This is a genomic window from Nonomuraea fuscirosea (assembly GCF_003001935.1).
Lineage (GTDB): Bacteria > Actinomycetota > Actinomycetes > Streptosporangiales > Streptosporangiaceae > Nonomuraea > Nonomuraea fuscirosea.
Window position 1 is genome coordinate 1 of sequence record NZ_PVNG01000029.1, and the last position, 55582, is coordinate 55582.

Genomic DNA, 55582 nt, shown 5'->3' on the forward strand with positions numbered 1-55582 from the left:
GGGGGGGGGGGGGGGGGGGGGGGGGGGGGGGGGGGGGGGGGGGGGGGGGGGGGGGGGGGATGGGGGATGGCCTCAGGGGGCGTCGTCCCCCAGCAGGTCTTCCGCCGCGGACAGCGCCTGGTCCATGGGCAGGTCCGCGTCGACCATGCGGTGCAGCATCAGCCCGTCGATCGCGGCGACGATCAGGGTGGCCGCGCCCTCCCGCCGGGCAGCGGGCCAGCCGGGGTGCAGCAGGCCGAGCCGGTCGGCCACCTGGGCGCGCACCAGACGCAGCTCGTCGCGCAGCACCGCGCCGAGCGCGGGGTCGCGGGTGGCTCCCACGATCAGCTCCGCGGCCAGGCGGGTCGTCCGCTCGTCGCCGCTCGCGTGCGGCAGCGTGTCACGCATCATGCGCAGCGCCGCCCGTTCGTCCTCGACGCCGAGCAGCTCGGCGAGCAGCGGGCTGATGACCAGGTCGGTGGCCCGGCGGAAGATCGCGGCGTGCAGCCCGGCCAGCCCGCCGAAGTGGTAGTGGATCAGCCCCGGGTTGGTGCCCGCCCGCTCGGCCACGGCGCGCGTGGTGACTCCCGGCCATCCTTCCTGGCCCAGCAGCGCGATGCCGGTGAGCACCAGTTGCTCGCGTCGCCGGTCGCCTCGCGACGAAGTTGGTCGATCGGCCAAGTTGGTCATACGACCAAGTTAGCACGCCGGATCGGCGGAGCGGGCGCCGTTGACGCGCCGACCGGCGAAGCGCGCGGTGGGGAACGGGCAGTGGCGGCACGCATGGGGAACGGGCGGCGGGAACGGGCGGCGGAGGACGGGCGGCGGAGGACGGGCGGCGGAGGACGGGCGGTGGCGCGGGAGCCCTCTAGCGCTCCAGGCCGAACGTCACGGCCACCCGCCGGACGAGGTCGTCCTCGGCGTCGCCGACCGCGACCTCGATCCCGTGCAACCCCAGGCGCCGGATCTGCCCGGCGAGCCGGTCGGTGAACAGCGCGTCGCGCTCCAGCACGTTCCGCAGCGCCCGCCGCGGATCGCCGGTCCTGGCCAGGAAGCTCCAGTCCGGCCCGCCGCGGCCGTCGAACACCGCCCGGCGGAAAGCGGGCGTCGGCAGCAGCCACGCCGCCTGATCGACGTCGGCGAGCAGTGGCCGGACCAGGGCCGGGAGCAGCCGGAAGCCCTCGGCGAGCACCGGGCGGTCGGCGGGCAGGGTGAGCAGGTCCTCGACGATCAGCTCGAACCCTTCGCCGTGGTACCAGTGGAAGGTGTCCAGCATCTCGGCCGGGCTCCTGGTCACCCAGCGCTCGTCCATGTCCATGGCGGCGAACCGGCCCAGGTGCGGAGCCCGGTCCGCGGGCAGGCGGCGGGCATGATCGGGCATGGCCGCGTCGGTGTCGTACACGCGCATCCCGTGACGGCCGGCGAGGCGGCGGGCCACGGTGGACTTGCCGGCCCCGCTGCCGCCGCCGATCCAGTGGACGTGGCGCAGCCGTTCCCGCAGGACATCGTCCGGTACGTCGTCGTGGCCGCGCGCGGTCACAGCTGGTTCCTGATCGGCACGGGCGTGTCCGGGATCGGCTGGGCGAGGTAACCCGCCACCTCGGCCGGGGTGAGCAGGCGCGCCTCGCGCAGGATCTCCAGCGACTCCTGCCAGGACTCCCTGGCCTCCTCGTGCCGCCCGAGGTCGTACAGCGTGTGGCCGAGCCACCAGCAGGACACCGCGGTGCCCACCGCGAAGCCGGCCGTGCGCTGGAGTTCGATCGCCCGCCGGTACTTCCCGACGGCATCGGACAGCATCCCGCAGGCCCGGTAGGCGTCGGCCAAGGAGTCGTTGGCGATGCCGAGGTCGCCGGTGTCGCCCGATTCCTCCGTCAGGGCCAGGGCGTGCCGCGCCTCGCTCACGGCCTCCTCGTGTCTTCCCTGACGGTAGAAGACGTGCACCCGGTTGTTGCGCACGTAGGACTCGCGATCCTTACGCTTCGTGCGTTCGATGATGGCGAGGGCGGCTTCCAGCGCGGCGTGCGCGTCGTCGTAGCGGCCCATCACGGTGTAGGTGACGCCGAGGTCGTTGAGTATCCCCGCCTTGTTGTCCGGCTGCCCCGCCCGGTCCCAGCAGGCCAGCCCCTCCTCCAGGTGGGTCACCCCCGTCCGGAAGCGCCCGAGTTGCTGGTGGATGCCGCCGAGCCCCTGCAACAGGTAGGCGCGGGCCGTCCAGTCCTGCTCTTCCTCGGTCAGTCGCAGCGCCTCCTCGGTCACCTCGATGAGCTCGGGGAACCAGCCCCGGCGCTCGAACAGCCAGATGATGGCGTTCGCGAGGTTCGCCGCCGGGGAGTGGGCGTCGCGCGCCGCCTGCCGTGCCGTGGCCAGGAGGTTGTCCCGCTCGCGCCGCACCCAGTCGTTGGCGTCCGCCAGCGTGGTAAGTTCCTCCCCGGGCCGCTCGGTGGGAACCATGCCGTTGACCACACCGCCGCCGAAGAGCAGCGTGCACGCCTGCTGCGCGGTGGCCAGGTAGTGGTCCAGCACACGGCCGGCCGCGCCCGCCCGGTCGTCGTCGGGGACCTGCTGCTCGCGGGCGTACAGCCGGACCAGGTCGTGCATCCGGTAACGGCCGGATTCGGCGGGTTCGAGCAGGCGGGCGTCCGTCAGGTGCTCCAGTGCTGTTTCGGCGCGGCGCTCGGTCCAGTCCGTCAGCGCGGCGGTGGTGGCCAGGGTGTGCGTGGGCAGGTCCACCAGCCCCAGCAGGGCGAGCAGCCGCGCCGCGTCCCGCCTTCCTGGTTCCTCGCGCAACTGCTCGTGGCTGACCGCGATACTGGCGCGTACGGCCAGGTCGGCGTACTCCAGCAGGTCGAGCCGCCGGGTGGCGTCGGCCAGCCGGACCGCGAGATCGGCCGGCGACCAGTCGGGCCGGGCCGCCAGGCGGGCTCCCATGATGCGCAGGGCGAGCGGGAAACCGCCGCAGAGCCGGGCGATCTCCAGCGCCGCCTCCGGCTCGGCCTCCACCCGGCCGGCTCCGGCGACCCGGGCGAGCAGCGCGACGGCTTCGGTGTCGTCGAGCCGGCCGAGCCGCAGGTGCCGGGCGTTGTCCAGGGTGACCAGCGGATCGCGGCTGGTGACCAGGACGCGGCAGCCCGGCCCCGCGGGCAGCAGCGAGCGGACCTGGCGGGCGTCGCGGGCGTTGTCCAGGATCACCAGCAGGTGACCCGCCGCCGTGAGCGAGCGGTAGCGGGCGGCGGCCTCCTCGGCGTCCACGGGAACGGCGGTGCCGTCCAGGCCCAGGGAGCGCAGCAGGTGGCGGAGGGCTTCGACGGGCGTCAAGGGGGTGAGCCCGGCGGTGGATCCGTGCAGGTCGACGTAGATGACGCCGTCGGTGAAACGCCTGGCGACGGTGTGGGCGACGTGGACGGCGAGGGCGGACTTGCCGATGCCGCCCGGCCCGCTGATCACGGTGACCGCACCCCCACCCGCCGCACCGGTCCTCGGCGGCTCGCCCCGGGTGGCGCCGGTCAGGGCCGTTCCCGGCGGCTCGGCCTTGAAGCCGCCGGTCGGGCCCGATCCCGGCTGCTCGGTTCCGGAGTCGCCGGTCAGGTCGGCTCTGAGCCGTTCGATCTCGGCCGCCCGCGCCGTGAACGCCTGGGTGCCGGCGGGCAGTTCGGCGGGTGCGACGGGCCGGCCCGGCTCGGCCCGGTGCTCCGGTGGCAGGTCGAGCTCGGGATCCTTGACGAGTACGGCCTGCTGGAGCTCGCGGATCTCGGTGCCGGGCTCGACGCCCAGTTCCTCGACCATGATCCGGCGCAGGCGCTGGTAGACCTCGAGCGCCTCGGGCGCCCGGCCGTCGCGGTACAGGGCGAGCATGAGCTGGGCGGCCGGCCGTTCCCGCAGCGGGTGCGTGCTGACGTACGCGGCGAGTTCGCCGGCCAGGGCGCGGTGCTCACCGGCGGACAGGCGCAGGTCGGCGTGGTCCTCCAGGACGGCCAGCCGCTCCGCCTCCAGCCGGTCGGACTCGATCCGCGCCCAGGTCGCGTCCACCTCGGCCAGCGCCGTGCCGCGCCACAGCCCGAGCGCCCCGCGGAACAACGCGTCCGCGGTGGCGAGGGAGCCTCCGGCGTGAGCGGCCCTGGCCCGCCCGGCCAGGCTGGTGAAGGCGTGCGCGTCCACGTGGTCGGGCTCCATCGCCAGCCGGTAGCCGCCGGGCACGGTCTCGATGAGCTCCGCGCCGCCGTGGGCGGCGAACGCCTCACGGAGCTTGGAGATCACGATGTGCACCTGCTTGCCCGCGGTCGCGGCGGAGCTGCTCTCCCACACGTCGGACAGCAGCCGCTCGGCGGCTACGGACCGCCCCGCGGCCAGCGCGAGCCGGGCCAGCACCCCCACCCGCCGGGCCCCGGCGATCTGCACCGGTTCGCCGTCCGCCTCGACCTCCCAGGGCCCGAGGCACCTGATCTCCAGTCTCAAGGGAGCGCTCCCGTCGTCAACGAAGATCGCCAAGTCTAGCGACCCGCCCTCCGCCCGGCGCTCGCTCTCCCGGATCCCCGGCGCGCGCGGCCCGCCGTTCCGGAGAACCCGGCGGCGAGCTCTGGGAGGGCGGGTCAGGCGGAGTCGCGGACGACGAGGACGGGGTCGAAGATCTTCGAGGTGGCCGGTCGTCCGGGCTGTTCGATGTGGGCCAGCAACATCCGCGCCATCTCCCCGGCCATGTCCTCCACCGGATGGCGGACGGTGGTGAGCGGCGGCCGGCACGCGGTCGCCGCGCTGCTGTCGTCGAAGCCGACCACGGCCACGTCCTCGGGCACCCGGCGCCCGTGGTGGCGCAGGGCGACCAGCGCGCCCTGGGCCATCAGGTCGTTGGCCACGAACACGCCGTCGAGACCGGGCTGCTCGGTCAGCAGCCGCTCCATGGCCGCCTCGCCGCTGTGATGGGTGAAGCCGCCCTCGGCGTGGGGCACGTAGGCGTGGCCGTGGGCGGCCATCGCGTCCAGGAAGCCGGTCAGCCGGGACTGCCCGGCCGGCACGTCGAGCGGGCCGGAGACGGTCGCGACGCGGCGGCGGCCGCGGGCGACGAGGTGGTCGGCGGCGAGCTTGGCCCCGGCCCGATGGTCGACGTCGACGTAGCTGATCGGGATCGGCTCGGCCGGCCTGGCGAACAGCACGGCCGGTACCCGCGCCTCGACCAGCAGCCGGGGCAGCGGGTCGGCCGCGTGGGTGGAGACCAGCAGCGCCCCGTCGGCGTTGCCGTGGCGCAGGTGGGTGAGGACCTGGGCGTGGATCTCGGCGGTCTCGGCGAACATCAGGATCGGATGGATGCCCCGGGGCCGCAGGAAACTCACGATGCCGCCGACGACGCGGCCGAAGAACGGGTCGGCGAAGACCTGGCCGGGAAAGGGGGCGTCGGCGCCCTCGCTGCCCGCCCCCGAGACGACGAGCGCGATCGCGCCGGTGCGCCGGGTGACGAGGGAACGGGCGGCGTGGTTGGGCACGTAGCCGGTGGTGGCGATGGCCCGCCGGACGGTCTCCTGGATCGCCGGGTCGACGTTGCGGATGCCGTTGATCACCCGGGAGACCGTGGACCGCGAGACTCCCGCCGCGCGGGCCACGTCTTCCAGAGTGATGGACGAGCCTGATGACGGCGAGGGATCTTGCCTCATCCGCCCTTTATAGCACAGCGCTCGGAGAGCGCTCTCCAAACTCTCCTCTCATGGCCGGGGAAGCTGGAAGTCCTCGGTCAGCGCGGCGCCGCGATGCGGTTTGTACAGGTCGTAGCCGCGCGGGTTGCACTGGAGGCCGCCGTTGATGCAGTGGGTCACCAGCGCGTCGAGGATCGCCGGGTCGTCCCAGGCGTTGAAGAAGTCGTAGTGCCAGGTGTAGCCGCGCCCGCTGGACAGCCGGGCCTGGGACAGGTCGCCGTCCGCCGGGAAGGCGATCTTGAACTCCAGCATCGGCACCGCCACCGGATGCCCGGCCGGGCAGTAGCCGCCGACGGGGTAGGCCATGTGGCTCTTGTGGTCTGCGCTGTCCAGGTTGACCCCGTCCCAGCAGCTCGGTGCCTGGTAGCGGACGTTGACCTGGGTGCCGGTCGCGCACGAGCGGGGGATGTCCCAGCTGCGCGACAGGTCGCCGCATTCGAAGCCCTCCACGGCGCCGGGCGCGTCGCGGAACTCCTCCAGGCTCGCGTACGGGCTGCCGACGACGAAGCGCAGGCCCTGCGGGAACGGCTGCACCCGCCAGTACTCCAGGATGCCCGACTTGTAGTAGATGACCTGGTCGCCGGTCGGCTGGATCAGCTGGTCGCCCTTGTAGAAGCTGGGGAACCAGTACGCCGACCGGTCGTGCGGATTGGTGCACGAGGTGCCGCCGCCGAGCAGCGAGGCGGCCGTGCTGCCCGCATGGGTGGTCCGGTTCCCGACGAACGTGTGCATGTGCGAGGCGCCGGGCAGGCCGGGATAGACGATGGGGTCGTCGGGCCGGTTCGCCGTCCACGAGCAGTTGGCCTGGAACTCGTGGTGGGTCACCTCGTCGGTGTACGTCGGGCTGGGCCTCGGCGTGGCAGGCGAGCCGCCGGTGCCGTAGACGCGCATCTCCCACAGGGAGTAGCCGTAGCCGGTGGCTCTGCTGGTGCCGTACATGCGGACGTGGCGTCCGGTGGCGGTGAGGTCGATGGTCTGGGTCCCGCCGGTGCCGGTGGTGGTGGCGTAGGCGTCGGTCCAGCTGGTGCCGTCGTTCGAGGTCTGGATCCTGAACGCGGTGGCGTACGCGCTCTCCCAGATGAGCACGACACGGCTGATGGCGGCGGGGGCGCCGAGGTCCACCCGCAGCCACTGCGGATCGGCGACGGCGCTCGACCAGCGCGTAGTGGTGCTGCCGTCCACGGCGGCGCCGGCGCTGTAACCCGTGCCCTCGACGGAGGAGGCGGTCGCCGGCCGCCCCTGCGAGAGCAGGCCGTCGGCGGCGGAGGCGGGGACGAGCGTGGTCAGGCCGGCCGCGACCAGCGCGGCCACGGCGGCGAGTGCGACGCACAACGCTCTGAGAGGGAACGTGGCGGGACTGCGGGAAGGGGGCATGGGTCTCTCCTCCGACGGGTCGGGCACGACACGTAGGAGAGCGCTCTCCAAAAGAGTGACCGTCGCGGTGACCCGTTGTCAAGCGGGGGAGGGCCCGCGGGTGTCCTGGCCTGCCGCGTTTCCGGTGGATGAGCAGGGTGTTTCACTCCGGTGAAGAAATGGGTCTTGACTCCGTGGCCGGGCGGGAGGACTCTCCACTACGGAGAGCGCTCTCCCACCTGAGCCGTGCCCGCGGCCCGGCACCCCCCGTCGGTAGGAGAGCTCGTGCACCCCACTCGCAGTCCGGGCCCGCGCCGGTTGACGGCGGTCGCCGTCGCCCTGGCGGGCCTGATCGTGTCCCTGCTGGGCTTCCCCGCTCCGGCGGCGGCCGACAGCCTGCTGTCCCAGGGCCGTCCGGCGACCGCCTCCTCGCAGGAAGGGGCCGCCTACGCCGCGGCGGCCGCGTTCGACGGGGATCTGACCGGCACCCGGTGGTCCAGCTCGTTCAGCGATCCGCAGTGGTTGCGGGTCGATCTGGGCGCCTCCGCCCGCATCAGCCGCGTCGTGCTGACCTGGGAGAGCGCGTACGCCACCGCGTTCAGGATCCAGACCTCGAACGACGGCGCCACCTGGACCGACGCCCACACCACCACCGCCGGCACCGGCGGGACCCAGACCATCGACCTCACCGCCACCGGACGCCACGTTCGCATGTACGGCACCGCCCGCGCGACCGGCTACGGCTACTCCCTCTGGGAGATGCAAATCTATGGCGAAACCGGAACAGACCCGGGCACGTGGAGCGAGGTCTGGCGGGACGACTTCACCGGCCCGGCCGGCAGCCCGCCGTCGGCCGCGAACTGGATCCCGCGCACCGGCACCTCCTACCCCGGCGGCCCGGCCGACTGGGGCACCGGCGAGGTCGAGACCATGACCGACGCGCCGGCCAACGTGCACCTCGGCGACGGCCGCCTGACCATCAAGGCGATCAGGGACGGCGCGGGCCGCTGGACCTCCGGCCGGATCGAGACCCGGCGCGCCGACTTCGAGCCGAGGCCGGGCGAGCTGCTGAGGTTCAGCGCGATGATCAAACAGCCGGACGTCGCGAACGGGCTCGGCTACTGGCCCGGCTTCCGGGCGACCGGCGCCGCCTTCCGCGGCGACCACACGAACTGGCCGGGCATCGGCGAGACCGACATCATGACCGCAGTCAACGGCCGTGACCAGCTCGCCAACACCCTGCACTGCGGCACCGCCCCCGACGGCGTGTGCAACGAGTACAACGGCCGCACCAGCGGCTTCGCCAGTTGCGCCGGCTGCCGCACCGGCTACCACGAGTACACGCAGATCGTCGACCGGACGAAGACCGACGAGGAGATCCGCTTCTACCTCGACGGCAGGCAGACCTGGGTCGTCCGCGAGAGCCAGGTCGGCGTGGCCGCCTGGAAGGCCGCCGTGCACCACGGCTTCTACCTCCGCCTCGACCTGGCCGTCGGCGGCTCGCTGCCGAACGCCCTGGCCGGCCTCACCACGCCCACCGCCGCCACCACCTCCGGCGGCGAGCTCAGTGTGGACTGGGTCGCGGTCTCCCGGCAGGCCGGCTCCGTCCCCGCCGAGATGAGCGACCCGCCCGTCCCCGCCGGGCCGAGCGTCGTGCGGGTGACCGGCTCGCCGGGCGACTGGCGGCTGACCGTGAACGGCTCGCCGTACCTGATCAAGGGGGTGACCTACGGCCCGCCGCAGGCCGCGGCCGACGGGTACGTGCGCGACCTGAAGGCCATGGGGGTCAACACGATCCGCACCTGGGGCGTCGACGACGCGCACACCGCCGCGCTGCTGGACACCGCGGCCCGGCACGGCGTCAAGGTCATCGTCGGGCACTGGCTGAACCAGGGCGCCGACTACGTCAATGACACCGCGTACAAGACGAGCGTGAAGAACGAGATCGTGGCCCGCGTCAACGCGCTGAAGAACCGCCAGGGCGTGCTGATGTGGGACGTCGGCAACGAGGTGATCCTCACCATGCAGGACCACGGCCTGCCGGCCGACGTGGTCGAGCAGCGGCGGGTCGCCTACGCGAAATTCGTCGACGAGGTGGCGCAGGCGATCCACGCCGCCGACCCGAACCACCCGGTCACCTCGACCGACGCCTACACGCACGCCTGGACCTACTACAAGGCGCACGCCCCGGCGCTCGACCTGCTGGCGGTCAACTCCTACGGCGCCATCCACACCGTCAGGCAGGACTGGATCGCCGGCGGGCACACCCGGCCGTACATCGTCACCGAGGCGGGACCCGACGGCGAGTGGGAGGTCCCGGACGACGTCAACGGCGTGCCCGACGAGCCGGGCGACCTGGAGAAACGGGACATGTACCTGGCGAGCTGGAACGCCGTCACGGGCCACGCCGGCGTCGCGCTCGGCGCCACCGAGTTCCACTACGGCCTGGAGAACGACTTCGGCGGCGTCTGGCTCAACACCACGACCGGGGGCTGGCGCCGGCAGGGCTACCACGCGCTCAAACGCGCCTACACCGGCCAGGCCACCGGCAACACACCACCGGCGATCACCTCGATGACGGTCGGCTCACAGACCGCCGTGCAAGCGGGCAAGGAGTTCGCCGTCGAGGTCGCCGCGTCCGACCCGGACGGCGACCTGATCCGCTACAACGTCATGGTCGGCGACAAGCACATCACCGGCAACCGCGGCCTGACCCAGGCGCGCTTCACCGAGACGGGCCCGGGCACGTTCGCGGTGACGGCGCCGGAGCGGATGGGCGTGTGGAAGGTGTACGTCTACGCCTACGACGGCCACGGCAACGCCGGCATCGAGCAGCGCTCGTTCCGCGTGGTGCCGCCGGTCGTCCCGGGCACCGACCTGGCCAGGGGCCGGCCCACCAGCGCCTCGACCTACCAGGCGAACGGCGACGGCGGCCCGTTCACCCCCGACCGGGCCACCGACGGCAGCTTCACCACCCGCTGGGCCAGCGAGTGGGCCGATCCGCAGTGGATCCAGGTGGACCTGGGGCGGACCGCCGCGATCAAGCACGTCCAGCTCGGCTGGGAGGACGCCTACGGCGCCGCGTACGAGGTGCAGACCTCGGCCGACGGGGCCGGCTGGACGACCGCGTACAGCACCGCGAGCGGTGACGGCGGCTTCGACGAGATCGCGCTGAACGCCTCCGCCCGCTACGTCCGGCTGAACCTCACCCGGCGCGGCACCGCGTACGGCTACTCACTGTGGGAGTTCGGCGTGTACGGCTGACGCGCCAGGAAGCGGCGTCCCGGCCATGGCCCGGGACGCCGCCCGAGGACACACGGTTTATCCGGCGGCCGCGATCGGTGGCGCGCCGCTGCCCTCCAGCCGGGTGGTGATCGCGATCCGGTTGTGCGTGTTGATCACCGTCGCGGCCCAGATCAGCGCCGCCAGCTGGGTCTCGTCGAAGAGGCTCGCCGCCTCGGCGTACACCGAGTTCGGCACCTGACCGGCGAAGACCAGCGTGATCGCCTCCGTCAGCGACAAGGCGGCCCGCTCCCGGGGAGTGAGCACCTTGCTGTTGCGCCAGGCCCGCACGTCGCGGATGCGCTGCTCACTCTGGCCCATGGCGCGCGCGTCCCGGAGGTGCCGGGTGAGCGAGAGGGAGCAACCGTTGATCTGGGACGCGCGGATCCTGACCAGCTGCAGCAACTCCGGCTCGATGCCGGCGGCCCGCGCCGCGGCCAGGGCCGCCTCGTGCAGCGCGCTCATCGCGCTGGAGACGTCCGGGGTCACGTCCTTGATCGCGATCCGGGTGACGGTGGCATCAGACATGGGCGTGGCTCTCTTCCCGCTCGTTGAAAAGGCGCCTGCGTTACGGCAGGGGATACGCGGCGCCCGCCCGCGCGGTTCGATCACCGAAGCTCAGGGGAGGGGTTACGGGTGCACCGTCCAGCTGCGGCGGGCGTTCAGGGTGGCGGGCTCGAAACCGGCCAGCTGCTTGTAGCGCAGGGCGATCTCCTCGCGCTCGGCCAGCGGCAGGACCTGCTCGACGTCGGCGAAGCCGCCGGGGGCGCGTTCGCAGGCCAGCCGCAGGATGACCTCGGGCCCGTCCTTCCGGTTGGCCAGCACGATGTTGTTCGTGACCGGCCGGCGCTGCTCCTCGTAGAACTCCAGGCCCAGGCCGTGGGCCAGCGCGTACGCCAGGACGCGGGCGTCGATGACGGCCTGGGTGCCGCCGTTGGAGCCGGTCGGGTACATCGGGTGCGCCGCGTCGCCCATCAGCGTCACCCGCTCCGCCGACCAGCGGGGTAACGGGTCACGGTCGACCAGCGGGTACTGGAACACCTGCTCCGCGCCCTCGATGAGCGCCTGCACGTCCAGCTCGTCACAGTGCCAGCCGCGCACGTGGGGCAGCACGCGCTCCACCTCGACGGGCTGGTTCCAGTCGCCCGTGGGCACGCCCTCGACCCGCGCCCGGTGCTGGACGGCCCAGTTGATCAGCTGGGTGCCGTCGTCGCCGGGCGGCGCGACGGGGTAGATGACCAGCTTCTGCGTGCTGTCGCCGATCATCAGCATGGAGCCGCCGGTCAGGAACGGCTTGGCGTACGTGGTGCCGCGCCACAGCACGTCGCCGCCCGGCACCGGCTCGCCCTCGCCGGGGAACAGGGCCTGCCTGACGCTGGAGCGGATGCCGTCGGCGCCGACGAGCAGGTCGGCGTCATGGTCGAGGCCGGTGACGGGGGAGCCGAGGACGACCGACTCCGGGCCGAGGCGCTCGCGTACCGCCTCCAGCAGCATCATCTGCAGCCGGCCGCGATGGATCGAGTACTGCGGCCACCGGTAGCCGGCCCGCAGCCCGCGCGGCTCGGACCAGATCCGCTGCCCGCGGTGGGTGAGGAAGGTCAGGTCGGCGGTCGCCACGCCGATCGCGGCCAGCCGCTCGCCCAGGCCGAGCTCGATGAGTTCGCGCACGGCGTGCGGGAGGATGTTGATGCCGACCCCGAGCGGATGCGGCTCCGCCACCGCCTCGTGGACGGTCACGTCCGTGATGCCGGCCGCGTGCAGGCTCAGGGCCGCCGTCAGCCCGGCGATGCCGGCTCCTGCGATGATCACGCGCGGGGGTCGCGTCGTCATGAGGCCTCCGATGGCCGTTCGCCTGCTCCTGGTCGTCGCGCTCGGCGGCTCGCGGATCAGCTCCGCCGTATTCACATAGTCGTCTCTGCGGCCCCGGATGGCTACGAGCCGGAGGGACGGTCCCAGATGCGCCCGGTGTCCCAGGCGTACTCCCAGGCCTGGATGTCGGGCGGCTGGATGCCGAGGCCGGTCAGGATGGCGCAGACCTGCTCGCGGTGGTGGTTGGCGTGGTTGACGGCCTGGGCCAGGAAGATGCCCGTGCGGGTCTCGCGCGTGCCCTCGTCGATGACGAGCACGGCCTCGACGTCGATCGGCCGGGCCAGCACCTTCTCCCACAGCCGCGCGGCCTCCGACGCCCGTTTCCGCAGCTCGTCCAGGTCGGCCTCGCGCTCGTCGTCCACCCAGGGGATCTCGGTCGCGGCCAGGCGCCGCACGTAGCTCCCGTCGGCGTCGACGATGTGCCGCAACGTCGAGCGGATGCCGCCGAACGTGCCGACCCCGCGCACCTCCAGCTGCTCCGCCGAGAGCCGCTGATCCCGGCAGAACTCGATGAGCCGTCCGGTCGCCCAGGTGTTGTGGCGGATCGTGTCGAGCAGGACCGTGTTCATGGGTTCCCCTTCGCAGCGTCCGATCTTGATGCTGCTCGGCCACTCGTGCGGGCGCAACGTATTTAACGTCCCGGGGCGGCCTCCGACCCCATGGCCGCCGGAGCCGGGATCCGATGTCGAGGTGAAGACGCCGCCCAAGACCCGCGCGTCGCTGCCCAGAAGGGGCAAACCGAAGAACCTGGACGAGAAACAGTTCACCATCGTCTTCACGCAGACGAAGCGTGAGGCGCTGGATCAGCAGGCCGAGGCGGAGAAGGCGAAGGAGTCGGGCGAGAGTAGCGACATGGACGAGGACGAGCCGAGACAGGCCCTCGACGAGGACGACCCGATGCGTCAGCCGCTCGACGACGCGCTGTGGAACGGGTTCGCGTTCGACGCCGCCATCCGCGAGTCCGACATCTGGTACGTCCTGGACCCCAGCAGTACGAGGTGCTGATCGCCGAGAACGGCGAGCAGGCGCCGTCAACGCGAAGGAGACCGGGACCGTGCGCCGGGCGGAGCACAAGGCGGTCTGGACGAAGGTGCGGGACTTCCGCCGCACCTTGTGACCCGTCACGTCCCCTCCCTCCCGTCCTGATCTCCGGCGAAGTACGCTGTTGCCGGTTTCGCCCCACGCGGAATCGTTCCAGCGTTCCCCCAGGGAGGTCCGGCTTCGATGACCACGACGTTCGGTGTGATCGGCAGCGGGCGGCGGACCCGGTTCTTCCTGCGGCTGGCGAAGGCGATGCCGGACCGGCTGCGGGTGGCCGGCATCGTGACCCGCAGCACCGGCCGGGGCGCCGCGATCACCGCGGAGTGGGGCGTGCCGGCCTTCGGCTCGATCGGCGAGTTGCTCGCTCACGAGCGGCCCGACTACCTCGCCGCGGCGGTGACCTGGGACGCGATGCCGGGCGCCGTCCGCGAGGTGGCCGCGCTCGGGCTGCCCGTGCTCGCCGAGACGCCGCCCGCGCCCGACCTGGCCGGGCTGCGCTCGCTGTGGGCCGACGTCGGCGGCACCGGGCTGGTGCAGGTGGCCGAGCAGTACCTGCTGATGCCCGGGCACGCGGCCCGGCTGGCGATCGTGCGCGACGGCGTGATCGGCGAGCCGACCTCGGTCCAGGTCTCCTCCACGCACCTCTACCACGCGGTGTCGATGATCCGCGGCCTGCTCGGCGTCGGGTTCGAGCCCGCCGAGGTCCGCGCGGGAGCGTTCGAGGCGCCGCTGGCCGACCCGCTGACCTCCGCCGGCTGGCGCGGGAACGGCACGCCCCGCCAGATGTCCACCACCATCGCCACGATCGGCTTCGGCGGCCGGATGGGCCTGTACGACTTCACCGACAACCAGTGGTGGAACCCGCTGCTGTCGCGGCGCATCGTCGTGCGCGGCTCGACCGGTGAGCTGGCCGACGACCGGGTGGTCCGGCTGGCCGACCCGGTCACGCCGGTGGAGTCACGGCTGATCCGCCGCGACACCGGCGTGGACCTCGACCTGGAGGCGCGCGACCTGCGGCACATCAGCTTCGACGGGCGGGTGGTCTATCGCAACCCGTTCGCCGGGTCGGGCCTGTCCGACGACGACATCGCGGTCGCGGACCTGCTCGAACGCACGGGCGCCTGGGCACGGCAGGAGGGGCCGGCGCCGTACCCGCTGGCCGAGGCCTGCCAGGACCACCTCATCGGGCTCGCCATCGGCGAGTCCGCCAAGACCGGCGGCCCGGTCACCACGGGCACGGAGTCCTGGGCGAGCTGACGCCCCCGCCCCCGGCTCAGGGAAGCTCAGGGAAAGGTAGTGATCGCGTGTCCGAGCCCCGTACGACCCCCGCCCCGGGGCGGACCCCCGCGTGGCGCTACGCCATCGGGATGCTGGGCACCTCCATCCCGATCAACATGATCAAAGGATCGATGATCCTTTACTACGTCGACATCCTCGGGCTCGACGTACGAGCCTACGGCGTGGTCATGGTGATCTACGCGGTCATCGACGCGGTCGACAACCCGCTGCTCGGCCATCTGTCCGACCGCACCCGCAGCCGCTTCGGCCGGCGCCGCCCGTGGCTGCTCGTCGGCGCGCCGATGCTGGTGGCCTGCATGATCGCGTTCTTCTCCGCGCCGTCCTCGCTGCGAGGCATGGGGCTCGTGCTGTGGTTCGCGGTGTTCGCGATCCTGTGCGAGGCCTTCGACTCGATGATCAACGCCAACTACGGCGCGCTGCTGCCCGAGCTCTACCCGCGCGAGCGCGACCGCGCGGTCGCCAACGGCCTGCGCCAGGGCTTCCAGCTGGTGGCGCTCGTGCTCTCGCTGGCGGTCACCCCGCTGCTCACGACGAGCGTGTTCGGCACCGAGGAGTCCACCGAGGGCTTCCGCACCACGGCGATCATCTACGGCGCGGTCGCGCTCGTCGTGATCGCGTTCATGGCGCTCAGCGCGCGCGAGCGGCCGCGCTACTCCACGCGCGAGCGGCCGCGGCTGCTGCCTAGCCTGTGGTCGATCGTGCGCAACCCGATGTTCTGGTCGGTCGGGCTCATCGGCGCCTGCTACGGCATCGCCATGGCGCTGGTGTTGTCGGGCATCCAGCTGTACGTGCGCTACTCGCTCGGGCTCCCGGTCGTGAACGCCCTCTACCTCCAGGGCATCGTCATCCTCGTCACCGCGGGCGGCCTCGTCGTGTGGACCCGGCTGGTCGCCCGCCGGGGCGCGCTGTGGGCCTGGCGGATCGCCTTCGCGGTGCTCGCGGCCGGCTTCGCCGCCCTGTTCTTCGCCACCGGCCTGGTCACCGCGATCGCGGCGGGCATGCTCGTCGGCGCCGGCTGGTCGGGCATGCTGGCGACGAACGACCTGATCGTCGCGCGTGTCCTGGACGCGGACGCGGCCCGCAACGGGGAGCACCGCGAAGGGCTCTTCCTGTCGGCGTTCGGCTTCTTCGGGCGGCTCAACGGGATCGTGACCGGGCTCGCGCTCACCTCGCTGGGGGTGTTCTTCGGCTACAACTCGGGCGCCGACCCCGGCGCCGACCCGGGGCTCGCGTTCCGGATGTACCTGTGCGTGTATCCGTTCGTGCTGACGGCGATCGGCGCGATCGCGGCGCGGATCGTCTCGGTCCCGATCGAGACGCCGCCCGAGGCGACCGACCCGGTCCCGCCGCCTGACCCGGGCCCCGGCGACGGGCCGATGAACGGCTCTGTGGAGGGGACGATGGACGAGGCCGCGGGACCGCCCGGGGAGCGTCCAGAGCCCGCGGGACCGGCCGAGGAGCGTCCGGAGCCTGCGGGACCGGCCGCGGAGCGGCCTCTATGAGCCGCCGGCTCGTCATCACGGCCGACGACCTCGGCCGTGAGCAGGGGACCACGGAGGTCATCGCCGCGCTGCTGGCCGAGGGGCACGTCTCCGCGACCACGCTCATCTGCGTCTCACCGGTCGCGGAGGCGGCCGCGAAGCAGGTCAGGGAGCTCGGCGTGCTGCCCCGGCTGCACGTGACCCTCACCAGCGAGCGCGGCCTCCCGCGCTGGCAGCCGCTCGCCGTCACCGGCAGCCTCGCCGATCAGGACGGGACCCTCAGCGCCGACCCGATGGTCCTCGGCGCGCGCGGCGAGGCTCCCGACGTCATGGAGGAGGCGGAGGCGCAGCTGCGCTGGATGCGCGAGCGCGACCTCGCGCCCGTGGCGGCCGACTCCCACGCCGGCACCCTGTACGGCCTGCACGGCAGGTCGTGGCTGGCCGAGACGCTCGAATGGTGCGCGCGCCACGGCCTGGCCTTCCGGCTGCCCCGCGACCCCGAGCCGTATTTCGGCGGGCCGCTCCCGCCGCCGTTCGCGGCGGCGCACGAGCGCGCCGTCGCCCACGCCGACGCGCTGGGTGTGGCCATCCCGGAGACGATCGCCACCAACCGCCGTACAGCCGCCGAACTGGGCACGTACGAGACGCTCAGGGACGACTACCTCCGCCGGCTCGCCGCCCTGCCCGAGGGAACCAGTGAACTGTTCCTGCACCCGTCCCGCGAGGACGCGGTCGAAGGTCCGGACGGCGTCGTACGATCATGGGAGGCGCGGCTGCTGCGTGACCCGGTGTGGCACGGCGCCATCGAGAGCGAGGACGTCGAGGTGGTCGAGGGCTGGTGGGACTGACGGCCCGCGCCCGCCGGGGGAGCGGGCGGTGAGGCGGCTGCTCGCCCGGCTCTGGCACGTCCTCGGCGCGCGGCTGCGATGGCGGCTGCTCTACCTGTCCCAGGCCACGTTCATGATCGGGGTGACCGGCGTCGTCCGCGACCCTGACGGCAACGTGCTGCTGCTGCGGCACCGCTTCTGGACCGAGCGGCGGCCGTGGGGGCTGCCGACGGGCGGGGCGAAGCGCGGGGAGACGTTCGAGCAGACGGTCGCCCGCGAGGTGCGGGAGGAGACCGGGCTGGAGGTCACCGTCGGCAGGCTGGTGCAGCTCAGGAGCGGGTTCCAGCTGCGGGTGGACGTGGCGTACGAGGCCCGCTACGCTGGCGGCGGCACCCTGCGGCTCAACCCGACGGAGATCCTGGAGGCCCGCTGGTGCGCCCCCGGCGACCTGCCCGAAGGGCTGCTGGAGTCGCACCGCCTGCTGATCGAGGCGTCAGGTGGGCAGCGCGGCCGTGGTGGAGAAGGCGGGGTCGAGGTGCGCGGTGTCGTTGAAGCGCCGCAGGATCCACCGGGCCTCGGTCAGCACCAGATGTGACACCGACCCGTTGTCCGCGCCCAGGAACGCGAACGGCCGCGACCCCGTGGCCGCCGCCAGCGCCTCGGCGATCACGCCGCCGTGGGTGACGACCACGATCCGCCGGCCGGGGTGGGCGGCGGCCAGCCTGCCGAGCGCCTTGCGCACCCGGTCGGAGAAGTCCGCGGCCGGCTCGGCGCCCGGGATCACGTCCCAGCGCTCCTCGGCCGCCATGCGTTTCGCGGTCGGATGCCCCTCCGCGACCAGGCGCCGGAACAGCCCGCCCTCCCACTCGCCGAGATGCACCTCGCGCAAGTCCGGATCCACCACCGGCGTCAGGCCGAGCCGGGCGGCCAGCGGCGCGGCCGTCTGGGACGTACGCCGCAGCGGGCTCACGTAGATCGCGTCCACGCGCTCGGTCGCCAGCCGCCGGCCCACCTGGCGCGCGTGCTCGTGGCCCTCGGGCGCGAGCTCCGGATCGCCTTGGCCGTCCACCAGGGCGAACGGGCGGTCGGGGCGGGCGGGCTCGGACTCGCCGTGCCGGACGAGGAGAACCTCGGTCGCGCCTGGCGGGGTGCGGAATCTGCCCTGCCGGTATTCGACCGGCTTCGTGCTCTCAGCTGCCACAACACGGGACGATACCCCCGTGCTCCGATCACCCCGGCCGTGGATCGAGGCGGGGTCCGGAAGCGTGGCGCCGGGCAAGTTCGGGGTGCGGCGCGCCGGGCCGGTCCGGGTGCGGCGCGCCGGGCCGGGAGGGTCAGGCCGGGTCGCCGGGTGTGAGCCAGGCCAGTGCCGCCGTGACCAGCGCCTCGGCGCCCATGCGCAGCGTCGGCGAGATCACCGGCGCGAACGCGGGGGAGTGGTTGCCCGGCACGTCCTCGGCCAGCCGGTCCTCCCGCACCGCCCGCTCGTACGTCTCAGGGTCGGCGCAGCCCAGCCCCCAGAAGACCGAGGGCGCTCCGGCCTCGGCGCCGATGACGCCGAAGTCCTCGCTGCCCATCAGCGGCGCCAGATCCGTCACCCGCTCCGCCCCGAACCGGGCGGTGAACGCCTGCCGGACGACGGCGGCGGCGCCCGGATCGTTCACGGTCAGCGGGAAGGAGTTGAGGGTGCGCAGCTCGGGCGGGCGGGGCGCCCCCGACGCCGCGGCCTCGGCGCGCACCACCCGCTCCACCCCGTCCAGCAGCCTGCGCCTGACCTCGGGCGAGAACGAGCGGAGGTTGACGGTGATGCTCGCCTCGTCGGCGATGACGTTCTCCTTGTGACCCGCGTGGATCTGGGCCACGGTCAGCACGGCCCGCTCGAACGGCGACACCTCGCGCGAGACGACGGTCTGCAGCCGCATCACGGTGGCCGCCGCCAGCACCACCGGGTCCACCGTGTGCTCGGGCTGCGAGCCGTGGCCGCCCCGGCCGTACAGGCGGATCTCCAGGCTGTCGGCGGCGGCCATGACCTCGCCCGGGCTGACCAGCACCTTGCCCGCCGGCCGCGGGAAGACGTGCTGGCCGAGCACGACGTCGGGGCGGCCGATCAGGTCGAGCAGCCCGTCGTCCACCATGGCCCGCGCCCCGCCCGCCACCTCCTCCGCCGGCTGGAACACCGCCACCAGCGTGCCCCGCCACCGCTCGCGCCCCGCGGCCAGCGCGGCGGCCGCGCCCGCCAGGCAGGTCACGTGCACGTCGTGGCCGCAGGCGTGCATGAGCGGCACCCGCCGGCCCTCGGCGTCCTGGGTGGTCGCGGTGCTCGCGTACGGCAGGCCGGTCGCCTCGGCCACCGGCAGCCCGTCCATGTCGGCGCGCAGCACCACCGCGGGCCCGTCGCCGTTGCGCAGCACGCCCACGACGCCCGTGCCCCCGACCCCGGTGCGCACCTCGAACCCGGCCGCGCGCAGCCGGTCGGCGGCGACGCCCGCCGTGCGCTCCTCCTGGAAGGACAGCTCGGGGTGGCGGTGCAGGTCACGGTAGAGGCCGGCGAGCTCGTCGCACGTGGCGTCGTCGAGCCCGGCCAGGACGGCGTCGGTGGTAGCGGTCATGCGCGTGCCCGTTCCAGTCGGTGATCTCTCCGGCGAGTGTACGCCGGGCGTCTCCGGCCAGGTCGGAGGGCCCGCCCGCCTCCCGCCGTCGGTACGAGCATTTTTGAAACGTCCTTCTTCGTGGGAAAAGTCTGTCTACGGTCGGCTGTTCGGGGCTATCGTCGCCTCTGGTTCTCCGTGAGAAAGGCGCTTCCGTGACGCAGCTTGTCGTCGAAGGCCATGGCGTGTCCGTGACCCTCGATCCCGGCCGGGCGTACCGGCTGGGCCGCGACCCGAGGTCGGACGTCGTCGTCAGCGACGAGCGGGTCTCACGGACGCATGCCGAGCTGCGGTTCGAGGGCGGCCAGTGGATGCTGGAGGACGTGGGCAGCCGCGGCGGCACCTATCTGGGCGGCCGGCGGGTGCAGCGGGTCGTCGTCGCCCCGGGCAGCAGGATCGACCTCGGCCACCCGACGGACGGCGGCACCATCACCTTCCGCGCCCCCACCTCGGCCCCGACCGCGCCCCCGCCGCAGGCGACCCCGTGGCGACCGGCCGCCTGGACCCCGCCTCCGCCCGCGTCCGCGCCCGCCGCCGTCCCTCCGCCCGCGTCCGCGCCGGCGCCCGTTCCTCCGCCCCGGCCCGCGCCGTACGTGTCCGGCCGGCAGCCCGCGCAGCCGGGCGGTGCCGTGCCCATGGCCACGCCCACACCCACGCTCCGGCTGGCCGCGCCCTTCTCAGGGCCCGCGCGGCCGGGCGGCGCCGGGCCCACGCCGACGCTCCGCCTGCCCCGTTCCGGACAGTGGCGTCAGCCGGCCACGGTCAGGGACCTCGGCGGGGCGCAGGTCGTCAGCATCGGCCGGGCGCCCGAGAACGACATCGTCCTCACCGACCTGAGGGTGTCGCGGCGGCACGCCGAGCTGCGCATCGACGCCGGCGGCCACGAGATCGTCGACGTGGGCAGCAGGATGGGCACCTACGTCAACGGACAGCGCGTCCAGCGGGCCCGCGTCACGCCCGACGACCTCATCGGCATCGGCCCCTCGTCGTTCCAGCTCGTGGGCGACACGCTCATGGAGTACGCCGACACGGGCGAGGTCTGCCTCCAGGCCCACGACCTCACCGTCACCGTGGGGGACGGCAAGGTGCTGCTCGACCACGTGTCGTTCCCGGTGGGCGAGAAGTGCCTGCTGGCCGTGATCGGCCCCAGCGGCTCGGGCAAGTCCACCCTGCTGCGCGCCCTCACCGGCCTGCGCCCCGCCGACCAGGGCGTCGTCACGTACGACGGGCGCGACCTCTACCGCGACTACGCCGAGCTGCGCTCCCGCATCGGCCTCGTGCCGCAGGACGACATCCTGCACAGCCAGCTCACCGTCCGCCGCGCCCTCATCTACGCCGCCGAGCTGCGCTTCCCCGACGACACCCGGCAGCACGAGCGCAAGGCCCGCGTCGACGAGGTGCTCCAGCAGCTCGGCCTGGCCAACCGCAAGGACAACCGCATCTCGTCGCTGTCCGGCGGCCAGCGCAAGCGCGTCAGCGTCGCCCTCGAACTGCTGACCAAGCCGTCCCTGCTCTTCCTCGACGAGCCCACCTCCGGCCTGGACCCGGGGCTGGACAAGTCGGTGATGCAGATGCTGCGCGGCCTGGCCGACGAGGGCCGTACCGTCGCCGTCGTCACCCACAGCGTCGCCAACCTGGACATCTGCGACCGGCTCCTCGTGATGGCCCCCGGCGGGAAGATCGCCTACTTCGGCCCGCCCGACGAGGCGCTGCCGTTCCTCGGCTTCACCGACTGGGCGGACGTGTTCATCGCCTTCGACGACCCGGCCAGGGACTGGGCCGGCGAGTACGCGCGGTCCCCGGAGTACCGGCAGTACATCGCGGCCGACCTGATCCAGCCGGTCGCGGCCCAGCAGCCCGTCCAGCGCGAGCTGCCGCCGAAGCAGCAGAGCTGGCCGGAGCAGCTCAGCACGCTGGTCCGCCGCTACTGCCGCGGCATCGTGGCCGACCGCCTCTTCCTCGGCATCACCGTCGCGCTGCCCATCGTGATGGGCCTGCTGGCCCGCGTCGTCCCCACCGGCAACCTCATGGGCCCGCCGAACAGCAACGGCAACTCGGCGAACCTGCTGCTGATCCTGTGCATCGGCGGCTGCCTGACCGGCTCCGCCAACGCCGTGCGCGAACTGGTCAAGGAACGCGCCATCTACCAGCGAGAACGGGCGGTCGGGCTGTCCCGCTCGGCCTATCTCTGCTCCAAGATGCTCGTCCTCGGCCTGATCACCGTGGCGCAGGGCGTGGTGCTGACGTACGTGGCGATGCTGAACGTCAAGACGTACGACACGGGCGTGTTCACGGCGCCGATGATCGAGCTCTCGCTCGCCGTCGCGCTGCTGTCGTTCACCGCGATGACCGTGGGGCTGCTCATCTCCGCGCTGGCCAAGACCAGCGAGACCACCATGCCCTTGCTCGTCCTCGTCACCCTGGTGCAACTGGTCTTCTGCGGGGCGCTGGTGCACCTGGACGACAAGCCGGTGATGGAGCAGCTGTCGTGGCTCGTACCGGCGCGCTGGGCGCTCGCCGCGCTGGCGGCCACGCTCGACGTGGGGCAGCTCATCCCGCACATCCAGGACCCGCCGGACCCACTGTGGAGCCAGGACTTCGGCACGTGGATCCTGGACATGAGCGCGCTGGCCACCCTCGCGGTCGTCTGCGCCTTCCTGGTGGCCCGCATGCTGCGCCGCCACGAGCCGGCCGTGATGCGCGGCAAGTGAGCTGGGACCCTTTTGGCCGGCGCCGCCCCCCTTAGCCGGCGGCGTCCCCTGGTCGGCGGAGTTCCGTTCCAGGGGCCCGCTCACCGGGTGGTGAACGCGCCGCCGTTCACGTGGATGGTCTGGCCGGTGATGTGCCGCGCGCCGGGGGAGGCGAGGAAGAAGACGGTCTCGGCGATGTCGCCCGGCGTGCCGGGCCGCTTGAGCAGCGTCTCCTCCACCAGCGCTTGGTGGCGTTCCTCCGTCATCGCGCCGCGGAAGAAGTTCGTGTCGGCGACGTATCCGGAGGAGATGACGTTGCAGGTGACGTCCCGGGGCCCCATCTCGGCGGCGAGCGTGAGATTCCAGGCGGCGAGCGCGGCCTTGGCGGCGCCGTAGGAGCCGCCCCGGCGTTCCGCGCCGATCGACCCGATGCTGACCACCGTGCCACCGGACGCGAGCCGGTCGCGGACGGCGGTCGTGGTGAGGGCCGCGGTGAGCACGTTGGCGGCCACGCTGGCGGTCAGCTCCTGCGCGAGCGCCTCCAGCGGCGGCGTCCCGGCCGCGGGAACGGGCGGCAGCCCGCCCGCGGCGTTGACCAGTACGTCGAGCCTGCCGCCCAGCTCCTCTGCCAGCGCGGCGACCTCGCCGGGACGGGTGGCGTCGCAGGCCAGCCCGCGCACCCCCAGCTCCGCTGCGGCGGGCTCGACGGTCTCCGGCCGGCGGCCGGTGATGACGACGTCGGCGCCGTCGGCGGCGAATCGCGCGGCGGTGGCCCGGCCGATGCCGCTGGTCCCACCGGTGACGAGAACGGTCCTGCCCATCTTTTCCCCCTGCTCCTGCTACGTTTAGACCTAAACATATAGGAGGCGCACCCGATGGCGGACACCCCGGCCACTCCCGCGGAGATCGCCGCGGCCTGGCAGCGCGAGCGCCCCGGCACCCCGACGGACTCCATCGAGATCGTGACGCCCATCTGGCGGCTGGCGAAGATGTTCGCCGACGACCGCGCCCGCGTGCTGCGCGCCGCCGGCATCGACGCGGCCACGCTCGACCTGCTCTCCGTGATCCGCCGCTCCGGCCCGCCGTACCGGCTGAGCACCCGTCAACTGGCCGCGCGCGCCCTGGTGACGGCAGGAGCGATCTCGCAGCGCGTGGCCAGGGCCGAGCGCGCCGGCCTGATCCGCCGCGGCCCCGGCGAGACGGGCCGCAGGAGCGTCGCGGTCTCGCTGACGGACGAGGGGCACGCGCTCATCGAACGCTCCGTCGACTCGGTGCTCGGCCGCGAGGCCTCCCTGGTCACGGGGTTGAGCGCGGCGGAACGGGCCACGCTCGCGACCCTCCTCGAAAAGCTCACCCTCGACGTACGGCACCGCATGACGACCGGGGAGCCGCCGCCCGCGGACCGATGAGTTCTCCCCGTCCGGTAGGTCAGTATGGGTGACATCCCGCACCCCCCGAAGGGAACGAACCCATGGCCAAGATCGTCCTCTACATGACCGTGTCGCTGGACGGCTACGTGGCCGGGCCCGACGACAGCGTGGACGCGCCGATGGGCATCGGCGGGTTCCGGCTGTTCAACTGGCTCGATCGGCGCAACGACCCGGGGCCGAGCGGGGAGGTGTACGCCGAGGCGATGGCCACCCGGGCGGTCATCGCCGGACGTCGTACGTACGAGCTGGCCGGCCGCTGGCAGGGCGACCACCACGACGGCGTACCGATCTTCGTCCTGACCCACGACGTGCCCGACGAGGCGCCGCCCGGCAGCGTCCGCTACGTCACCGACGCCGCCGAATGCGCCGCCCAGGCCCGCGCCGCCGCCGGCGACGGGACCGTGCTGGTGCACGGGGCCGGGGCGGCGCAGGCCCTGCTGCGGGCCGGGGAACTGGACGAGATGGAGCTGCACGTCGTTCCGGTCCTGCTGGGGGCGGGCCGCCGCCTCTTCGACCACCTGCCGGCCGAGGTCGTCGAGCTGGAGCAGGTCCGCCAGCTGACCGCGCCCGACGTCACCCACCTCCACTACCGCGTAAACCGCCCCTGAAAGCGCTGGTCACGGCGAATGGGGCGCGACTCCGCACAGCTCGACTCCAAGGCCAGGCGCTCGCGGCCGTCTTCCATCCAGAGGAAGTCCTCCACTCCGTTGACATTGAGGAGATGGGAGACCAGCCGGGTGCCCGCCGACAGCCGCCCGGCGATGTCCGGGCATACGCCCATGAAGCCGTTGGGTTCGACGATGAACGCCCAGTCATCGACGGCGACCACCCCGAAGAAATGGCCGTAACCGGAATCGGGTCTGCCGGAGCTGGAGAACGCTGTCCTGATCAGCTCCTTGAGCCCCATCGGCGGAAAGTCGTAGGCCTCGGCCCCGGTCCGGGTGATGACCTGCTCCGGTGTCAGGCCGCGAACGAGGGTGAAGCAGTACGCCTCCCGCAGATCGGTGTATTCGTCGTAGGTGAACCGGCGGAAGGTGAACCAGGCGTAGTCGGCGGCAGTCGCGATCATGCCGGCATGGTGCCAGCCGGGAGCGACAGAAACGGTCAGCCGGCGCGCCGGTGCGGAGAGTGGTGGGGTGAGACGCCCTGCCGCGCCGGCCCGCCGAGTGGCGTGTCTTAGCGGAGGGCGGGTTCGGGGGCGAGGGGTGGGCCGTCGGGGAGGCCGTCAGGGGCGCGCCAGGTGGCGAGGAAGCCCTCGGCCACGGCGCACGAACCCGCGAACGGCCCGTCAGGATGCTCAAGCGCCGTGCTGGTGAGCCCGGCGACCCGCTTCTCCACCAGGGCCCGGGCGGAGGCGGCGTCGGTGACCTCACGGGTGCGTTCCGAGAGGTAGCCGATCGTGGCGCCGGCCCCGCAGACGAAGTCCGCCAGCGTCATGACGCCACGCTCCCGCAGCGTACGCAGGCCGCCGTCCGTGTACGGGACGTTCGCCGCCGGGGCGACGACACGGGCGCGGACCCCGGCGGCTCGCCCGGCGGTCAGGGTGCCGGTGCGCGCGCCGGGCACGAGCACGTCCGCCGCCACCTCGTACAGTGCCTCGGCCGGATGCACGGGCAGCCCGAGCCGCTCCACGCAGGCGTCGCCGTGCTCGGCCCGCAGGTCCTCCAGAGCGGCCACGTCCAGCCCCGCCGGGTCGGTCACGCACCCGCGCAGCGTCGACAGCGCCACGATCCGCGCGCCCCGCCGCACGGCCTCCCGCACGACGGCGCCGCCCACCTTGCCGAACCCCTCGACCGCGAGCGTCCGCCCGTCCAGGCCGCCGAGCGCCGTCTCCGCCGCGACCACCACCCCCAGCCCGGTCACCATCGTGTCCACCAGCTCGCCGCCGACCTCCTGATGCATCACCGCGTCGGGACGGTAACCGGGCAGCGGCGCGAAGTCCTGCGTACGGGTGCCCAGGTCGGAAGCCGTCAGGAAGTCCCCCTTCTCGACCAGCGGGGTGATCTCCCGGCAGTAGCGGGCCACAGTGGCCTCCCGGTCCGCGGGCTCGGCCCGCAGCACCGCCTTGGCGCCGCCGATCCGTTCGCCCAGCACGGCCAGCTTGTACGTCATCGCCCGCGCGAGCAGCCCCGCCTCGCCGGGGGTCACGTCGGGGGCCAGCCGGGTGCCGCCCGCGCTGGTCGGGCAGTCAAGGTCGAAGGCGATGTACCCGTCCACCGAGGCGAGCTCCACGATCCTCATGCGCGCTCCTCACATCGTCCGATCGGCGCCGCCCGGAAGAGGACGGCGCCTGCCGACCAATCTCGACGCCAACCCGCGCCCTGTCCATCGCGGCACCAAGAAATTCGCGGCACCAAGACATTCGCAGCACCACGCAAACCGCCCGCAACGCCGCCGGCCACCGTCGGCGGACCCGCGTGAGAACGGAACCGGGCGTCCGACCTACTGCGTCGCCTCCTTCAGCAGGTCGCGCAGCCGTCGCACCAGTCCTGGATCGCCGTCGAAGGTCAGCGTCGCGTCGTCCGCCCGCCGCCACAGCCACAGCAGCACATCCTGGGGCGCGCCCGAGATCGACGCCTCTCCCGGCGCGTCGTCCCCGGCGACCTCGACGCCCGAGGCGGCCAGGCGGACGAGCCAGCCGTTCGCTCCCGTTGTGATCGACACCGTGCGCCCGTCCGCGCCGGCCAGGGCATCGCCGAAGTCCTCCGGCCACTGGCGGGAGGCGAAGGCGAGGAAGGTCACGAGGATCTCGTCGATGCCGTCCACCGCCAGGTCGGCCGGGATCGGCATGATGGGTTCGCCGGCCGCCAGCTCGGCGTCCACCCGGTGCACCGCCGTCTCCAGCGCCATCCTGCGGGCCCAGAAGCCGACGGTCTGGTCGGGGTCGTACCACGTCAGCGCCTGCTCCTCCGGCGGCCGGGAGGCGAGCTCGCCACGCAGCTCGGCCATGGCGCGGTTCAGGTACGCCGCCGGCCCGTTCGGATCCGGCTCGGGTGGCCAGGGCTTCGGCCAGGCGCCGCGGCGCATCGTCTCGACCTTGTGCAGGAACGTGTCGCCGACATGCTTGAGCAGGTCGGCGGTGGTCCACCCGGGGCAGCGGGGCACCGGGGCGGCGAGGTCACGGGTGGCGGTGTCGCGCAGCCGCGCGTAGTCCAGCTCGATGAGGTCCAAGTACCGGCGCTGATCCATGCGGCAAGTCAAACACGGGCGCCCGGACGTGGCACCGCTGCCGGTTGCCCTGGCGTACCGGCCCAGCACCCGGCACCCTCGTGCGCCGCTGAACGACGACGGCCGCCACCGCCCTGGAGTGGCGGTGACGGCCGGTGCGAAGACCGCGGGGGAGTGCTCGCCGGATCAGTGGGCGGGCCAGGCGGGGCCGTCGTGCTCGCCGGTGTCGGGCGCGCGGGCCGGAAGGAGCAGGGCGGCGACGACCACGGCCACGGACAGCGCCGCGCCGATGATGAACGCCAGCCGCATGCCGCCCAGGTCGGCCAGGCCCTCGCTGACTCCGGCGGCGGTCAGGGCCTCGGCTCGCGCGCTCATCACGGTGATCACGAGCGCGGTGCCGAAGGCCGCCGCCACCTGCTGCAGCGTGCTCAGGATCGAGCTGCCGTGGGAGTAGAGCCGCGGCGGGACCGCGCCGAGCCCGAGGGTGAAGACGGGGGTGAAGGTCGCGGCCAGGCTCACCATCAGCAGCGCGTGCAGGCCGAGGATCTGCCAGAACGGCATCGTCATCGATACCTGGGTGAAGCCGGTGAGCGCGAGCATGATGCCGATCGCGCCGGGCACCACCAGCACCCGGCCGCCGAACCGGTCGAACAGGCGGCCGACCGTCGGGCCGAGCAGCCCCATCGCCAGGCCGCCCGGCATCACCAGGAGCCCGGTCTCCAGGGCGCTGAGCCCGCGCAGGCTCTGCAGGTAGAGCGGCAGCAGGATCATCGAGCCGAGCATCGCCATGAAGGCCACCGACAGGAGGATCAGCGAGACGGTGTAGGTGCGCTGGCGCAGCGTGCGCAGGTCGAGCAGCGGCACGCCGTGCTTCTGCAGCCAGAGCTGGCGCAGGACGAAGCCGAGGATGGTGACCAGCCCGCCCACCACGATCGCGACGGCCACGCCGGCGTCGCCGCCCTCGAACCGGCTGAGCCCGTAGACCAGGCCGCCGAAACCGGCCGCGGCCGTCACCACGCTGAACCAGTCGATGCTGCCGCGCTCGGTCTCGCCGACATTCTCCAGCCGCTTCAGGCCGCCCCACGCGATCAGGGCGGCGATGGGCAGCACCGCGGCGAACAGCAGGCGCCAGGACCCGAACTGCAGGATCACGCCGGAGACCGTCGGGCCCATCGCGGGCGCGACCGACATGGCCAGGGTGACGTTGCCCATCACCCGGCCGCGGTCCTCCTCGGGCACCACGCGCATCAGGGTGGTCATCAGCAGCGGCATCATCACGGCCGTCCCGGACGCCTGGACGATCCGGGCGACCAGCAGCACGGCGAACGACGGCGCCGCCATGGCCAGCGCGGTGCCGAGCAGGAACAGCCCCATCGCGGTGGCGTAGGCGGCCCGGGTGGACACCCGCTGGAGGAACCAGCCGGTGATCGGGATGACCGCGGCCATGGTCAGCATGAAAGCGGTGGAAAGCCACTGCGCGGTCTGCTCGGTGATGTGCAACGCCGCCATCAGCCCGGGGATGGCGTTGATCATGATCGTCTCGTTGAGGATGACCACGAACGTGGCCAGCACCAGCAGCCGGATCACGGGCGGCGTGCGGCCGGACGCGGCGGCCGCGGGCTTGGCGGGTGAGTCGAGCTCTGAGATGGTCACGGAACCTCGTTCGGGGTCGTCGGGGGAGAACCGGTGGTCGCCGGGGAGCCGGGCTTCGGTTTCACAAGAAGTGGTCGTCATGTACAGACTGACCGGCCCCACCGACAAAACTCATCGGCCGCGCCCAACGATGAGGCATGAAGTGGGAAATGTCACCCGAATTACCGCCGCTGCCTCGCAGCTCATGCCCGCGATTCCCCTGATGCGAAAGTCCTGCCGCGCCGCCCGGACCCGTCCCCCTCAGACGCCCCGCCGCCCGTCCGGCTGGGCACCGTACGGGCCGTGCGGACGCCGGCCGGCTCCGCTCATCGCGCTGAGCGGAGCCGGCGCCGCACCTCGGCCCCTCCGGTCAGAGACCGGCCGACTTCACCAGACGGCAACTGTCGACCAGCTCACCCACCGCCAGGGAGGTGACCGAGCAGAGGGCGGGCCGCTTGAGGGAGCGGGTGTCGACCGGAGCCGCCGACGTGAACAGGATGGCGAGAGCGCCGGCGGCGATCACTGTGAGTGTTTTCATGGCAACAGTATGCAGTCACTCGCGAGGTGGCGGACGCCGCTCGCTCCGGTCAGGCGAGGGCGGCGAGTGCTGCGTCGAGGTCGTCGTAGAGGGGCAGGACCTTGGCCAGGCCGGTGATCCACATGATCTTCGCGCGGCGGTAGTCGACGCCGATGAGGGCGAACTTGCCGCCGGCGGCCTGGCTGGCCTGCCAGTGGTGGATGATCAGGCCGAGGGCGCGGGAGTCCATGAAGACGGCGCCGGCGAGGTCGAGGATGATGGAGGTGCCGGCCTGGTCGAGGTGGTCGGCGAACTGCTGGCGGGTGGTGGCGTCCAGCACTCCCTCCACGGTGATCACGGCGATGTCGCCGGCCGTGGACGACGTCAGGCGCAGCGGTGCGGGGGCGGGAGTCTCGCCGGCGGACATCATCACCCCGCCATCGTATCGAGGCCACCGCCGGCCGCTCCGAGGCCACTGCCGGCTGCTCCGCGGCCGCCTACTGGTGCGGAGGGCGCGGAACGTCCACGCCGGCCGCGCGCAGGTGCGCCTCGATCAGCGTGTTCAGCCGGGCGAGGGACGGCTCCCGGTCCTCCCCGTGGTGGTCGATCACCCCGTACCGGGCGTCCGCGTCGGGCCGCCGCCGCACCTCGGCGGGCATCGCCAGCCGCGCGGGATCGGCCAGCAGCCGGCCCGCCATCGCGGCCGCCAGCTCCTCGATCCGCGGGTCCTCGGGATCCCAGGATTTCGCGTCCCAGCCCTGCTTGGTCAGCTCGACGAACTCGGGATCGCCGAGCCAGTCCTCGAGCCGGGACAGGAAGCTGTCGAGGATCTCCGGGATCAGCGCCCGCGTCAGCACCATGGCCTCGCGCTGCGTGTCCACGTAGTCGGCGGCGAAGCCGAGGGCGGTCAGCCGGTCGAGGAGCGCGCAGGCCCGGTCGGGCAGCAGGGCCCGGTCGCCCTGGTCGAGCCGGCGCAGCGTGTCGCGGCGCGCGATCAGGTCCTCGATGCGTTCGGTGAGCCGCCGGTCCACGTCGTCCAGCGCGGCGGTGAACCGTACGGGATCGGCGTCGAGCAGGTCGCCGATCTCGGCCAGCGGCACCCCCGCCCCGGCCAGGGTGCGGGCCTGGACCAGCCGGAGCAGGTCGGCCGACCGGTAGCGCCGGTAGCCGGAACCGTCGCGTTCCGGCTCGGCGACCAGGCCGAGCCGGTGATAGTGCCGCACCGTCTTGATCGTGACGCCGGCGAACGCGGCCGCCTGGCCGATGGTGAGCCCGCCGGTCATCAGCGGGCCATCGAGTACGGGTCGCGGCAGGTCACAGGGTCGAGAATAGCCCGTTTCCACCCGGCTGATCGCGCCGTCGCCGAGGGCCGGAGCGCGAGGCGGTTGACCTTGACCTTAGGTCAGGGCCCACGCTGATCGCAGGCCGCCGCCACGGGGCCGCTCGCAGGGCCGGGGCGCGGCCACGCTTCCCGTCCGCGCTGAACATCTCTTCCGCTGAGACAAGGATTGATCATGAACGAGTCCCTTCGTACCGTCGAGAACACCGCCGCCGCACAGGACCGCCCGGACCTGCGCAAGGCGATCGAGTCGTTCGTCGACTACGGTTTCGCCGGCGTGCAGCTGCGTGTGCACGACGAGCGCGGTCACTGGGCCGGCAGCGCAGGCGTGAGCGAGCTGGGCGGGAGCGCAACTCCGCCGATCGACGGTCACTTCAGGATCGGCAGCGTCACCAAGACCTTCACCGCCGCCCTGATGCTGCAGCTGGTCGCCGAGGACAGGATCGGGCTGGACACCCCGGTGGCCGGCCGCCTGCCCGAGTTCGAGCTGGACCCGCGGATCACGGTGCGGATGCTGCTCCAGCACACCAGCGGCCTGTTCAACTTCACCGGCGAGTTCTCCCCGGACGGGACGCAGCTGGCCGGCGGCGTGGCCGGCGTGGGCAAGGAGTGGCTGGACAACCGGGACCGGACCTATCGGCCGGAAGAGCTGGTACGGATGGCGCTGTCCCAGCCGGCCAGGTTCGAGCCGGGAACGCGCTGGAGCTACTCCAACACCAACTACGTGCTGGCCAGGCTGCTGATCGAGCAGGTCGCCGGCCGCCCGTACGGGGAGGAGATGCGGCGGCGCATCCTGGAGCCGCTCGGGCTGAGCGGCACCGTGGTGCCCGAGGACTCGCCGGAGCTCCCCGAGCCGCACGCGCACGGCTACTACCCGTACGAGGACGGCGACGGCTGGCACGTGGCCGACACCACCCGCTTCAACCCCTCGTGGATCTCCGCCGCCGGCGACATGATCTCGACCACCCAGGACCTGCACACGTTCTTCTCGGCGCTGATGGGCGGCCGGCTGCTGCCGGCGCCGCTGCTGGCCGAGATGTGCACGCCGGACCCCACCATGGGCTACGGCCTCGGGGTGTTCGTGGAGCGCACGGACGGCGGAGGCACGATCGTCCAGCACAACGGCGGCTTCTGGGGCTGGGCGACGCTCATGTACGCCACGCCCGACGGCAGCAGGACCATGACCGGCTCGCTGACGTTCGGGGACTCCCAGGTGGACTGGGTCGCCATGGCCGAGGCGATGGAGCAGGTGAAGCGGCAGCTCGTCACGGCGGTCTTCGACGGCGGCCCCGACGCGCCGACGGCCTGAGCCCGGCCGCGCGGGCGTGCCGCGCCAGAGCCGAGCCGGGCCAGAGCCGGGCCAGGGCCGGGTCAGTGTCCGCGCGCCTGCTCGCCGCCCGGCCAGGCGATCACTGGCACTTGCCCACGAGCCACGAGCGGAGCTGGGACGGGTAGTCGGTGGCCATCCGCTTGGCGCCGCTCTGGAGCGCCTGGTTCCACGCGCTCTCGTTCAGCCGCCAGGAGGGCGGCGGCTCCTCCCACTTGGTGACGTCGGGCCAGACGGGGCCGCCGCTCAGCACCTGCGTCATGCCCGCGGCGGTCACCCGCCGCCGCAGCTCGGCGGAGACGCCGCTGTCGTGGGAATACAGGATGATCTCCTGCGACCGGTAGTTCTCCCTGACGGGGTCGAGCACCTCGGCCCAGGCCCGCGCCTTGATCGCGGCGTCCGCGTGGAACAGCGACTGCTTGCCCTCCGGCTTGACCTCCACCATCCCGATCATGCCGGCCGACCTCATCGCGGCCAGCCACTGACGGAACGTGTGCACCCTTTCGCCCTCGAACGGGCCGCGCGTGATGGTGCGCCCGTCGAGCCGGGTGTCGCCGCTGGCCCACCAGATCTCGGTGATGTTCTTCTTCGTGCCGGTCAACCCCCAGGTCGAGGTGTTGTGCCACATGACGGCCTTGGTGCCGTCCCTGGTGAGCTGCAGGTCGGCCTCGACGCCCGCCGCGCCCCACGCCTTGTACTGGCGGATGGCGGCCGGGTTGTTGGGCTGGCGGATCTGGTCCCGTTCCCAGGCGTCGGCGCCGGTGGGGTAGCCGCCGTGCCCGAAGATCTGCGGGCACGCGGGCAGCGCGGCCGACGGGGCGGTGAGTAACGAGGCCAGCAGGAACGCGGCGAGGGGGACTGCCACAGCACGCACCTTTCGATCTTGTCGTCAGTGCACGACACTGTCCCACAGCACGCTCGCGCCGGGCATCAGGTGACGATCGCGTTCCCGGCCCGGCTACGACCGCAGCCGTTTCGAGCCGGCTTCGAGGTCGCGTACGGCCGCGACGGCCTCCGTCACGTCGGCGTGGATGTTCAGGGCGTCCCACACGCCGGTGAGCTGCAGGATCCGCGCCGGAAGATCCTGGACGGCGGCCAGGTGCAGCGTGCCGCCCTCCCGGCGGATGTCGGCGTGCACCAGCAGCAGCACCTGCAGGCCCATGCTGTCCATGAACGTCAGCCCGGCCAGATCGAGGATCAGGGGACGGCCGCGCCGCCGCTCCCGGCTGATGAAGGACTCGAGCCGGCCGACGTTGGTGGCGTCGAGCTCGCCCGACACGACGATCAGGGCGCCGGCGGCCAGCGAGCGGCAGCGGACACCGAAGGGAGGAGACATGGAGGTCTCGTCGCGGGCGTTCAGCTGATCGACGAGTGCGCGAGAGAGATGAACACGAGCGATCCCCACAGTAGGCCGGCCTCATGGTGACGTCGGCGACGCCGTCACCGTTGACGCTACGGCCGAAGCGGGTCGCGGGAAAGGGATTTGGCCATAAGATCTTCAGCCGTCCGGCCGTCTATCCGCCTTTCGCGGTAAAGGCCACCATTTCCGGTGGCTCGGCGGTTCGGTGGTGCATTTCTCCATGCTTTTCCGGCGGTGACCAGGGCCGGATGCGGCGCTCGTCACGCGGTCACGGGTTCGGGTTCGATCGATCAAAGTTTCTTGATTGTCCCTGCCGGGGTGGCGCGCGGCGTGCTGTCGAATGCGGAATTACTTTCAATCTTGCTCCCTGTAAGGGCCCGATCGAAAGGAATTTTCATGCTTCGTCGTACTGTGTCAGGGGCCTTCGCCCTGACGGTCGCCAGCCTCATCGCGGCAGCGGTTTCGCCCGCGCACGCCGAGCAGAGTGGCGCGCACCAGCGCCCGGCGACGTTCTACGACAGCGCCGCCGCCATCGTCAACGCCGACGGCAGCCTGAACAAGGGCACGAACGTCGTCAGGTCGTGGCTGGCGGCCACCGGCCGGTACTGCGTCCAGCTCGCCCACTCGGTGGAGGCGCCCGACGCGCTCATCCAGCTCACGCCGCGCGACCCGCGGCGCCTGCCGCACATCGCCTACCGCAACCCGTCCGCGACCTGCGACCACCACAACACGATCACCGTCAACGTGTACGACACCAACACGGGCCGCCTGGCCGACGGCGGATTCGACCTGCTGGCGCTCTGACCGGTGACCCTGACGTCCGGAGGCCCGTCACCCACGGCCTCCGGACGGGCCACCCACGACTTCCGGGACGGGTCGCTCGCGGCTTTCGGACGGGTCACTCACGACCCGGGCCGGTCGCAGGCGCAGGGCGGGCACGACCAGCAGGCCGACGGCGGCCACGGCGAAGGCGGTGTTGCCGGCCAGGTCGAGCGCCGCGTCCACCGGTACGGCGGGCGGCTGCGGGAACCCGTGCCAGGCATAGGTGAGCACACCACCCGCCGCCGGCGCGAACACCTGCGCCTGACCTCAGCCGGTACGCCGCGACCACCGGGTCACCAGAACGCACACCACGGCGTACACGACGGTGACCGGCCACGCGCCGAGCGCGTCGAGCTCGACGGCCGCGAGCCAGAACACCGCCCCGCCGCCAGGGAGTAGCCGAGCACCGGCCACGGCCCGGGAGCCCGCTCCACCGACCCGATGACCGGGTCCCGGCGGCGCAGAGCCACCACCACCAGCAGCCCGGCCAGAACGAGCACGCCCGCGACCTGCGTTCAGAGAAGCAGGTTGATGATGACCGTCAGCAGGATCGACAGCACCACCGAGATGACGATCATGATCAGGCAGCCCGTCCAGCCGCCCAGCGGTCTGACGTCCCAGCCCCCGAATCTCATGGCGGACCGCCTACCCTGCCCCGATACCCGAAAACCCGGCCCCGGCTCCGGCCAAAGTCGCGCCCCTCGACTACTTCGGCCCACTGCGGCACGCCGGGACCGGCCGAGAACCTGGGTGTCATGAGCGAACAGAGCACGCCACTGGCGCAGGGCAGATACGCCGGGTCCACCGCCGCAGAGCTGAGCGGGCGCGGCCGAGGCGCTCGGATGGCGGCCGGGGACGATCAGCGCGTCCTGTTCCCGCGCAACGGTCAGGTGACGCTGTACGGCGACCGTCTCGCGATAGGCGGCTGGGACGGCCGGGCCGATCTCGTCCTGCGCCTCCGCGAGGTGACCTCGGTGTGGAACGAGTACACCGACCTGTACGGACGTTTCGTGGGCGGACTGCTGAACTCCGGCAGGCCGCTGATCCTCGACACCGTCTCGCACGGCGAGATCTACCTGATGACCGACCACCGGCGAATCTTGGAAACCACGAACAACCGCACCTGGGCACGACTGCTGAAGACCTGGCTCGCCTCATGATCCGCCTGCCTGCCACCCCGATGGCCCGGGCGATGACCGCAATGTTGCCGCTGTCGCTGATCATGTCGGCGTGCGCGGCCACCCCACCGACCACCTCATCGGCCACCTCACCGGCCTCGTCGTCGGCCAGCTCACCCGCCAGCTCACCCGGCCACGCCCGCGGCCTCGTCGTCGGCCACGCGCGCGGACGGCCCGGTGGTGCGTACCAGGCTGGGGCGGGTGCGAGGCGTCGCCCGCGACAACGGCGCCCGGCGGCGCCCGGCGGCGGCCGGTCATGGTCTACCTGCACGGAGGGGCGTTCAGCTCCGGTGCCGGCGGCTACTTGGACGCCCGCCGCATGGCGGAGACCGGTGGCGTGATCGTGGTGACGGTCAACTCCCGGCTCGGCGTCTTCGGCTTCTTCGGCCACCCAGTTCCCCAAGGGTCGTCCCGGCGGCGCCGATCACGGCGCGGAGCTGCCCCTGCTCTTCGACATCGAGACCACCTCCATCACGCTCAGCCCGGTGCAACAGGCCCTGTCCGAGCGGATGATCGGCTACTGGGCCGCGTTCGCCGCGCACGCCGGCGGGGTTGCGCAGGAGCCCGTCGACCCCGTGCAGGAAGGTCTCGCCGATCAGCTCCGGGTCGAAGAGGCAGCCGGCCGCCATGGCGCCGTCCCGGAGCATGACAAAGTGCCGGCCGGCGGGCTCGGGCGGCGTGTGGCCGGCCTGCTCCAGCAGCCCGGTGACGGTTTCGAGGAACCACTGGCGGTGAGCGAGAACCGCCTGGTGGGCGGGATGCGCGGGGTCGGGGTATTCGGCCGCGGCGTTGAGGAAGGCACAGCCGCGGAATCCGGGGGACCGGATGTCACCGGCGATGGACCGGCCGATGGCCAGCAGGCTCTCCCCGGCCGGCCGCCCCTCGGCCAGAGCCCCGTTCACCTGGCCGCGGATCGCCTGGTCGACGCCGTCGAGGTAGGAGAGGACGAGCTCTTCCTTGCCGGGAAAATGCCGATAGAGGGTCGCCCTGGTCACCTGCGCTTCCGTGACGATCCGGTCGATGCCGACCGAGTGGATGCCCTCGGTGTAGAAGATCCTGGTCGCCGTCGCGAGCAGCCGCGACCGCGCTTCGGAGGTCCGGCTCAGCGGTTCACTTCGCCCCATGCGAACACTATACCGGATAGAACGTTCGGTCTCTATGTACGAAGGCTCCGGGCGGATATCCGGTTGCCGGGCGGGTGGACGATCTCGGAGAATCCCCTGTCGTGCGCACGGTGCGTACGGAAGAGGGGACAGGTGGCGATGCAGGCAGCGGAGCGCGAACGGGCGATGGCCGCGGCCATGGCGACCGCATCGTCACTCGGACTGGCGGCGGACGACGCGATCGTCCTGCACGACTCGAACAAGCTCGCCCTGCGCCTGCTGCCCTGTGACGTCCTGGCCAGGGTGGCGCCCGCGGCCGAGGGGACGATGGCCTCGTTCGAGATCGAGGTGGCGCGGCGGCTCGGCGAATGCGGCAGCCCGGTGGCCGCACTGGAGCCGCGGGCCGAGCCGCGCGTCCACGAACGCGACGGCTTCGTGATCACGCTGTGGACCTACTACGAGCCCGTGGGGTCCGGCGACGTCCCAGCGGCCGAGGTCGCCGACGCGCTCGCGCGGCTGCACGCCGGCATGCGCGCGGCGGACATCCCGGCGCGACGCTTCACGGAACGGATCGAGGAGGCCCAGGTCCTGGTGGCGGACCGCGACCGTTCCCCGGCGCTCGGCGACGACGACCGCGAAGTCCTCGCCGGCGCGTTGCGCGACCTGAGGCGGACGATCACCGAGCGCGGCGCCCCCGAGCAGTTCCTGCACGGCGAGCCGCACCCCGGCAACGTGCTCAGCACGAAGGACGGGCTGCTGTTCATCGACTTCGAGACGTGCTGCCGCGGGCCGGTCGAGTTCGACCTCGCGCATCAGCCCGAGGAGGTCGGCGAGCACTATCCGGACGTGGATCGGGAGCTGCTGCGCCAGTGCCGGATCCTCGTCCTGGCGATGATCACGGCGTGGCGCTGGGACCGCGCCGACCAGTTCCCTGACGGGCGGCGGCTGGGCACGGAGTGGCTCGGGCAGTTGCGGGCGGAGCTCGATCACACGGGCCCTTCCACCGCCTCCGGCTGATCCCGGGGCTTCGAGGTCGGCGCCGTTCGGGCGCCAGGGGAGGCGGCGCTGTACGTCAGTCGCGGGTCCGATGGACGATCGCCTTCCTCGACCGTCCGGGATGGACCACGACCAGGTGCCACTCGGTGGGCAGGATGGTGCGGAAGTTCTCCTCGGCCCGTGCGTAGACCCGCACCCGGTAGCGGCCCGGCCCCTCGATCGCCAGGTTGGGCAGGGGCCGCCCGGCGCCCTCCATGCCGCCCGGATCCACGGTGGGCATGACCAGGCGGCCGGTCCGGCTGGTGACCCCGACTTCGGCCACCTCCGTCCACCCCTTGAGCCGCAGCGGCGGAGCGTGGTCAAACGCCTTGACGGTCACGCAGACGTTCCCCTGGAGGATCGTGTCGACGCTCACCCCGGTTCCCTCGGCGGTGATCAGCCCGTGGGTCCGCCCGGTTCTGGGCTCGGCGTACGGGTCATCGCGGTCGGTGATGTGGTAGACGCCGCCCTCGGACGTGAACACCGCGGCCGTTCCCTGCCTGCGGCCCCGCGTCCTGGGCCAGGGGTCACGGCAGGTGGCGTTGCTCGCGGCGTAGTACTCGGCGTTCGCCTTCACCATATGGTCGTCGGAAGGCTCCTGGTCCGGGCCCCTGATGGCATCGGGGCACAGGAAGACGAGGGCCTCCTCCAGCCCGCGCAGGTTGATCGTCCGGTCCTCGCTGCGCAGCCAGTCCTCGGTCAGCCGCCAGTACGGCAGGGCGCACAATCTCCTGCCGTACGCGAGCAGCTCCGCGTCCGACTTGACGGCGGGGAACATGGGGCCGCCCGCGTCCCGTACCAGACAGAGGAAGGCGCGCTCCCGATGCTCCGCCCGCGTGTCGCCGAACCCCCGCTCTCGCTCCGTCCAGGCGGGGCAGCTCGCGTCATACGGCCGGTACGGGACGCGCGGATCCTCCTGGCCGCCGGCCAGACCCGCGAGCAGCACGAGCACCGCGACGGCGGCGATGGCGCGGTCCATGGGGGCAGCGTAGCGATCTTGCCCGACGTTTCCTGCAATTTCGTACCAAGTCCGCACATAGGGCGGACCAGCTCCCGGCGGGCTCAGTCGTGGGCGATGTGCATGAGCTGCCGCCACAACAGCACCACGAACACCGCGGACCCGGCGAAGGCGAACCAGAACGGCGCCGCCACCCCGAATGCCGTGGCCAGGGTGCCGCCGATCAGCGAGCCGACCACCAGACCGGCGTAGACACAGACGGTGTTGACGCTGCCCACCCGCCCCTGCAGCTCACTGGGAACCGCACGCTGGCGGATGGTGACCGAGGTCGTGCCCCAGATGAACGCGTGCGCGCCGAAGACCAGGAAGATCCCGCCGGCCACCCACGGCGAATGCGTCAGGGCCAGGCCGAGGTGGGTGAGCGTCTCGATGACGAGTCCGATCCGCATCAGGGCGCCGAGGCTCACCTTGCGGGTGATGTACCCGTACAGACCGGTGCCGATCAGGCCGCCGATCCCGCCGATGGTGGTCATCAGGCCGAAACCCACGGCGCCGAGGCCGAGCTGCTCCTGGGTGTAGAGGACGAGCACCGACCAGGCCGCGCCGAACGTGAAGTTGAAGATCAGGATGGTCAGCGCCAGCGTACGGACGGCGGCGTGCCGGATGGTCCACTTGAACCCGGCGATCAGCTCCCGGACGGCGTTGGGCGCCTGATCGCCGTCCGGCCGGACCCGCGGCGGCAGGGTGATCCGGAAGACCAGCACGATCCCGGCCAGCACCAGCAGCAACTGCCCGGCGAACGGCCAGGTCACGCCCAGCCCGAACAGCGCCGCGCCGAGCGGCGGGCCGGCCAGCTGGTTGAGCGTGATGAACCCGGTGCCCAGGCGGGCGTTGGCGATGACGAGATCGTCCCTGTCCACCAGCGTGGGCGTCAGCGTGCTCGTCGTGTTGTCGGCGAACACCTCGGCGATGGACCGCAGCGAGAGGGCCACCAGTGCCGTCGCCACCGTCACGGTGCCGGTCACCATGAGCGCGACGAGGGCCGCCAGCACCAGGGCGCGTGCCACGTTCGCGATGATCACGATCTTGCGCCGGTCGTACCGGTCGGACAGGACGCCCGCGTACAGGCCGAACAGCAGCGGCGGCCCCCAGCTGACCAGCGCCGACAGCGAGATCAGCAGCGGGTCGCGGGTCAGCGACGCGATCAGCAGCGGGCCCGCCGCGGCCGCGACTCCGTCACCGAGATTCGTCAGCCAGCTCGACGCCAGCAACCATCGGAATCCCGTCCCCAATCGAGCCGGCAGGACTCGCTCCACCACTGAGATCACGAGCGCAAGACTCTACGTTTCGAGAGCTATCGGGGGCAACGCGTTTTTCGCCCTGGTGTGGGAGCGGGCCGGCGAGCCACCGGTCAACTAGGCGCGGGTGCGTTCCAGCACGTCGATCTGGTGCCGGCGTTCCCGGATCACGTGTCCTTCCCGCGGATAGACGACGAACTCGTGCCCGCCACCGAACCGCCGCAGCGCCCGATGGAAGTACGTGGCCTGGCCGAGCGGCACGCCCGGACGCAGCGGCAGGACACCGTCCGCGACCGACCGCGCTGTCACCGTCTCGTCGGAGCCCATCGACACCGTTCCCAGTCCTCGACCGTGATGATCGGGGCAGAACCTATCGCCCGAGATCGTGCGGCGGATGAAGGCTGCGACGGGCGGAGATGAAAATCTGTGTTCGCCGTAGTAGACATTCGCGCGCTCGGGTACTAGAGTTTCTGACATCGCAAGGAACGGATCCACCGGGCAGCGGAAACACCGGCAACACGATGAACTGCCCGGAATGAGGATGAAGTCAGTTGGGTCAGGCAGAAGGTCGGACGTGAAGGGCCAGCGCGGTTGGTAAGGGCCCAGATCGTGGACGCGCTGCCGTTGATGTAAGTGGACGTCACGTCCAGAGGAATAGGGAAGGGAGTGTTGAACGCCATCGAAGGATCGCCCGTCGCCGGCTGACGTTCGCCGCACGGGTACCGCAGTTCCACAGGATTGGAAGGTGGTCTACGGTCACGCATCCGCGATCCCCGCATCGCCGCCGAACAGGGCGGCGGATGCGGATGACAACAAGCCGGCCCCAGGCCGGTAGATGGTGTTGAACCTCTTCGGGGCCCCGGCGCACATGGCGCCGGGGCCCCCTGTTGGTGTGAAGAAAGGTATTTATGGGTCAAGGGCACATACCCGGCGCCATGCAGGCTTCGCCCGCCGGCGCCGACGATGACGGTCTCAGCGGTGCGCCCAGCGCCGAGGACCGGTTCGACGATGACGACTACCCCGCCTACAGCATGGGCGCGGCGGCGGAGATGCTCGGCGTCACCCCGACGTTCCTGCGGGCCCTGGGCGCCGCCAAACTGATCGAGCCGAGACGCTCAAGCGGCGGCCACCGCCGCTACTCCCGCTACCAGCTGCGCCTGGCGGCCCGCGCCAGGGAGCTCGTCGACCAGGGCACACCCGTCGAGGCCGCCTGCCGGATCATCATCCTGGAGGACCAGCTCGCCGAGGCGCTGCGTATCAACGCCGCGTACGAACGGGAACGCCCGGCCGGAAACTGACCCCGCGACCGCCCCGCGCGGCGGGTCGCGGAGGCCGAGGTGACACCGGACGGATCAGGCATCGAACGCCCGCGTCAGCGGGCGCTCGTCGCGCGGGCCAGGAAGTCGCGGATCAGGCCTGCCACCTCGTCGCCCGCGCTCTCCAGCAGGAAGTGCCCGCCGTCCAGCAGGTGGATCTCCGCGTTCGGGACGTCCTGGGAGAACGCGCGGGCCCCGTCCGGCCCGAAGATCTCATCGCCCCTGCCCCACACGGCGAGCAGCGGCGGCTGGTTCGCCCGCAGGTAGGCGTGCAGCTCCTTGTACAGCGGCGGGTTGGTCGCGTAGTCGCGGAACAGCGCGAGCTGGATCGCGTCGTTGCCGGGACGGGACACCAGCGCGTGATCGTGGTGCCAGGTGTCGGGGCTGACCAGGCTCTCGTCCGGGACGCCGGTGAGGTACTGCCAGCGGATGGCGTCGAGGCTCAGCGCGGTGCGGATCGCGCGCTCGGTCTCGGGCGTCTGCTCCCGGTGGTAGTCCCACACGGTCTGCCAGAAGCCCGGCACGAAGCCGGCGTCGTACCCGTTGCCGTTCTGCGTGATGATCGCCGTGACGGCCTCAGGGTCGGCCAGGGCCAGCCGCCAGCCGATCGGGGCGCCGTAGTCCTGCACGTAGACGGCGTAGCGCCGCACGCCCAGCTGGTCGAGCAGGCCGGCGGTGAGGCCGGTGAGGGCGTCGAAGGTGTAGTCGAACTCGTCGGCCGGCGGGGCGTCCGACAGCCCGAACCCGAGGTGGTCGGGAGCGATGACGTGATAACGGTCGGCGAGCGCCGGAATCAGGTGGCGGAACATGAACGAGCTGGTCGGGTAGCCGTGCAGGAGCACGACGGCCGGCGCGTCCGCGGAACCGGCCTCCCGGTAGAACAGCCGCCGGCCCTGGACGGTGGCGTAGCGATGGTGAACGGCAGTCATGTCTAACTCCTACGACTCGTTTTGATGGTTAGACCAAAGCACGGCTTGGTGTAACCTGTCAAACAGACTTTGGAGGTTAGGTTTGTCATGGAGCTCGATGTCGACGAGAAGCTGCTGCTCGACCTGCTGAACACCACGCCCGTGCACGACGGGCAGCCGTCCGACCTGCTGGCCGACCGCGACGACGGGCTGCGCTGGCTCGCCGAGCACGGTCAGCCGGCCTCGGCGGAGGAGTGGCGCGCCGCGCGCGACGCCCGCGGGGTGCTCCAGGACGTCGTACGCGGCGACGCGCCCCCGGCCGCGCTCGCGCGCTTCGTCGAGGGCGTGCTGCGCCTGGCCTCGCTCGGCGAGGAGGGGATCGCGTGGACCCAGCGACTGCCGGAGGGCCGCGTCGCGGCGGCACGCGCCGTGCTGACCTGGGACGCGCTGCGCGTCTCCGGCCCGGGACGGCTGCGCGCCTGCGCCAACGACGAGTGCCGGCTCTTCCTGATCGACCACAGCAGGCCGAACAACGCCCGCTGGTGCTCGATGGCCGGCTGCGGCAACCGCATGAAGGCCCGCCGGCACTACCAGCGCACCCGGCAGGCCAGGACGGACGGATAGCGGCGGCGGCCGGTCGGCGGCGCTCAGCGGCGGCTCACAGCACCTTGAGCAGCCGCCCGGCCAGTTCCGCCGCCGAGGCGGGGTTCTGCCCGGTGAACAGGTTGCCGTCGACCACCGTGTACGGCTGCCACATCTCGCCCTTGGCGAAGTCCACGCCGAGGGCGACGAGTTCGTCCTCCAGCAGCCAGCGCGCCTTCGGCGCCAGCCCGACCGCGTTCTCCTCCTCGTTGGTGAACCCGGTCACCCGGCGGCCGGCGAACGGCGACCGGCCGTGGATCCGGGTGGCCAGCATCGCGGCCGGGGCGTGGCAGACGATGGCCAGCGGCCTGCCGGAGGCAAGCGCCGCCGTCAGCAGCCGGCCGGCGTCCGCGTCCTGCCACAGGTCCTCCATGGGGCCGTGGCCGCCGGGCAGGTAGACGGCGTCGTAGTCGTCCAGCCGGACGTCGGGCAGCCTGAGCGGCCGCCGCAGCACCTCCGCCGAGCGGATCGTCTCCTCCAGGTCGAGTGCCGCCTGCGCGCCGCCGGCCATGTCGGGCCGCAGGCTCATCATGTCCACGTACGGCACCACCCCGCCCGGAGTGGCGACCACGATCTCGTGCCCGGCATCGGTGAGCGCACGGTACGGGGCCGCGAACTCCTCGGCCCAGTATCCCGTCGCGTGCCTGGTGCCGTCCTTGAGCGTCCAGTACGCCGTACCGGTCATCACGAACAGAAGCTTCGCCATGGGACTTCCCCTCTGCGTGAAGTGACATCCCGCGGGAGGTCACCCGAAGCCGACGACCACGCTCCGGTGTCGGATCATTGCGGATGCGAAAATCGCCGTACACATCTCAAATTAGCGATAAGCACCACAAATCAGACAAAATTGCATGTAAATCTCGGTTTCCTGAGAAGGCCCCCTTGGCGAGCGCGGCCGGTCGCCGTGACGTGGAGCGTCGTCCCGTCGTGATCTGGGACCAGCATGATCATCGCCGTGAAACACGTGATCTTATGCATCGTCGCCGGCGGCGTCGTCCTGGCGACCGGCACGCCGGCGCTGGCCGCCCCCAAAGACCCGCTCGCCGCCCTGCGCGCCCAGCTCTCGCCCGGCAGAGGCGTGACGCTCAAGCAGAAGACCGTCGGCAGGTCGCCCTCCACCCTGGCCCGCTCCGGGCGGGTGCAGTTCGACCGGCGCGGCATCGCCGCCTCCGACCTCACCGGCAAGCTGAGCGTGCCCGGCGGCGACGGCGCGGAACAGGACGACGGCGGCCAGGCCGCGGCGCTCACCAAGCCGGAGCGCACCCTGCGCGTCGGCCGCACCTCCTACGTCAAGGGCGGCCCCGTCGGCGCGGCCCTGCCCGAGGGCAGATCCTGGTTCAAGCAGTCGCCGGGCTGGACGTGCGGCATGACCGCCATGTACGGCGACTTCGTCAACGCCGCCGAGCCGAGCACCCTCAAGGCGCTGCTGGCCCGTTCCACCCGTAAGGGGACGACGTACACGGGCAGCATGAGCGTCAAGGACTTGCGCCGCGTCTCGGCGTGGACCAGGGACACCCTGTGGTGGCAGCTCGCCGCCGGCGTCAAGGTGCACTGGACGCTCGTGGTGAGCCGGTCCGGCCTGCCCCGTACGCTGACCACCAAGCTGGCCAGTGCGAAGGTCGGCATGAGCGCGACCGGGATGAAGACCACCTACTCCGGCTGGGGCGCCAGGGTGTCCATCAAGGCGCCGCCCAGGTCGGCGGTGACCACGAAACTGGACCCGGAGAAGGGAGGCCTCCGCCTGCCTCCCGCCCCCAAGCGCTGACGGCTCTCCGCCTGGACGGTGGAAACCCGGGGAGACCCCGTCCAGGCTCAGACCCATGGTCAGCGGCAGTTGCCCCAGCTGTCGCGGGCGCCCTCGGCCAGCGGGCCGCCGTGGCCGCCGCGTGAACGTGGCCCGGCCGTGCCAGGCGGACTTGAGCGTCACCACGCCGGGGCCGCGGTGAGGCCGATCGCGGCGGTGGCGAACAGGAGAGTGCATGCGCTCGCGTTGACGATCTTCCTGAGCGGACGTCGAGCGAGTGCCGACATCGGAATTCCTCCTCGAGTGGTCGTACCGGGACGCCCGGCGAGTCGCGGACATCCCGGAGGTGGATGCCGTGGGCCTAAGCCGCTCCGGCCGCGTGGGCAAACCACGGTGCCTACCCCGTCGAAACGGCCCAAACATCCCCAGGTGAGGCGCCGTGGTAGTGCCAGGTGTACCTCCAGGTCTCGCCCGCGCGCCCGTGTGCGCGGGCCCGGCCGGCACTTGGATGGTCGGCATGACAGACACACGTTCGATTCCCGGCCGTTGGGTCGAAGGCGCCGGCGCGGTGCTGGGGCCCCTGCTGCTCATCGCGGCGGTCCTCACCCGGATCGGCGCGGACGACTTCTTCCCCGGCCAGCTCGCCGCCTACGCCGCCGATCCGGGACGGATGGCCGTGTCGTACGGGCTGTTCGCCGCCGGCGTGGTGCTGCTCTGGCCGGCCGTCACGGCGCTGGCCCGGCGCATCGCCGTGACGCGTCCCGGCTGGGCCGGGTGGGGCGCCACGCTGGTCGTGCTCGGGCTGTTCGGGCGGATCTTCCACGCCGGCGTGAGCCACCTGGCGTTCCAGCTGGTGGACGAACTCGGGCTGGAGGCGGCGCGGCGGGCCGTCGCGGACACCTACGGCGCCTTCCACGTCTTCAAGGCGGCCTCCGTCTGCATCATGGCCGGCTGGATCGTGCTCGCCGCCGGCGCCTTCCGCGCCAGGGTGTTCGGCGCGGGCCCGCTCGGCGTGGCCAGGTGCGGGGCGCTGGCGCTGGGGTGCGCGCTGCCGCTGGGCGTGCTGAAGGGCAGCAGCGATCCGATCTCGCTGCTCGCCCTGGCCGGGCTCGCCGCCGCCCTGGTGCCCTTCGGGCTCGGGCTGCTGCGCAACGGCCCGGCCCCTCGCTGGTGGGCCGTCGCCCTCACCGTCGCGCTGGTGCCGGGCGCGTACGTCGTCGGCATGCTCGGCTGACCGCCGGCGACGGCCTGCACCGATGGTCCGTTCGTCGAGCGGTGGGAGAGTGGTGGGCATGCGGGTGTCGATGACGAGCGTCGCGGCGCGGGCCGGCCGCGTCAACGAGGACTTCACCGGCGCGGTCCCGGCCGGAGCGGTGCTGGTCGACGGCGCCGGCATCCCCGGCGGGGAGGCGACCTGCCGTCACGGCGTCGCCTGGTACGCCTCCCGCCTGGGCGGCGCCCTCCTCGCCCTCCTCGCGCCAGGGCCGGGCCGCGACCTGCGCGACCTGCTCGCCGAGGCCATCGAGCGGGTGACGGACGCCCACCGCGTCACCTGCGACGTCGCCGACCCCATCGGCCCGTCGGCGACCGTCGCCATGCTGCGCGTGTCCGGCGGCGTCCTCGATCATCTGGTGCTCGGCGACTGCTATCTCGTGCTCGACCGGGCGGACGGCGCCCCGGTCGTCGTCACCGACCCGCGCGAGGTGGTCATCAGCCGCTCGTACGTGCCCGCCCTGGAGGTCGCGGGCCAGGGAACCGACGAATACCAGCGGATATTGGGCGAACTGCGCGCCCACCGGAACGCGCCGGGTGGTTTCTGGCTGGCCAAGGACGACCCGCGGGCGGCCGGCGAGGCGGTCACCGGGAGCCGTCCGATCTCGGAGCTGTCCGGCGCCGTCCTGCTCAGCAACGGCGCCGCCCGCATCGCCGGCGAGCTTGAGTCGATCGGCTGGCCGGAGGTCCTGGCCGTCCTGGCGTCGAGCGGGCCCGCTGAGATCATCCGCCGCGTCCGGCGGGCGGAGGCCCGTCACGCGGTCCGGCCGGACGACGCGACGATCGCCCACTGCACCGGCCTGGACGAGGCATGAAGGCCACCGGCGCGAGGGGCTCAGGCCAGGTCGAGCGCGAAGGGCTCAGGCGAGGTCGGCGGCCAGGGGCGGGACGAGCGCGGCGACGGCCTCCGCCACGCTGTCGTGGATGTCCAGGGTGTCCCAGACGCCGGTGATCCGGAGGAGCCGGGCCGGCCGCTCCTGTACGGAGACTAGGTGCAGGCTGCCCGCCCCCGCCAGGACCTCGGCCCGCACCCGCAGCAGCACGTGCAGCCCACTGCTGTCCATGAAGGTGACCCCGTGCAGATCCAGGATCAGCGGCCGGCCGGGCCGCAGCGCGCCGGCGATGGCGGACTCCAGGCGGTCGGCGTTGGTGGCGTCGATCTCACCCGCCACGGTGACGAGCACACCGACGGGGGAGGGGTGGCAGGTCACGCTGAGCGCGGTAGGCATGGCCGCTGCCCTCAGCATGTCGGCGAGTGCGAGGTTGACGGGCATGAGGGGTCCCTGGGGGAGTAGGTCGGCTTGATGCGGACGGCCTTTCACCGTCACTGTCGAGAGTACGCCCGAACTATGTTACAGGAAAGAGGATTCGTCAATTTCAGGTGAGGTAATGCTAGAGGTGCACCTCACCACCGTCCACGACCAGGTCGGCGCCGAGGAAGAAGGCGGACTGGTCGGAGGCGAGGAAGGCCACCACATTGGCGACCTCCTCCGGGCGGCCGATCCGGCCGAGCGGGACGGCCTTGGTGAACCGCGCCTTGGCGCCGGCGTCCCCGCCGGCCACGCCGTCGAGCCCGGGGGTGTCGATGGTGCCGGGGGAGATCGCGTTGACCCGGATGCCGCGGTCCTTGAGCTCGTTGGCCCAGGTCCTGGCGAAGGAGCGGATGGCCGCCTTGGATGCCGCGTACGCGCCGAACGCCGCGACGCCGTCGCCGGCCCGGACCGAGGAGTTGAGTATCACCGACGCGCCGTCGTTGAGCAGCGGCAGCGCCTTCTGCACCGTGAACAGGGTGCCGCGGACGTTGGCGGAGAAGATCCGGTCCAGGTGCTCCCCGGTGGTCTGCTCCAGGGTCGCGAACGAGGCGGCGGCGGCGTTGGCGAACAGCACGTCCAGGCCCCGGCCCCGGTCCGCGACGGCGGCGTAGAGCCGGTCCAGGTCGCCCGGCGCCGCGATGTCGCCGGGCACGGCCGTCACCGCCGCCGGGCCCAGGCTCTCCACCACCGCGTCGAGGACGGTCTTCCTGCGCCCGGTGATGAACACGTGCGCGCCCTCGGCCGCCAGTCGCCGGGCCGCGGCCAGGCCGATGCCCGTGCCGCCGCCGGTGACGACGGCGGTCTTGTTCTCCAGCTGTCCCATGGCTTTCACCTCATCAGATTTATGCATCGATCGGTACGGAATGCGACGATAGCAGTTCCGCACCGTCCGGTACAAAAAGCGGTAGACTCGGCCGCATGGAAACGCAGGGGAAGGCGCCGATCGGCCGGCCACGCGGCTTCGACCCGGACGAGGCGCTCGACCGGGCCATGCGCGTCTTCTGGGCGCAGGGTTACGAGGGCGCCAGCCTCACCGACCTGACCAGGGCCATGGGCATCAGCCGCACCAGCATGTACGCCGCCTTCGGCAGCAAGGAGGACCTGTTCCACCTGGCCCTGCGGCGCTACAGCGACGGCCCCGCCGCGTACGTCTTCCGGGCCCTGGAGCAGCCGGCCGCGCGGCAGGTCGCCGCCGCGTTCCTCGGCGGCGCGGTCGAGGCCACCACCCGTCCCGACTGTCCCGCCGGCTGCTTCGGCGTCCAGGGTTCGCTGGCGGCGGGCGAGCCGGGGCGGGCCGCCCGCGACACGCTGGCGGCCTGGCGCGACAACGGCGTCGCGCTGCTCAGGGAACGGTTCCAGCGGGCCGTGGACGAGGGCGACCTGCCCGCCGGGTCCGATCCGGGGCTGCTCGCCCGCTACCTCATGACCGTGGCCAACGGCATCGCCGTCCAGGCCGCCGGCGGCGCCGCCCGCGAGGAGCTCCAGTCGGTGGCCGACCTGTCCCTGCGGCAGTGGCCGCCCGCCTGAGGGCTTCTTGGAGCGTTCCACTTCACTCTGTTTTGACACTTTCTATGGGTAACCGCTATCTATTGGCCAACCGTTAGGGGGTGTCATGCAGGACGCGGTGCTGGCGATGCTCGCCAAGGAGCCGTCGCACGGCTACGAGCTGCACGCGCGGCTGCGGCGCAGCCTCGGCCCGCTGGGCGAGTCGATGAACCGGGGGCAGATCTACGTCACGCTGGCCCGGCTGGAGCGAGCGGGCCTGGTGACCTCCGAGCGCGAGGACGGCCTGCCCGAGCGGCCCGAGCGCAAGGTCCACGCGCTGACCCCGGCCGGGCAGCAGCGGGTGACCGCCTGGCTGGCCGAGGTGGGCTGGCCGAAACCCGACCTGGCGGAGTTCCATCTCAAGCTCGCCGCCGCCGCGGCGGGACGGCTGGCCGACCCGGTGGAACTGATCGCGGCGCAGCGCCGCGAGCTGCTGCGCCGCCTGCGCGAGGCGCAGCAGGCGGCGCTGGCCGAACCGGCGGAACCAGGACCGGCGGAACCAGGACCGGCGGAATCAGGGCCGGCGGGGCCGGGGGCCGGGCTGCTGCTGGAAGGGGTCATGCTCCGGCTGCGCGCCGACCTGCGCTGGCTGGACGCCTGCGAACGGGCCTGGTCCAGGGCCGACGACGAGATCGAGGGTGGATGAACGGGTCGAGTGCCGCCGCGGTCGTGACCCGCGGCCTGGTGAAGCAGCACGGTCAGGGGCACGGCGGGGTCCGCGCGGTCGACGAGATCGACCTGGAGGTGCCCCAGGGGCAGACGCTCGCGGTCATGGGCCCCAGCGGCTGCGGCAAGTCCACACTGCTGCACCTGCTGGGCGGCCTGGAGCGGCCCGACGGCGGCGAGGTGTGGCTGGCCGGGCGGCGCATCGACACGCTGAGCGAACGAGCCCTGGCGCGCATGCGCCGCCGGTCGGTGGGATTCGTCTTCCAGGGCTTCCACCTGATGGAGGAGCTGACCGCGGCCGAGAACGTGGAACTCCCCGCGCTGCTGGCCGGCCGCTCGCGCCGCCAGGCCAGACGGCGCGCGGGACGGCTGCTGGACCAGGTCGGGCTCACCGCCCGCGCCCGGCACCTGCCCTCCCAGCTGTCGGGCGGGCAGCGCCAGCGGGTCGCCGTCGCCCGCGCCCTGGTCAACGATCCCCTGGTCGTCCTGGCCGACGAGCCCACCGGCAACCTCGACACCGCGGCCACCCACGACGTGCTGCGGATCTTCGGGGAGCTGCGGTCCGCCGGGCAGACGTTCGTGATCGTCACCCACGACGAGCGGGTGGCCGCCACGGCGGACCGGCTGATCTCGATGCGCGACGGGATGTTCGTCGACGACCTCAGGATGGCCGCCGCCCGCCCGCGCGGGCTCGGCGGGCTGATCGGGCTGGGGGACTGAACGTCATGGGCTCCCTCGTGCTCGTCCCGCGCCTGGTCCTGGCCGACGTGCGCCGGCACCGGCTCCAGGCGGCGATGCTGCTGCTCGCGGTGACCGTGGCCACCGCCACGATGGCCCTCGGCCTGTCGCTGAACGGCGTCAGCGACGCGCTGTACGAGCAGACCCGCGCGGCCACTGCCGGACCGGACGTGGTGGTGCTCTCCGGCGAGCCGGGTCCCGCCGCGACCTCGGCCCTGTCCTCCCTGGCGCGGGCCCCCGAGGTCACCGCCCACCACGGCCCCTACCGCATCGTCTACGCCGACCTGGCCGTGCACGGCCGCACCTCCAACGTGGTGGTGCACGGCTTCGCCGAGAAGCCGGGCGCGGTCAACCGCCCGCTCACGACCTCGGGCCACTGGGTACGCCCCGGCGGCACCGTACTCGAACGCGGCTTCGCCACCGCGCTCGGCGTCGGCGTCGGCGACCGCGTCACCATCGCCGGCCGCTCGTACCCCGTCGTCGGGATCGCCGTCACCGCGGCCACCTCCGTCTACCCCGGCGCGGCCCAGATCGGCCCCGGCGGCGCGGGCAGCGACTACAGCGGCCTGGCCTGGATGACCCGGCCGGACGCCAAGGCGCTGGCCTCGGCCCATGACCTGCCGGTGACCGTCGCCCTCGACCTCGCGCTGCGCGACCCCGCCCGCGCCGACGCCTTCCGCGAGGCCCACCGCGACCCCGATCTGCGGCTCACCTTCCGCTCCTGGCGGTTCACCGCCGCCCAGGATCTGAACCTGCTCAAGGACAGCCAGCCGATCCTCATCGTCGGAAGCTGGCTGATCGGCTTCCTGGCGATCACCGGGGTGGCGGCGCTGGCCGCCGGGCGCGCCGCCGAGCAGACACGCAGGGCCGGGCTGCTCAAGGCCGTCGGCGCCGGCCCCGGCCTGATCGCCACCGTGCTGCTCACCGAATACCTGGCCCTGGCGCTGGCCGGCGACGCGCTGGGGCTGCTGATCGCCCAGCTGAGCGTGCCCGCCATCGCCAGCCCCACCGACAGCCGGATCGGCGACGCGGCCGGGCCGGGCACCGCCGCCGTCGTCACCGCGACGCTGCTCGCCGTGGCGGTGGCGGTGCTGTCCACGCTGCGCCCGACGCTGCGGGCCAGGCGCACGGCGACCGTCACGGCGCTGACCGCCACCGCCCATCGGCCCCGCCACCGTCCCCGGCTCACCGCGCTGTCCGCGCTGCTGCCCACGCCGCTCCTGCTCGGGCTGCGGCTGACCGCCCGCCGGCCGGGCCGCGCCGTGCTGCAGGCGTGCTCCACCGCCACCACAGTGATCGCGATCGTCGCCCTGCTCACCCTCCACGCCCAGACGGAGCGGGGGTACGGCCTGGGCGGCTCCTCCGTCCTGCCCAACCTGCGGGGCGAGCACGACCGCCGGCTCATGCTCGCCGTCGCCGTCCTGCTCATCACGCTCGCCGTGGTGAACACCGTCACGTTCACCTGGACCACCGCCATGGAGGCCGAGGCGAACATGGCCGTCGCGCGCACGCTCGGCGCCACCCCCGGCCAGATCACGGCCGGGCTGTCGGCCGCGCAGCTCCTGCCCACCCTGCCCGGCGCCGTCCTCGGCGTCCCGCTGGGCGACGGCCTGCTCTCCCTCTTCGCCGCCAGGAACGCGGTGCAGGCGCCCTCGTCCTGGCTGCTCGCGGCGGTGCTCGCGACCCTCGTGGCCACGGCCGCGCTCACCGCCCTGCCCGCCCGCCTGGCGGCCCGCCGCCCCGTGGCGCGGGCACTCAGCGCGGAAGCCGCCTGACCGCCGCACGCGCACAGGGCAGGGCGGGCCCAGGGGATGAACCCGGGATCGCTGGGTATGCAGCATTCATCCCGGTGAGGAGAACGCACTGATCGATGATGATCCGTGCCCTCACCCCCGTTCGTCGCCGGTGACCGAGCCTGATCGGACTGAGCCCGATCGGATTGAGCCCGATACGACTGGGCCTGATGGGACGGAGCCTGATGTGACGACGACCAGACCCGGCGACCGGCCGCCGTCCCCCTCGTTCAGCTGACGCGGGTGCCGGGCGATGGACCTGTCGGACCGCGAACGCCGGATCCTGGGCGAGATCGAACAGGAACTCCGCCGCGGCGACCGTGCCTTCGTCCGCCGCATCGAGTCGCTCAACGCCGCCTGCCGCCGGACAGGGGCGCAACGCTACGCCGCCCACACCACCTGGCGCGAGCTCTGTTGCGTGCTGCTGCTGGCCCTCGCCCTGGCCGCGCTGGCCGTGCTCCTGGTCCTGTCCGCCGGCGGCGCCCGCGCTCCCGCGCCGCCGCGCGTGCCCGCGCCGAGCCACGCCCTGGCACCGATGCCCGCGCTCAGGCCCGTCTCCCGCGCCCGCTCGGACTCCGCGTGCACCCATGAGCGGAACCGGGCGGAAACCGGGGCATGCCGTGATCCTTACCGAATGCGGAGCTTTCGGCGAGAGCGGGCAGAGGTTCGTCCGGGAAGTCTCGGGTAGGCGGGCGGACCGCGGTTTTCCGGACGAGCGCGAAGGAGCGCATGCACATGACCTTCAATCCGTTGCGGGAACGAGGCATCCCGCTGGACAAGCAGCTACGGAACTGGCGCGAGCTGAACGTCGTCCCGATCGATCCCGATCACGCCGATCCGTACACCAGGTGCCGGATCATCACGATGAACGGGATCGAGGTGGAGGCGATCATGTTCAGCCACCACCTGGCCCGCCACTGCCCGGATCTGGAGATCAAGCAGCAACTGGCCCGGGTGCGCTACATCGAGGCGCAGCAGCAGAAGGTGGTCAACTGGCTGCTGCCCGGGGTGTCCTCGGTGCTGGAGACCACGATCGCCTACGAGCAGGTGGCCGTCGACCTGACCGCCTGGGTGGCGCGGATGGAGCCGGACTCCTACCTCAAGCAGGCCTACCAGTTCGGCGTGCTGGAGGACTTCGACCACCTCTACCGGTACGCCAACCTGTACGAGATGATCGAGCACCGCAAGGCGGAGAAGATCGTCGACGGGCTGACCGAGGTGATGCCGGGCCGGCCGACGTACCTGCATCACCGCAACCCCATCGACAACGTGCGCGAGCCCTACGACCGCTCCAGCACGGCGCCGATCTCCAAGCTGCACGCGCTGACGATCATGTCGGCCGAGCAGCAGACGATGAACTTCTACATGAACGTCGGCCCGACCGCGATGGAGCCGATCGCCCGGCAGCTGTACCAGGAGATCGGGCTGATCGAGGAGGAGCACGTCACCCACTACGAGTCGCTGGTCGACCCGGGCGAGAGCTGGTGGGAGATGCTGCTCAACCACGAGTACAACGAGTGCTACCTGTACCACTCGTTCATGGAGACCGAGTCCGACCCCAAGGTCAAGGCGATCTGGGAGCTGCACCTGAACATGGAGCTGGAGCACCTGCGCCTGGCCGCCGAGCTGTTCAAGCGGCTCGACGGCCGCGACCCGGAGCAGGTCTGCGCGCCGGAGCTGCCGGCGCCGGTGACGTTCGAGCCGAACAAGGCCTATCTGCGTGAGCTGCTGTCCACCCAGATCGACATCACCACGCTGGGCACCGGTTACGTGCAGGAGGCCCACGAACGCTTCGAGAAGATGCAGGAAGCCCTCATGGGCGGCGAAGTGGCCCCCTCGGAGCGGGTCATCGACGACAACCGGGCCGTCTCCGGTCACGAGTACCGGCTGCAGACCGAGGGCGAGCACCCGGTCCACAGCCTGGCCGCCAACCGCTGACCCAGCCGGCCCCGACCCGCCTCCCCGCCCGGGAGGCGGCGTCCCGGTGATCATCGCCATCTCAGCACGCACGGGAAACGCCGGTTCGCGGCTCTGACAAGGGGGGTTGTCCGAGCCGCGGGGCCGTCGCGCGGAAGGTCACGCATGAGCACACCGCCGAGATTCATCAGCGGGCCGAGCAGGTATCTCGACGACCGCCTGGGGGCGGCCGGCTTCTTCAAGCGCAACCTGCGCAAGATCTTCCCGGACCACTGGACGTTCCTGCTGGGCGAGATCGCGCTCTACTCGTTCATCATCCTGCTGCTGACTGGAACGTTCCTCACCTTCTGGTTCGAGCCGGGCATGGGGCACGTGGTGTACGACGGCTCGTACGCTCCGCTCCAAGGCGTGGAGATGTCCGACGCGTACGCCTCGGCGCTGCGGATCAGCTTCGACGTGCGCGGCGGCCTGCTGATCCGGCAGATCCACCACTGGGCCGCGCTGCTGTTCACCGCCGGCCTGGTCGTGCACATGCTGCGGATCTTCTTCACCGGCGCCTACCGCAGACCGCGCGAGATCAACTGGCTGATCGGCATCGCGCTGTTCGCGCTGTCGCTGTTCGAGGGGCTCACCGGCTACTCGCTGCCCGACGACCTGCTGTCGGGCGCGGGCCTGCGCATCACCCAGGGCGTGCTGCTGTCGATCCCGCTGATCGGCACGTACCTGTCGTTCTTCCTCTTCGGCGGCGAGTATCCCGGCGAGGACGTCATCCCGCGCTTCTTCACGCTGCACATCCTGCTGATCCCGGGCATCCTGCTGGCGCTGATCACCGCGCACCTCGTGCTGATGTGGGTGCAGAAGCACACGCAGATGCCGGGCAAGGGGCGCACGGAGAAGAACGTGGTGGGCGCCCCGCTGCTGCCGGCCTTCATGGCCAAGTCGGGGGCGTACCTGATGTTCACGGCCGCCGTCACGGCCGGGCTCGCGACCTTCACCCAGATCAACCCGATCTGGCTGTTCGGCCCCTACACCCCGGCCGACATCTCCGCCGGCTCCCAGCCGGACTGGTACATGGGCTTCCTGGAAGGCTCGCTGCGGCTCATGCCGTCCTGGGAGATCAACCTCTTCGGCACCGCCCACGCCGGCACGGTGCCGCTGAGCGTGCTCATCCCGGCGCTGCTGCCCCTGGGGCTGATCATCACCGGGCTGGTGCTCTTCCCGTTCCTGGAACAGTGGGTCACCGGCGACCGGCGCGAGCACCACATCGCCGACCGCCCGCGCAACAACCCGCACCGCACCGCGATCGGCATCACCGCCATCACCTTCTACGGCCTGCTCTGGCTGATGGGCGCCAACGACCTGATCGCGGCCAACTTCCACGTCAGCCTCAACTGGACGACGTACATCGGGCGGGTGCTGATCTTCCTCGGCCCGGCCCTCGCCTACCTGATCACCTACCGGATGTGCCTGGGCCTGCAGCGCTCCGACGCCGCCACGATCGGCCACGGCGTCGAGTCGGGCGTGATCAAGCGCCTGCCGCACGGCGAGTTCGTCGAGATCCACGCGGCGCCATCGGAGGACATCGAAGCCCACCTGGAGGGCAAGACCCCGGTGCCGATGCTGCCGGGCAGCACCCAGGACGGGGCCGGCGTCCCGCCGAAGACCGCCAGGGGCCCGCTCGGCCGGCTCCGCCTCAAGATGAGCCGCGCCTACGGCGGGGAGAAGATCCCCCTGGACGGCGAGCACGACGGGCACCACGACGGCGAGCACGCCAGATCGGGCCCGCCCGCGAAGACCTCACGCGACTGACGCCCGGAGCCGGGGCCTCGTCCGCGCCGGATTGCCGGGGCGGACGAGGGGCAGGTGGGCGGGATGAGAGCTCCACCGTCGCCCCGTGTCGGGCTTCCGGTGATGTACCACCGGTGGGAGCGGATGACGTTCGTCCACTGGCGCTACCGGCCGGAGCAGGTGCAGGCGCTGCTGCCCGCGCAGCTGTCGGTGGAGAGCTTCGACGGCGCGGCCTGGGTGGGGCTCACTCCGTTCCTCATGCGCGGGGTACGGGTGCCGGGCACCCCCGCGCTGCCGTGGCTGTCCACGTTCCCCGAGACGAACCTGCGCACCTATGTACGGGACGCGCGAGGACGTACCGGCATCTGGTTCTTCTCCCTGGACGCCGGCCGCCTGCCCGCCACACTCGGTGGCCGGGCCGGCTACGGGCTGCCCTACTTCTGGTCCGGAATGTCGGTGGAGGCGAGGAACGGCCGCACTGACTACCGGTGCCGCCGGCGACTGCCGGGGCCGGCGGGTGCGCGGTGCGACGCGCGGGTCGAGATCGGCGTGCCGCTGCTGGAGCGGGAACGCGACGAGCTCGCCCACTTCCTGACCGCCCGGTTCCGGCTGTTCAGCATCGT

Annotated in this window: 55 protein-coding genes and 1 pseudogene (1 of these 56 cut by a window edge); 27 read left to right on the plus strand and 29 right to left on the minus strand. The window is 72.3% G+C overall.

Features of this window, described 5'->3' with window-relative positions:
* Positions 1-72: 72 nt before the first annotated feature.
* The 5 genes from B0I32_RS47710 to B0I32_RS47730 all read right to left on the minus strand — a co-directional run bounded on the left by B0I32_RS47710 (position 73) and on the right by B0I32_RS47730 (position 7034).
* Positions 73-669, minus strand: a complete 597-nt coding sequence (locus B0I32_RS47710) for a TetR/AcrR family transcriptional regulator (protein WP_106251097.1) — start codon at positions 667-669, stop codon at positions 73-75.
* A 178-nt stretch (positions 670-847) separates the two neighbouring features.
* Positions 848-1519 (minus strand): hypothetical protein, encoded by a 672-nt coding sequence (locus B0I32_RS47715; protein WP_106251099.1) that lies wholly within the window; start codon positions 1517-1519, stop codon positions 848-850.
* Positions 1516-4431 carry an AfsR/SARP family transcriptional regulator gene (locus B0I32_RS47720; RefSeq protein ID WP_181308577.1) on the minus strand — a complete coding sequence of 972 codons (2916 nt, stop codon included), beginning with the start codon at positions 4429-4431 and terminating at the stop codon, positions 1516-1518. Before B0I32_RS47720 ends, B0I32_RS47715 begins: the two co-directional genes overlap by 4 nt.
* A gap of 134 nt (positions 4432-4565) precedes the next feature.
* The gene (locus B0I32_RS47725) at positions 4566-5621 is read right to left on the minus strand and encodes a LacI family DNA-binding transcriptional regulator (protein WP_106251103.1); all 1056 of its coding nucleotides are present in this window, start codon (positions 5619-5621) and stop codon (positions 4566-4568) included.
* 48 nt (positions 5622-5669) lie between these two features.
* The gene (locus B0I32_RS47730) at positions 5670-7034 is read right to left on the minus strand and encodes a DUF1996 domain-containing protein (RefSeq protein WP_106251104.1); all 1365 of its coding nucleotides are present in this window, start codon (positions 7032-7034) and stop codon (positions 5670-5672) included.
* A gap of 264 nt (positions 7035-7298) precedes the next feature.
* Between B0I32_RS47730 and B0I32_RS47735 the strand changes: the two genes are divergently transcribed.
* Positions 7299-10277 carry a discoidin domain-containing protein gene (locus B0I32_RS47735; protein WP_106251106.1) on the plus strand — a complete coding sequence of 993 codons (2979 nt, stop codon included), beginning with the start codon at positions 7299-7301 and terminating at the stop codon, positions 10275-10277.
* Positions 10278-10334: 57 nt separating this feature from the next.
* Here the strand turns inward: B0I32_RS47735 and B0I32_RS47740 are convergent, their stop codons facing one another.
* The 3 genes from B0I32_RS47740 to B0I32_RS47750 form a co-directional block, all read right to left on the minus strand.
* Positions 10335-10823, minus strand: a complete 489-nt coding sequence (locus tag B0I32_RS47740; protein ID WP_106251108.1) for a carboxymuconolactone decarboxylase family protein — start codon at positions 10821-10823, stop codon at positions 10335-10337.
* Positions 10824-10925: 102 nt separating this feature from the next.
* Positions 10926-12125, minus strand: a complete 1200-nt coding sequence (locus B0I32_RS47745; protein WP_106251109.1) for a flavin-dependent oxidoreductase — start codon at positions 12123-12125, stop codon at positions 10926-10928.
* 101 nt (positions 12126-12226) lie between these two features.
* Positions 12227-12733 carry a DinB family protein gene (locus B0I32_RS47750; RefSeq protein WP_181308579.1) on the minus strand — a complete coding sequence of 169 codons (507 nt, stop codon included), beginning with the start codon at positions 12731-12733 and terminating at the stop codon, positions 12227-12229.
* Between the two features lie 121 nt (positions 12734-12854).
* Here B0I32_RS47750 and B0I32_RS58385 point away from each other — a divergent pair, with 121 nt between their 5' ends.
* The 5 genes from B0I32_RS58385 to B0I32_RS47770 all read left to right on the plus strand — a co-directional run bounded on the left by B0I32_RS58385 (position 12855) and on the right by B0I32_RS47770 (position 17407).
* The gene (locus tag B0I32_RS58385) at positions 12855-13169 is read left to right on the plus strand and encodes a hypothetical protein (protein ID WP_181308581.1); all 315 of its coding nucleotides are present in this window, start codon (positions 12855-12857) and stop codon (positions 13167-13169) included.
* 219 nt (positions 13170-13388) lie between these two features.
* Complete coding sequence (locus B0I32_RS47755) at positions 13389-14462, plus strand: Gfo/Idh/MocA family protein (RefSeq protein WP_106251113.1); 1074 nt, start codon at positions 13389-13391, stop codon at positions 14460-14462.
* Between the two features lie 47 nt (positions 14463-14509).
* Positions 14510-16006, plus strand: a complete 1497-nt coding sequence (locus B0I32_RS47760) for an MFS transporter (RefSeq protein ID WP_106251115.1) — start codon at positions 14510-14512, stop codon at positions 16004-16006.
* Positions 16003-16833, plus strand: a complete 831-nt coding sequence (locus B0I32_RS47765; RefSeq protein ID WP_106251117.1) for a ChbG/HpnK family deacetylase — start codon at positions 16003-16005, stop codon at positions 16831-16833. The genes B0I32_RS47760 and B0I32_RS47765 overlap by 4 nt, the downstream gene beginning before the upstream one ends.
* A gap of 28 nt (positions 16834-16861) precedes the next feature.
* On the plus strand, positions 16862-17407 hold the full coding sequence (locus B0I32_RS47770) for an NUDIX domain-containing protein (RefSeq protein WP_219912389.1): 546 nt from the start codon (positions 16862-16864) through the stop codon (positions 17405-17407).
* On the opposite strand, the gene B0I32_RS47775 is transcribed toward B0I32_RS47770, so the two are convergent.
* On the minus strand, positions 17306-18013 hold the full coding sequence (locus tag B0I32_RS47775) for a histidine phosphatase family protein (RefSeq protein WP_106251119.1): 708 nt from the start codon (positions 18011-18013) through the stop codon (positions 17306-17308). The two genes, B0I32_RS47770 and B0I32_RS47775, sit on opposite strands and share 102 nt — an antisense overlap.
* Positions 18014-18146: 133 nt before the next feature.
* Positions 18147-19421: an amidohydrolase gene (locus tag B0I32_RS47780; RefSeq protein WP_106251121.1), complete on the minus strand. Its 1275-nt coding sequence runs from the start codon at positions 19419-19421 to the stop codon at positions 18147-18149.
* 194 nt (positions 19422-19615) lie between these two features.
* On the opposite strand from B0I32_RS47780, the gene B0I32_RS47785 reads away from it, so the two are divergent.
* Positions 19616-22171 carry an FHA domain-containing protein gene (locus tag B0I32_RS47785; RefSeq protein WP_219912390.1) on the plus strand — a complete coding sequence of 852 codons (2556 nt, stop codon included), beginning with the start codon at positions 19616-19618 and terminating at the stop codon, positions 22169-22171.
* A gap of 80 nt (positions 22172-22251) precedes the next feature.
* On the opposite strand, the gene B0I32_RS47790 is transcribed toward B0I32_RS47785, so the two are convergent.
* On the minus strand, positions 22252-22971 hold the full coding sequence (locus tag B0I32_RS47790; RefSeq protein ID WP_106251125.1) for an SDR family NAD(P)-dependent oxidoreductase: 720 nt from the start codon (positions 22969-22971) through the stop codon (positions 22252-22254).
* A gap of 54 nt (positions 22972-23025) precedes the next feature.
* On the opposite strand from B0I32_RS47790, the gene B0I32_RS47795 reads away from it, so the two are divergent.
* Positions 23026-23559 carry a MarR family winged helix-turn-helix transcriptional regulator gene (locus B0I32_RS47795; protein WP_106251126.1) on the plus strand — a complete coding sequence of 178 codons (534 nt, stop codon included), beginning with the start codon at positions 23026-23028 and terminating at the stop codon, positions 23557-23559.
* A 62-nt stretch (positions 23560-23621) separates the two neighbouring features.
* Entirely contained in the window at positions 23622-24188 is a 567-nt protein-coding gene (locus B0I32_RS47800; RefSeq protein WP_106251128.1) for a dihydrofolate reductase family protein, read from the plus strand.
* On the opposite strand, the gene B0I32_RS47805 is transcribed toward B0I32_RS47800, so the two are convergent.
* The 7 genes from B0I32_RS47805 to B0I32_RS47830 all read right to left on the minus strand — a co-directional run bounded on the left by B0I32_RS47805 (position 24167) and on the right by B0I32_RS47830 (position 30180).
* Positions 24167-24649, minus strand: coding sequence for a DUF6461 domain-containing protein (locus B0I32_RS47805; RefSeq protein WP_106251130.1), 483 nt, complete (start codon positions 24647-24649; stop codon positions 24167-24169). The genes B0I32_RS47800 and B0I32_RS47805 overlap by 22 nt on opposite strands.
* A gap of 107 nt (positions 24650-24756) precedes the next feature.
* Positions 24757-25821, minus strand: a complete 1065-nt coding sequence (locus B0I32_RS47810; RefSeq protein ID WP_106251132.1) for a Glu/Leu/Phe/Val dehydrogenase dimerization domain-containing protein — start codon at positions 25819-25821, stop codon at positions 24757-24759.
* 201 nt (positions 25822-26022) lie between these two features.
* Complete coding sequence (locus B0I32_RS47815; RefSeq protein ID WP_106251134.1) at positions 26023-26769, minus strand: maleylpyruvate isomerase N-terminal domain-containing protein; 747 nt, start codon at positions 26767-26769, stop codon at positions 26023-26025.
* 165 nt (positions 26770-26934) lie between these two features.
* Positions 26935-28401: an MDR family MFS transporter gene (locus B0I32_RS47820; protein WP_245956617.1), complete on the minus strand. Its 1467-nt coding sequence runs from the start codon at positions 28399-28401 to the stop codon at positions 26935-26937.
* 349 nt (positions 28402-28750) lie between these two features.
* The gene (locus B0I32_RS58390) at positions 28751-28918 is read right to left on the minus strand and encodes a hypothetical protein (protein ID WP_181308583.1); all 168 of its coding nucleotides are present in this window, start codon (positions 28916-28918) and stop codon (positions 28751-28753) included.
* A 49-nt stretch (positions 28919-28967) separates the two neighbouring features.
* On the minus strand, positions 28968-29327 hold the full coding sequence (locus B0I32_RS47825; RefSeq protein ID WP_245956624.1) for an STAS domain-containing protein: 360 nt from the start codon (positions 29325-29327) through the stop codon (positions 28968-28970).
* Between the two features lie 67 nt (positions 29328-29394).
* On the minus strand, positions 29395-30180 hold the full coding sequence (locus tag B0I32_RS47830; RefSeq protein WP_106251137.1) for a MerR family transcriptional regulator: 786 nt from the start codon (positions 30178-30180) through the stop codon (positions 29395-29397).
* 231 nt (positions 30181-30411) lie between these two features.
* Here B0I32_RS47830 and B0I32_RS47835 point away from each other — a divergent pair, with 231 nt between their 5' ends.
* Positions 30412-31545 (plus strand): serine hydrolase domain-containing protein, encoded by a 1134-nt coding sequence (locus B0I32_RS47835; RefSeq protein ID WP_106251139.1) that lies wholly within the window; start codon positions 30412-30414, stop codon positions 31543-31545.
* 100 nt (positions 31546-31645) lie between these two features.
* Here B0I32_RS47835 and B0I32_RS47840 read toward each other — a convergent pair whose 3' ends face one another.
* Both B0I32_RS47840 and B0I32_RS47845 read right to left on the minus strand, forming a co-directional pair.
* Positions 31646-32428, minus strand: coding sequence for a glycerophosphodiester phosphodiesterase (locus B0I32_RS47840; protein ID WP_219912391.1), 783 nt, complete (start codon positions 32426-32428; stop codon positions 31646-31648).
* A gap of 93 nt (positions 32429-32521) precedes the next feature.
* Positions 32522-32899, minus strand: a complete 378-nt coding sequence (locus B0I32_RS47845; protein ID WP_106251143.1) for an STAS domain-containing protein — start codon at positions 32897-32899, stop codon at positions 32522-32524.
* Between the two features lie 420 nt (positions 32900-33319).
* Here B0I32_RS47845 and B0I32_RS47850 point away from each other — a divergent pair, with 420 nt between their 5' ends.
* Positions 33320-33727, plus strand: coding sequence for a hypothetical protein (locus B0I32_RS47850; RefSeq protein ID WP_146178570.1), 408 nt, complete (start codon positions 33320-33322; stop codon positions 33725-33727).
* 27 nt (positions 33728-33754) lie between these two features.
* Here the strand turns inward: B0I32_RS47850 and B0I32_RS47855 are convergent, their stop codons facing one another.
* Positions 33755-34000, minus strand: a complete 246-nt coding sequence (locus tag B0I32_RS47855) for a hypothetical protein (RefSeq protein WP_106251147.1) — start codon at positions 33998-34000, stop codon at positions 33755-33757.
* Positions 34001-34500: 500 nt separating this feature from the next.
* Here B0I32_RS47855 and B0I32_RS47860 point away from each other — a divergent pair, with 500 nt between their 5' ends.
* Both B0I32_RS47860 and B0I32_RS61875 read left to right on the plus strand, forming a co-directional pair.
* A complete protein-coding gene (locus B0I32_RS47860) occupies positions 34501-34905 on the plus strand; it encodes a hypothetical protein (RefSeq protein WP_146178571.1) in 405 nt (134 codons plus the stop codon).
* 274 nt (positions 34906-35179) lie between these two features.
* A pseudogene (locus B0I32_RS61875) lies at positions 35180-35251 on the plus strand (hypothetical protein); the annotation flags it as partial.
* A 25-nt stretch (positions 35252-35276) separates the two neighbouring features.
* Here B0I32_RS61875 and B0I32_RS47865 read toward each other — a convergent pair.
* On the minus strand, positions 35277-36047 hold the full coding sequence (locus tag B0I32_RS47865; protein WP_106251150.1) for a TetR/AcrR family transcriptional regulator: 771 nt from the start codon (positions 36045-36047) through the stop codon (positions 35277-35279).
* Between the two features lie 138 nt (positions 36048-36185).
* Here B0I32_RS47865 and B0I32_RS47870 point away from each other — a divergent pair, with 138 nt between their 5' ends.
* The gene (locus tag B0I32_RS47870) at positions 36186-37043 is read left to right on the plus strand and encodes a phosphotransferase family protein (protein WP_106251341.1); all 858 of its coding nucleotides are present in this window, start codon (positions 36186-36188) and stop codon (positions 37041-37043) included.
* A gap of 55 nt (positions 37044-37098) precedes the next feature.
* Here the strand turns inward: B0I32_RS47870 and B0I32_RS47875 are convergent, their stop codons facing one another.
* From B0I32_RS47875 to B0I32_RS47885, 3 genes are all read right to left on the minus strand, one after another.
* A complete protein-coding gene (locus tag B0I32_RS47875; protein WP_106251151.1) occupies positions 37099-38040 on the minus strand; it encodes a hypothetical protein in 942 nt (313 codons plus the stop codon).
* A gap of 83 nt (positions 38041-38123) precedes the next feature.
* A complete protein-coding gene (locus B0I32_RS47880) occupies positions 38124-39290 on the minus strand; it encodes an MFS transporter (protein ID WP_219912392.1) in 1167 nt (388 codons plus the stop codon).
* Between the two features lie 144 nt (positions 39291-39434).
* Positions 39435-39650: an alpha/beta hydrolase gene (locus tag B0I32_RS47885; protein WP_219912393.1), complete on the minus strand. Its 216-nt coding sequence runs from the start codon at positions 39648-39650 to the stop codon at positions 39435-39437.
* Positions 39651-40252: 602 nt separating this feature from the next.
* On the opposite strand from B0I32_RS47885, the gene B0I32_RS47890 reads away from it, so the two are divergent.
* Complete coding sequence (locus B0I32_RS47890) at positions 40253-40615, plus strand: helix-turn-helix domain-containing protein (protein WP_106251156.1); 363 nt, start codon at positions 40253-40255, stop codon at positions 40613-40615.
* A 74-nt stretch (positions 40616-40689) separates the two neighbouring features.
* Here the strand turns inward: B0I32_RS47890 and B0I32_RS47895 are convergent, their stop codons facing one another.
* The gene (locus tag B0I32_RS47895; RefSeq protein ID WP_106251158.1) at positions 40690-41562 is read right to left on the minus strand and encodes an alpha/beta fold hydrolase; all 873 of its coding nucleotides are present in this window, start codon (positions 41560-41562) and stop codon (positions 40690-40692) included.
* A gap of 87 nt (positions 41563-41649) precedes the next feature.
* On the opposite strand from B0I32_RS47895, the gene B0I32_RS47900 reads away from it, so the two are divergent.
* Positions 41650-42165: a CGNR zinc finger domain-containing protein gene (locus tag B0I32_RS47900; RefSeq protein WP_106251159.1), complete on the plus strand. Its 516-nt coding sequence runs from the start codon at positions 41650-41652 to the stop codon at positions 42163-42165.
* Between the two features lie 34 nt (positions 42166-42199).
* Here the strand turns inward: B0I32_RS47900 and B0I32_RS47905 are convergent, their stop codons facing one another.
* Positions 42200-42889: a type 1 glutamine amidotransferase domain-containing protein gene (locus B0I32_RS47905; RefSeq protein ID WP_106251161.1), complete on the minus strand. Its 690-nt coding sequence runs from the start codon at positions 42887-42889 to the stop codon at positions 42200-42202.
* Between the two features lie 249 nt (positions 42890-43138).
* On the opposite strand from B0I32_RS47905, the gene B0I32_RS47910 reads away from it, so the two are divergent.
* The 3 genes from B0I32_RS47910 (at position 43139) to B0I32_RS47920 (ending at position 46014) form a co-directional block, all read left to right on the plus strand.
* On the plus strand, positions 43139-43948 hold the full coding sequence (locus B0I32_RS47910; RefSeq protein ID WP_146178572.1) for a hypothetical protein: 810 nt from the start codon (positions 43139-43141) through the stop codon (positions 43946-43948).
* Between the two features lie 496 nt (positions 43949-44444).
* Entirely contained in the window at positions 44445-45161 is a 717-nt protein-coding gene (locus B0I32_RS58395; RefSeq protein ID WP_245956618.1) for a hypothetical protein, read from the plus strand.
* A gap of 58 nt (positions 45162-45219) precedes the next feature.
* A complete protein-coding gene (locus tag B0I32_RS47920) occupies positions 45220-46014 on the plus strand; it encodes a protein phosphatase 2C domain-containing protein (RefSeq protein ID WP_219912394.1) in 795 nt (264 codons plus the stop codon).
* 45 nt (positions 46015-46059) lie between these two features.
* Here B0I32_RS47920 and B0I32_RS47925 read toward each other — a convergent pair whose 3' ends face one another.
* Entirely contained in the window at positions 46060-46473 is a 414-nt protein-coding gene (locus B0I32_RS47925) for an STAS domain-containing protein (protein WP_106251164.1), read from the minus strand.
* Between the two features lie 118 nt (positions 46474-46591).
* Complete coding sequence (locus B0I32_RS47930) at positions 46592-47335, minus strand: SDR family NAD(P)-dependent oxidoreductase (RefSeq protein ID WP_106251166.1); 744 nt, start codon at positions 47333-47335, stop codon at positions 46592-46594.
* 95 nt (positions 47336-47430) lie between these two features.
* Between B0I32_RS47930 and B0I32_RS47935 the strand changes: the two genes are divergently transcribed.
* The 8 genes from B0I32_RS47935 to B0I32_RS47970 all read left to right on the plus strand — a co-directional run.
* Positions 47431-48039 (plus strand): TetR/AcrR family transcriptional regulator, encoded by a 609-nt coding sequence (locus B0I32_RS47935; protein ID WP_106251168.1) that lies wholly within the window; start codon positions 47431-47433, stop codon positions 48037-48039.
* A gap of 85 nt (positions 48040-48124) precedes the next feature.
* Positions 48125-48703 (plus strand): PadR family transcriptional regulator, encoded by a 579-nt coding sequence (locus B0I32_RS47940; protein WP_106251169.1) that lies wholly within the window; start codon positions 48125-48127, stop codon positions 48701-48703.
* Positions 48700-49443: an ABC transporter ATP-binding protein gene (locus B0I32_RS47945; RefSeq protein WP_106251171.1), complete on the plus strand. Its 744-nt coding sequence runs from the start codon at positions 48700-48702 to the stop codon at positions 49441-49443. The genes B0I32_RS47940 and B0I32_RS47945 overlap by 4 nt, the downstream gene beginning before the upstream one ends.
* Positions 49444-49448: 5 nt before the next feature.
* Positions 49449-51236, plus strand: coding sequence for an FtsX-like permease family protein (locus B0I32_RS47950; protein WP_106251172.1), 1788 nt, complete (start codon positions 49449-49451; stop codon positions 51234-51236).
* Between the two features lie 271 nt (positions 51237-51507).
* Positions 51508-51942 (plus strand): DUF3040 domain-containing protein, encoded by a 435-nt coding sequence (locus tag B0I32_RS47955; protein ID WP_106251174.1) that lies wholly within the window; start codon positions 51508-51510, stop codon positions 51940-51942.
* Between the two features lie 47 nt (positions 51943-51989).
* Positions 51990-53192: a ferritin-like domain-containing protein gene (locus tag B0I32_RS47960; RefSeq protein ID WP_106251344.1), complete on the plus strand. Its 1203-nt coding sequence runs from the start codon at positions 51990-51992 to the stop codon at positions 53190-53192.
* A gap of 144 nt (positions 53193-53336) precedes the next feature.
* Positions 53337-54980 carry a cytochrome bc1 complex cytochrome b subunit gene (gene qcrB, locus B0I32_RS47965; RefSeq protein ID WP_106251176.1) on the plus strand — a complete coding sequence of 548 codons (1644 nt, stop codon included), beginning with the start codon at positions 53337-53339 and terminating at the stop codon, positions 54978-54980.
* Between the two features lie 63 nt (positions 54981-55043).
* Positions 55044-55582, plus strand: partial view of a YqjF family protein gene (locus B0I32_RS47970; RefSeq protein WP_106251178.1) — the 5' portion only. The gene runs 178 nt beyond the window's last position; only the first 539 of its 717 coding nucleotides appear in the window; its start codon is at positions 55044-55046; its stop codon lies off the right edge, out of view.

Bases quoted from the DNA above. Each gene is read 5' to 3' on its own strand.
- B0I32_RS47710 (WP_106251097.1), bottom strand. From the start codon at position 669: ATGACCAACTTGGCCGATCGACCAACTTCGTCGCGAGGCGACCGGCGA.
- B0I32_RS47725 (WP_106251103.1), bottom strand. From the start codon at position 5,621: ATGAGGCAAGATCCCTCGCCGTCATCAGGCTCGTCCATCACTCTGGAA.
- B0I32_RS47730 (WP_106251104.1), bottom strand. From the start codon at position 7,034: ATGCCCCCTTCCCGCAGTCCCGCCACGTTCCCTCTCAGAGCGTTGTGC.
- B0I32_RS47740 (WP_106251108.1), bottom strand. From the start codon at position 10,823: ATGTCTGATGCCACCGTCACCCGGATCGCGATCAAGGACGTGACCCCG.
- B0I32_RS47745 (WP_106251109.1), bottom strand. From the start codon at position 12,125: ATGACGACGCGACCCCCGCGCGTGATCATCGCAGGAGCCGGCATCGCC.
- B0I32_RS47750 (WP_181308579.1), bottom strand. From the start codon at position 12,733: ATGAACACGGTCCTGCTCGACACGATCCGCCACAACACCTGGGCGACC.
- B0I32_RS47755 (WP_106251113.1), top strand. From the start codon at position 13,389: ATGACCACGACGTTCGGTGTGATCGGCAGCGGGCGGCGGACCCGGTTC.
- B0I32_RS47765 (WP_106251117.1), top strand. From the start codon at position 16,003: ATGAGCCGCCGGCTCGTCATCACGGCCGACGACCTCGGCCGTGAGCAG.
- B0I32_RS47780 (WP_106251121.1), bottom strand. From the start codon at position 19,421: ATGACCGCTACCACCGACGCCGTCCTGGCCGGGCTCGACGACGCCACG.
- B0I32_RS47790 (WP_106251125.1), bottom strand. From the start codon at position 22,971: ATGGGCAGGACCGTTCTCGTCACCGGTGGGACCAGCGGCATCGGCCGG.
- B0I32_RS47795 (WP_106251126.1), top strand. From the start codon at position 23,026: ATGGCGGACACCCCGGCCACTCCCGCGGAGATCGCCGCGGCCTGGCAG.
- B0I32_RS47800 (WP_106251128.1), top strand. From the start codon at position 23,622: ATGGCCAAGATCGTCCTCTACATGACCGTGTCGCTGGACGGCTACGTG.
- B0I32_RS47805 (WP_106251130.1), bottom strand. From the start codon at position 24,649: ATGATCGCGACTGCCGCCGACTACGCCTGGTTCACCTTCCGCCGGTTC.
- B0I32_RS47810 (WP_106251132.1), bottom strand. From the start codon at position 25,821: ATGAGGATCGTGGAGCTCGCCTCGGTGGACGGGTACATCGCCTTCGAC.
- B0I32_RS47815 (WP_106251134.1), bottom strand. From the start codon at position 26,769: ATGGATCAGCGCCGGTACTTGGACCTCATCGAGCTGGACTACGCGCGG.
- B0I32_RS58390 (WP_181308583.1), bottom strand. From the start codon at position 28,918: ATGAAAACACTCACAGTGATCGCCGCCGGCGCTCTCGCCATCCTGTTC.
- B0I32_RS47825 (WP_245956624.1), bottom strand. From the start codon at position 29,327: ATGATGTCCGCCGGCGAGACTCCCGCCCCCGCACCGCTGCGCCTGACG.
- B0I32_RS47830 (WP_106251137.1), bottom strand. From the start codon at position 30,180: ATGACCGGCGGGCTCACCATCGGCCAGGCGGCCGCGTTCGCCGGCGTC.
- B0I32_RS47835 (WP_106251139.1), top strand. From the start codon at position 30,412: ATGAACGAGTCCCTTCGTACCGTCGAGAACACCGCCGCCGCACAGGAC.
- B0I32_RS47845 (WP_106251143.1), bottom strand. From the start codon at position 32,899: ATGTCTCCTCCCTTCGGTGTCCGCTGCCGCTCGCTGGCCGCCGGCGCC.
- B0I32_RS47850 (WP_146178570.1), top strand. From the start codon at position 33,320: ATGCTTCGTCGTACTGTGTCAGGGGCCTTCGCCCTGACGGTCGCCAGC.
- B0I32_RS47860 (WP_146178571.1), top strand. From the start codon at position 34,501: ATGAGCGAACAGAGCACGCCACTGGCGCAGGGCAGATACGCCGGGTCC.
- B0I32_RS47865 (WP_106251150.1), bottom strand. From the start codon at position 36,047: ATGGGGCGAAGTGAACCGCTGAGCCGGACCTCCGAAGCGCGGTCGCGG.
- B0I32_RS47870 (WP_106251341.1), top strand. From the start codon at position 36,186: ATGCAGGCAGCGGAGCGCGAACGGGCGATGGCCGCGGCCATGGCGACC.
- B0I32_RS47875 (WP_106251151.1), bottom strand. From the start codon at position 38,040: ATGGACCGCGCCATCGCCGCCGTCGCGGTGCTCGTGCTGCTCGCGGGT.
- B0I32_RS47890 (WP_106251156.1), top strand. From the start codon at position 40,253: ATGCAGGCTTCGCCCGCCGGCGCCGACGATGACGGTCTCAGCGGTGCG.
- B0I32_RS47895 (WP_106251158.1), bottom strand. From the start codon at position 41,562: ATGACTGCCGTTCACCATCGCTACGCCACCGTCCAGGGCCGGCGGCTG.
- B0I32_RS47900 (WP_106251159.1), top strand. From the start codon at position 41,650: ATGGAGCTCGATGTCGACGAGAAGCTGCTGCTCGACCTGCTGAACACC.
- B0I32_RS47905 (WP_106251161.1), bottom strand. From the start codon at position 42,889: ATGGCGAAGCTTCTGTTCGTGATGACCGGTACGGCGTACTGGACGCTC.
- B0I32_RS58395 (WP_245956618.1), top strand. From the start codon at position 44,445: ATGACAGACACACGTTCGATTCCCGGCCGTTGGGTCGAAGGCGCCGGC.
- B0I32_RS47920 (WP_219912394.1), top strand. From the start codon at position 45,220: ATGCGGGTGTCGATGACGAGCGTCGCGGCGCGGGCCGGCCGCGTCAAC.
- B0I32_RS47925 (WP_106251164.1), bottom strand. From the start codon at position 46,473: ATGCCCGTCAACCTCGCACTCGCCGACATGCTGAGGGCAGCGGCCATG.
- B0I32_RS47930 (WP_106251166.1), bottom strand. From the start codon at position 47,335: ATGGGACAGCTGGAGAACAAGACCGCCGTCGTCACCGGCGGCGGCACG.
- B0I32_RS47935 (WP_106251168.1), top strand. From the start codon at position 47,431: ATGGAAACGCAGGGGAAGGCGCCGATCGGCCGGCCACGCGGCTTCGAC.
- B0I32_RS47940 (WP_106251169.1), top strand. From the start codon at position 48,125: ATGCAGGACGCGGTGCTGGCGATGCTCGCCAAGGAGCCGTCGCACGGC.
- B0I32_RS47945 (WP_106251171.1), top strand. From the start codon at position 48,700: ATGAACGGGTCGAGTGCCGCCGCGGTCGTGACCCGCGGCCTGGTGAAG.
- B0I32_RS47950 (WP_106251172.1), top strand. From the start codon at position 49,449: ATGGGCTCCCTCGTGCTCGTCCCGCGCCTGGTCCTGGCCGACGTGCGC.
- B0I32_RS47955 (WP_106251174.1), top strand. From the start codon at position 51,508: ATGGACCTGTCGGACCGCGAACGCCGGATCCTGGGCGAGATCGAACAG.
- B0I32_RS47960 (WP_106251344.1), top strand. From the start codon at position 51,990: ATGACCTTCAATCCGTTGCGGGAACGAGGCATCCCGCTGGACAAGCAG.
- qcrB (WP_106251176.1), top strand. From the start codon at position 53,337: ATGAGCACACCGCCGAGATTCATCAGCGGGCCGAGCAGGTATCTCGAC.